Annotated in this window: 48 protein-coding genes and 1 pseudogene (2 of these 49 running past the window's edge); 30 read left to right on the top strand and 19 right to left on the bottom strand. The window is 65.8% G+C overall.

What is annotated here, in order from left to right; all coding sequences use genetic code 11:
* From EBB59_RS04625 to EBB59_RS04650, 5 genes are all read left to right on the top strand, one after another.
* Positions 1-259, top strand: partial view of a prepilin-type N-terminal cleavage/methylation domain-containing protein gene (locus EBB59_RS04625; RefSeq protein ID WP_122100982.1) — the 3' portion only. The gene continues 788 nt to the left of window position 1, outside the view; only the last 259 of its 1,047 coding nucleotides appear in the window; its start codon lies beyond the left edge, outside the window; the stop codon is at positions 257-259.
* Positions 260-261: 2 nt separating this feature from the next.
* Positions 262-813: a pilus assembly PilX family protein gene (locus EBB59_RS13755; protein ID WP_158601711.1), complete on the top strand. Its 552-nt coding sequence runs from the start codon at positions 262-264 to the stop codon at positions 811-813.
* 11 nt (positions 814-824) lie between these two features.
* The gene (locus EBB59_RS04635; protein ID WP_158601712.1) at positions 825-4,316 is read left to right on the top strand and encodes a pilus assembly protein; all 3,492 of its coding nucleotides are present in this window, start codon (positions 825-827) and stop codon (positions 4,314-4,316) included.
* A 402-nt stretch (positions 4,317-4,718) separates the two neighbouring features.
* The gene (locus tag EBB59_RS04645) at positions 4,719-5,099 is read left to right on the top strand and encodes an addiction module antidote protein (protein WP_245979049.1); all 381 of its coding nucleotides are present in this window, start codon (positions 4,719-4,721) and stop codon (positions 5,097-5,099) included.
* A 78-nt stretch (positions 5,100-5,177) separates the two neighbouring features.
* Positions 5,178-5,597, top strand: a complete 420-nt coding sequence (locus tag EBB59_RS04650; RefSeq protein WP_122100984.1) for a type IV pilin protein — start codon at positions 5,178-5,180, stop codon at positions 5,595-5,597.
* 230 nt (positions 5,598-5,827) lie between these two features.
* On the opposite strand, the gene EBB59_RS04655 is transcribed toward EBB59_RS04650, so the two are convergent.
* The 7 genes and pseudogenes from EBB59_RS04655 to EBB59_RS04685 all read right to left on the bottom strand — a co-directional run bounded on the left by EBB59_RS04655 (position 5,828) and on the right by EBB59_RS04685 (position 12,586).
* Positions 5,828-6,244, bottom strand: coding sequence for a hypothetical protein (locus EBB59_RS04655; protein WP_122100985.1), 417 nt, complete (start codon positions 6,242-6,244; stop codon positions 5,828-5,830).
* Between the two features lie 24 nt (positions 6,245-6,268).
* On the bottom strand, positions 6,269-8,167 hold the full coding sequence (dxs, locus tag EBB59_RS04660; protein ID WP_122100986.1) for a 1-deoxy-D-xylulose-5-phosphate synthase: 1,899 nt from the start codon (positions 8,165-8,167) through the stop codon (positions 6,269-6,271).
* Positions 8,168-8,261: 94 nt separating this feature from the next.
* A pseudogene (locus EBB59_RS04665) lies at positions 8,262-8,819 on the bottom strand (HNH endonuclease); the annotation flags it as partial.
* Positions 8,820-9,018: 199 nt separating this feature from the next.
* A complete protein-coding gene (locus EBB59_RS04670; protein ID WP_122100988.1) occupies positions 9,019-10,803 on the bottom strand; it encodes an acyl-CoA dehydrogenase C-terminal domain-containing protein in 1,785 nt (594 codons plus the stop codon).
* A 27-nt stretch (positions 10,804-10,830) separates the two neighbouring features.
* A complete protein-coding gene (locus tag EBB59_RS04675; RefSeq protein ID WP_122100989.1) occupies positions 10,831-11,304 on the bottom strand; it encodes an LEA/WHy family protein in 474 nt (157 codons plus the stop codon).
* Between the two features lie 111 nt (positions 11,305-11,415).
* Positions 11,416-12,030 (bottom strand): glutathione S-transferase family protein, encoded by a 615-nt coding sequence (locus EBB59_RS04680; protein ID WP_122100990.1) that lies wholly within the window; start codon positions 12,028-12,030, stop codon positions 11,416-11,418.
* Positions 12,031-12,127: 97 nt separating this feature from the next.
* Positions 12,128-12,586: a cell wall hydrolase gene (locus tag EBB59_RS04685; RefSeq protein WP_122100991.1), complete on the bottom strand. Its 459-nt coding sequence runs from the start codon at positions 12,584-12,586 to the stop codon at positions 12,128-12,130.
* A 784-nt stretch (positions 12,587-13,370) separates the two neighbouring features.
* Between EBB59_RS04685 and EBB59_RS04690 the strand changes: the two genes are divergently transcribed.
* The 4 genes from EBB59_RS04690 (at position 13,371) to EBB59_RS04705 (ending at position 16,456) form a co-directional block, all read left to right on the top strand.
* The gene (locus tag EBB59_RS04690; RefSeq protein WP_122100992.1) at positions 13,371-14,513 is read left to right on the top strand and encodes an OmpA family protein; all 1,143 of its coding nucleotides are present in this window, start codon (positions 13,371-13,373) and stop codon (positions 14,511-14,513) included.
* 200 nt (positions 14,514-14,713) lie between these two features.
* Positions 14,714-15,226, top strand: coding sequence for a hypothetical protein (locus EBB59_RS04695; RefSeq protein WP_122100993.1), 513 nt, complete (start codon positions 14,714-14,716; stop codon positions 15,224-15,226).
* Positions 15,227-15,241: 15 nt separating this feature from the next.
* Entirely contained in the window at positions 15,242-15,976 is a 735-nt protein-coding gene (locus tag EBB59_RS04700) for a pseudouridine synthase (RefSeq protein WP_122100994.1), read from the top strand.
* A 207-nt stretch (positions 15,977-16,183) separates the two neighbouring features.
* A complete protein-coding gene (locus EBB59_RS04705) occupies positions 16,184-16,456 on the top strand; it encodes a GNAT family protein (RefSeq protein ID WP_147455509.1) in 273 nt (90 codons plus the stop codon).
* 70 nt (positions 16,457-16,526) lie between these two features.
* On the opposite strand, the gene kbl is transcribed toward EBB59_RS04705, so the two are convergent.
* Positions 16,527-17,714: a glycine C-acetyltransferase gene (kbl, locus tag EBB59_RS04710; protein WP_122100996.1), complete on the bottom strand. Its 1,188-nt coding sequence runs from the start codon at positions 17,712-17,714 to the stop codon at positions 16,527-16,529.
* A gap of 311 nt (positions 17,715-18,025) precedes the next feature.
* Positions 18,026-19,060 carry an L-threonine 3-dehydrogenase gene (gene tdh / locus EBB59_RS04715; protein WP_211327688.1) on the bottom strand — a complete coding sequence of 345 codons (1,035 nt, stop codon included), beginning with the start codon at positions 19,058-19,060 and terminating at the stop codon, positions 18,026-18,028.
* A gap of 129 nt (positions 19,061-19,189) precedes the next feature.
* Between tdh and EBB59_RS04720 the strand changes: the two genes are divergently transcribed.
* The 11 genes from EBB59_RS04720 to EBB59_RS04770 all read left to right on the top strand — a co-directional run bounded on the left by EBB59_RS04720 (position 19,190) and on the right by EBB59_RS04770 (position 34,021).
* Positions 19,190-21,358 carry a S46 family peptidase gene (locus EBB59_RS04720; protein ID WP_245979051.1) on the top strand — a complete coding sequence of 723 codons (2,169 nt, stop codon included), beginning with the start codon at positions 19,190-19,192 and terminating at the stop codon, positions 21,356-21,358.
* Positions 21,359-21,465: 107 nt separating this feature from the next.
* Positions 21,466-23,631, top strand: a complete 2,166-nt coding sequence (locus EBB59_RS04725) for a S46 family peptidase (protein WP_122100997.1) — start codon at positions 21,466-21,468, stop codon at positions 23,629-23,631.
* A 276-nt stretch (positions 23,632-23,907) separates the two neighbouring features.
* Complete coding sequence (locus tag EBB59_RS04730; protein ID WP_122100998.1) at positions 23,908-24,552, top strand: histidine phosphatase family protein; 645 nt, start codon at positions 23,908-23,910, stop codon at positions 24,550-24,552.
* A 41-nt stretch (positions 24,553-24,593) separates the two neighbouring features.
* Positions 24,594-25,877: a bifunctional tetrahydrofolate synthase/dihydrofolate synthase gene (folC, locus tag EBB59_RS04735; protein WP_122100999.1), complete on the top strand. Its 1,284-nt coding sequence runs from the start codon at positions 24,594-24,596 to the stop codon at positions 25,875-25,877.
* Between the two features lie 31 nt (positions 25,878-25,908).
* Positions 25,909-26,928, top strand: a complete 1,020-nt coding sequence (locus tag EBB59_RS04740) for an SPOR domain-containing protein (protein WP_122101000.1) — start codon at positions 25,909-25,911, stop codon at positions 26,926-26,928.
* Positions 26,929-26,987: 59 nt separating this feature from the next.
* A complete protein-coding gene (gene purF / locus EBB59_RS04745) occupies positions 26,988-28,454 on the top strand; it encodes an amidophosphoribosyltransferase (protein WP_122101001.1) in 1,467 nt (488 codons plus the stop codon).
* Between the two features lie 202 nt (positions 28,455-28,656).
* On the top strand, positions 28,657-29,460 hold the full coding sequence (locus EBB59_RS04750) for a ferritin-like domain-containing protein (protein WP_122101002.1): 804 nt from the start codon (positions 28,657-28,659) through the stop codon (positions 29,458-29,460).
* A gap of 133 nt (positions 29,461-29,593) precedes the next feature.
* Positions 29,594-31,837 (top strand): TonB-dependent receptor, encoded by a 2,244-nt coding sequence (locus EBB59_RS04755; protein ID WP_122101003.1) that lies wholly within the window; start codon positions 29,594-29,596, stop codon positions 31,835-31,837.
* Positions 31,838-31,895: 58 nt separating this feature from the next.
* A complete protein-coding gene (locus EBB59_RS04760; RefSeq protein ID WP_122101004.1) occupies positions 31,896-33,008 on the top strand; it encodes an alkaline phosphatase D family protein in 1,113 nt (370 codons plus the stop codon).
* A gap of 73 nt (positions 33,009-33,081) precedes the next feature.
* Positions 33,082-33,609, top strand: coding sequence for a hypothetical protein (locus EBB59_RS04765; RefSeq protein WP_122101005.1), 528 nt, complete (start codon positions 33,082-33,084; stop codon positions 33,607-33,609).
* 19 nt (positions 33,610-33,628) lie between these two features.
* Entirely contained in the window at positions 33,629-34,021 is a 393-nt protein-coding gene (locus EBB59_RS04770; RefSeq protein ID WP_122101006.1) for a COG3650 family protein, read from the top strand.
* A gap of 25 nt (positions 34,022-34,046) precedes the next feature.
* Here the strand turns inward: EBB59_RS04770 and EBB59_RS04775 are convergent, their stop codons facing one another.
* Positions 34,047-34,766: a UDP-2,3-diacylglucosamine diphosphatase gene (locus EBB59_RS04775; RefSeq protein WP_122101007.1), complete on the bottom strand. Its 720-nt coding sequence runs from the start codon at positions 34,764-34,766 to the stop codon at positions 34,047-34,049.
* A gap of 46 nt (positions 34,767-34,812) precedes the next feature.
* Positions 34,813-35,349, bottom strand: a complete 537-nt coding sequence (locus tag EBB59_RS04780) for an adenine phosphoribosyltransferase (protein WP_122101008.1) — start codon at positions 35,347-35,349, stop codon at positions 34,813-34,815.
* 497 nt (positions 35,350-35,846) lie between these two features.
* Between EBB59_RS04780 and gltX the strand changes: the two genes are divergently transcribed.
* The gene (gene gltX, locus EBB59_RS04785) at positions 35,847-37,244 is read left to right on the top strand and encodes a glutamate--tRNA ligase (protein WP_122101009.1); all 1,398 of its coding nucleotides are present in this window, start codon (positions 35,847-35,849) and stop codon (positions 37,242-37,244) included.
* Between the two features lie 129 nt (positions 37,245-37,373).
* Entirely contained in the window at positions 37,374-37,859 is a 486-nt protein-coding gene (locus EBB59_RS04790) for a transcriptional repressor (protein ID WP_122101010.1), read from the top strand.
* 99 nt (positions 37,860-37,958) lie between these two features.
* Here the strand turns inward: EBB59_RS04790 and EBB59_RS04795 are convergent, their stop codons facing one another.
* The gene (locus tag EBB59_RS04795; RefSeq protein WP_122101011.1) at positions 37,959-40,187 is read right to left on the bottom strand and encodes a TonB-dependent receptor; all 2,229 of its coding nucleotides are present in this window, start codon (positions 40,185-40,187) and stop codon (positions 37,959-37,961) included.
* A 79-nt stretch (positions 40,188-40,266) separates the two neighbouring features.
* Between EBB59_RS04795 and EBB59_RS04800 the strand changes: the two genes are divergently transcribed.
* Positions 40,267-40,698 carry a MerC domain-containing protein gene (locus EBB59_RS04800; RefSeq protein ID WP_122101012.1) on the top strand — a complete coding sequence of 144 codons (432 nt, stop codon included), beginning with the start codon at positions 40,267-40,269 and terminating at the stop codon, positions 40,696-40,698.
* 96 nt (positions 40,699-40,794) lie between these two features.
* The gene (locus EBB59_RS04805) at positions 40,795-40,962 is read left to right on the top strand and encodes a 30S ribosomal protein THX (RefSeq protein ID WP_122101013.1); all 168 of its coding nucleotides are present in this window, start codon (positions 40,795-40,797) and stop codon (positions 40,960-40,962) included.
* A gap of 70 nt (positions 40,963-41,032) precedes the next feature.
* Here EBB59_RS04805 and hutI read toward each other — a convergent pair whose 3' ends face one another.
* Positions 41,033-42,280: an imidazolonepropionase gene (hutI, locus tag EBB59_RS04810; protein WP_122101075.1), complete on the bottom strand. Its 1,248-nt coding sequence runs from the start codon at positions 42,278-42,280 to the stop codon at positions 41,033-41,035.
* A gap of 131 nt (positions 42,281-42,411) precedes the next feature.
* Between hutI and EBB59_RS04815 the strand changes: the two genes are divergently transcribed.
* Complete coding sequence (locus tag EBB59_RS04815; protein WP_122101014.1) at positions 42,412-43,656, top strand: formimidoylglutamate deiminase; 1,245 nt, start codon at positions 42,412-42,414, stop codon at positions 43,654-43,656.
* Positions 43,657-43,665: 9 nt separating this feature from the next.
* Here EBB59_RS04815 and EBB59_RS04820 read toward each other — a convergent pair whose 3' ends face one another.
* The 3 genes from EBB59_RS04820 to EBB59_RS04830 form a co-directional block, all read right to left on the bottom strand.
* Positions 43,666-44,160 carry a methylated-DNA--[protein]-cysteine S-methyltransferase gene (locus EBB59_RS04820; protein WP_122101015.1) on the bottom strand — a complete coding sequence of 165 codons (495 nt, stop codon included), beginning with the start codon at positions 44,158-44,160 and terminating at the stop codon, positions 43,666-43,668.
* Entirely contained in the window at positions 44,157-45,659 is a 1,503-nt protein-coding gene (locus EBB59_RS04825; protein WP_122101016.1) for a DNA-3-methyladenine glycosylase 2, read from the bottom strand. Before EBB59_RS04825 ends, EBB59_RS04820 begins: the two co-directional genes overlap by 4 nt.
* A 127-nt stretch (positions 45,660-45,786) precedes the next feature.
* Entirely contained in the window at positions 45,787-47,028 is a 1,242-nt protein-coding gene (locus EBB59_RS04830) for an alkaline phosphatase family protein (RefSeq protein WP_122101017.1), read from the bottom strand.
* A 150-nt stretch (positions 47,029-47,178) separates the two neighbouring features.
* Here EBB59_RS04830 and EBB59_RS04835 point away from each other — a divergent pair, with 150 nt between their 5' ends.
* The 4 genes from EBB59_RS04835 (at position 47,179) to EBB59_RS04850 (ending at position 51,288) form a co-directional block, all read left to right on the top strand.
* Positions 47,179-47,514, top strand: coding sequence for a hypothetical protein (locus EBB59_RS04835; RefSeq protein WP_122101018.1), 336 nt, complete (start codon positions 47,179-47,181; stop codon positions 47,512-47,514).
* 3 nt (positions 47,515-47,517) lie between these two features.
* Positions 47,518-47,877 (top strand): hypothetical protein, encoded by a 360-nt coding sequence (locus tag EBB59_RS13760; protein ID WP_158601713.1) that lies wholly within the window; start codon positions 47,518-47,520, stop codon positions 47,875-47,877.
* Positions 47,878-47,948: 71 nt separating this feature from the next.
* Positions 47,949-49,619, top strand: coding sequence for a urocanate hydratase (hutU, locus tag EBB59_RS04845; protein ID WP_122101020.1), 1,671 nt, complete (start codon positions 47,949-47,951; stop codon positions 49,617-49,619).
* A gap of 64 nt (positions 49,620-49,683) precedes the next feature.
* Entirely contained in the window at positions 49,684-51,288 is a 1,605-nt protein-coding gene (locus tag EBB59_RS04850; protein ID WP_122101021.1) for a serine hydrolase, read from the top strand.
* 267 nt (positions 51,289-51,555) lie between these two features.
* On the opposite strand, the gene EBB59_RS04855 is transcribed toward EBB59_RS04850, so the two are convergent.
* The 3 genes from EBB59_RS04855 to EBB59_RS04865 all read right to left on the bottom strand — a co-directional run bounded on the left by EBB59_RS04855 (position 51,556) and on the right by EBB59_RS04865 (position 56,670).
* On the bottom strand, positions 51,556-53,367 hold the full coding sequence (locus EBB59_RS04855) for a DUF885 domain-containing protein (protein WP_122101022.1): 1,812 nt from the start codon (positions 53,365-53,367) through the stop codon (positions 51,556-51,558).
* 223 nt (positions 53,368-53,590) lie between these two features.
* Complete coding sequence (locus EBB59_RS04860; protein ID WP_211327689.1) at positions 53,591-54,496, bottom strand: hypothetical protein; 906 nt, start codon at positions 54,494-54,496, stop codon at positions 53,591-53,593.
* Complete coding sequence (locus tag EBB59_RS04865; protein WP_122101024.1) at positions 54,493-56,670, bottom strand: M1 family metallopeptidase; 2,178 nt, start codon at positions 56,668-56,670, stop codon at positions 54,493-54,495. The genes EBB59_RS04860 and EBB59_RS04865 overlap by 4 nt, the downstream gene beginning before the upstream one ends.
* 133 nt (positions 56,671-56,803) lie before the next feature.
* Between EBB59_RS04865 and EBB59_RS04870 the strand changes: the two genes are divergently transcribed.
* Positions 56,804-57,357: the 5' portion of an MBL fold metallo-hydrolase gene (locus EBB59_RS04870; protein WP_122101025.1), read on the top strand. Its footprint extends 337 nt past the window's final position; only the first 554 of its 891 coding nucleotides appear in the window; it begins with the start codon at positions 56,804-56,806; the stop codon falls past the right edge of the window.

A 57,357-nucleotide genomic window follows, 5' to 3' on the forward strand; every position in this document is an offset into this window, starting at 1 on the left:
CGTCAGAAATGAGATTGCCGAGGGGGTAAGCAGCATGCGGCTGGCTTACAAGGTAGGCGCGACTCCGAATTACTCGTCGGCCGCGACCGTGACTGCCGCAAATGCGTGGATGCAGGTAACGGCGGTGCATGTTCAATTGAAATTCGAGGCGGCGCAAGGCGCCATGACACGGGGGGATGTCCGTGGGACGGATAATGCGACATTAAGCCGAACCATGAATGATTATGTCGTGCTCAGGAACCATGTGGATATCCAGTAATGATGAAAGCGGCTTCCGGTTATTACCCAGTTGAACGCCAGCACGGCGCGGCGTTGATCGTGGTGCTTCTGCTGTTGTTGATCGTTACCCTGCTCGGGCTTGCCTCGATGCGCGGCGCAATCATGCAGGAGCGCATGGCGGCGGCCACCATGGCGCGCAGCGTGGCCTTTCAGGGCGCGGAAGCGGGGCTGCGGCAGGCTGAAATCCTCATCCGAGATGGCGGCAAACCACCCACTTTCCCCAGCGCCGGTTGTAGCAAGGGGCGCTGTGCGATGCCGGCACCCCCCAATCAACCCGCATGGATGGCCAATGGCTTCTGGGACAGGGGTAATGGCTTCCAGAAAGGTGCGGTTGTCGGGGTGGGAAGCATGGCGGTCACGCCAAAGTTCGTCATAGAGGATTTCGGCACGGTTTCCGGTGTGGGGGGCTCTGAATGCATCGATGTATCCAAGCCCTGCATCAAGACCGCGATCCAGAATGTTTACCGTATTACTTCTTATGCCTCGACCTCCAATGGCGGCGAGGTGATTCTACAATCGATCTACCGGCGCTGATGGAGCGTGTCATGAAAATCATTGGGCATAGACCTTTGTTTAAGCGCTTTTCCGAGCGCATTACCATAGGCTTTTTTGCTGCCGCCTGTGTGTTGGGCGCCATGCCAGTGCATGCGACCACTTCGTTTCCGCAAGAGCCATTGCTGGTTGGCAAGGGCAGCATTCCGCCCAATATTCTGCTGATCATGGATGATTCCGGTTCAATGTCTTGGCCGCATATGCCGGATAATCAGGATAAACTTAGTGGTAATTACTATGATCGTACATATGTAATCAATACGCTTTATTACAATCCGCAAAAAACCTACAAGCCATGGCGTACGGCCGGTACGGGATTGGACGACCGTCTTGCCGAGGCGAATTTTAAGGCGGTAGCTAGCGACAGCATAAGTGTTAGTGCTAGAACGGTCGATCTCAGAGGGAGTCCTGACTCCTATTTCTACGTGCCTAAGCCAGGTGTTGTTAATCCGGGCTGGAATGCCGCCAATTATGATACCTATCGGGTAGGTGCTTCTAATTCGTCGAGTAGCTATCAGGGAGGGGCGGTTCAGAAAAAAGGAGCGACGACCACTGTAATTGTGCTTAATGGTTTGGAAGATGTGCGTCCTTGGAAGTATTCCGCATGTTTTGCAGTGGATGCAAGTTCCATGGAAGAACTGACTATTAACACGTATGGAGGCAGCGGCGATGGAGATATTTATATTTTTCCCAATGGGAACTGTAGTGGGAGTTATGTGGGTGTAAGTAAGGGGTGGAGCAACACCGAGACTTATACTTATGTTTCGCCACCTCCGCGAGTCAGCTTTTATATATATTCAGGCATTAGCGGGGCTAGCAGAATTAATTATGCGGTTTCGGGTCGGCGTAGCTGGCAGGAAGTAACGCCAACTGGCCGGACTCAAAAGGATGAATTGCAGAACTTCGCCAATTGGTTTCAATATCATCGTACCCGCAGCAAGATGTCCAAGGCGGGGGCTTCCGAGGCATTCGGCAAGCTGGGAAAGAATTATCGAGTGGGTTTGAATACGATCTGGAATAATAACTTTTATCAGATTCCGTCCACTAATAATGATGGATTGTTCGAAGGGGAAAATCGTTCTAATTTTTACAAAAGGCTGCATGCGGTAGGTGCGGGCGGTACGACGCCTTTGCATGGCGCTTTGCAGCGTGCCGCATGGTATTTCCGGACTGATTCGCCGTGGATGGATACAAGTGGAGAAAAACTGACGTGCCGGCAGAACTATGCCATCCTCACAACGGATGGTTATTGGAATGAAAAGCGCTATGCCCATACGGGCTACAGCTCGGTAGGAAACGCGGATCGTTCTGCTGGATATCCATATGCTGATAGATATAGCGACACCTTGGCGGATGTGGCTTATGAATATTGGAAGACGGATCTACGGCCGGATATGGTGAACAACGTCCCGACAAGCTCGGCTAATTCGGCCAACTGGCAACATATGGTCACTTTTGGTATCTCCATCGGTCTCAAGGGGACGCTTGACCCCAGCGGGCCCGTGCCTTCGGTATGGCCCGATCCAACAGATAAAGAGGATGCTGAGCGCATCGACGATCTGTGGCATGCGGCGGTCAATGGCCGTGGCCAGTTTGTGGTGGCCAGTGATACGGATAAGTTCGCGGAAGCGCTCAGTAGCGCTTTGAAGGCAATCGATAGTCGTAACGCTTCAGGTTCCAATATCGCATCGAGCTCCACCAGCACGGAAACGACCACCTTGACGTTTTCCGCCGCCTTCACTTCGTCCACTTGGGTGGGGGATCTCAGTGCGAGTCCTTTCAATGCGGGACTGACCGGCGTGTCGTCGAGTGCGAAATGGAAGCTTTCGGAGACCTTCGGCCCTACTGGGGTTAATAAGGACTTCGTCAACCGTACCGTGTTGACCACCAGCCAGGCTGGAAAGCCTGTCGTATTCGACACCTTGATGCCTGACGCCAGTTTGCTCAGGGACGCGGAAGAAACCACGACTGGGACTACGACTAAGACTGTGGTCAAGGTTACGGAAGCCGATAATATCCCCTATCTTAGAGGCGATAGCTCAAAAGAGCAGCCCATCGGCTCGCTGAGAAAGCGGACGTACCCGCTTGGCGATATCGTCAACTCGTCACCGGTATATTCCGCGGATTCCGATACCGTTTACGTTGGCGCCAACGATGGCATGCTGCATGCTGTCGACAGTTCGAACGGCAGAATCCTTTTTTCGTACGTACCCAAGGGGCTGGATTTCAAAAGCATGGCGAGCTTGAGTTCGCCCACTTATTCGCATCGTTACTTTGTCGATGGTCAGATGGATGTGATAAGCAAGTCCGATCAGGGATATAACAAAAATATTCTGGTTGCCGCCTTGGGGCGCGGTGGGCGCGGTGTGTTTGCACTGGATGTCACCAGTCCTAAAACAATGGCTGTCAGTAATGTTTTGTGGGACCAAACTTTCCAGACCCCGAAAGCGCCGGCAACCGACCCGGATGGGGACATGGGATATGTCCTGGGTAATGTGCGAATCCGTAAAGGCAATGGCGGAAAGACCTATGCCCTGGTGCCGAATGGTATTGATAGCCCGAACGGCTCGGCGGTGTTGTATGTCTATGAGCTTGGTTCTGCGGGGCGGATTACCCAAACTACGAAGCTGAAGGTGACTTCGACGGGGACTAATGGCCTCATGTCGTTGGGCATGGCGGATCTCAACGGGGACGGTACCGTTGATACCGTTTATGGCGGGGATTTGCAGGGCAATATCTGGCGCTGGGACTTTAGTGGAGCCAACCTGCCGACAAGCGCTGTCAAGCTGTTCACGACACTGACCGGGCAGCCGATTACGGGAGGGATCGGTGTTGGCCGTGATTCCAGCGGTAATATTTCCGTGGGTTTTGGCACTGGCCGCTTCATTTCCGACAGCGACGTGCCTGGTGCTACTGGCTATACGGTAAAAAATCAGAGCATTTATGGAATCATCGACAAGGGCACGGCGGTCAGTGGTCGCGACGATTTGCAGAAACGTACTATTCCCTATTCAGGCACTGGTGCGTCGGGTGAGCCTTTGCGTGGTTTCGAGAACTATTCGCCACTTCCCCTTGGCAAGATGGGGTGGTATATCGATCTTGACGATCCGGAAAGAGTGATTTCCGCGCCGACAATCTATGGTTCCGCAATGTTCTTGACCTCGGTTATCCCAGGTAAGAGTGCGGGTGGTTGTGAAAGCCATGCGGGTAGTGGTTTCAAAAATGCCATTGATTTGTTTACGGGGACAAGTCCATCCACTGGCAGTTTCTTCACATTGCCCGGGACCGTTTCCGATGCAAAAGGTCGCAATGGGTCGATTGGTTCTGTCGGTGTTGTCGGCGGAATGCCGACCGAAATCAACGTCACAAGCTCGCTTGTCACGGTGGGCACGGGTGCCGGCCTGGGAACGTCGAGTACAGGGATCAATCCACTTTCGGGTGGCGTGCCAAGCCGTGTGAATTGGCGTGAAGTCGTGCCACAGTAATCTTGCAAGGTATTCGAATGTTGTGATTGATCCCGAGGGTTTGTTTTCTGTCTGTCTGCCATAGCTTGCTTGCCATCATGTATTTTTGAACTACGCCAGGCCGTGATTGAACCAAGGCGGACCGAGACATTTCGCAAGTGGCGCATGAAGCTCAAGGATGAGCGGGCCCGCGCCGCGATTGTTTTGCAGCCTGATCCGGTTGGCCTACGGCCATGCTGGTGATGTGGAGCCAGTTGGACAGAGAGTCAGCGAAGTGTGCATTCACTACAGTCCAGGCCATTGGGTGTACTTTCAACGGCGTGGCGACACGATCATCGTCTTGCCATTTGGTGGCGATAAAAGCACGTAGGCGAAGGACATCACGACTGCCAAACGCTTTGTTGAGGAATGGAGCGAACGACCATGACCGAGAAACTGACTACCTGCGATCCGGCCGAAGACTTGACCCCTGGCCAGGCGATTGCTGACTCCATGGCCGGGGCGTTCGAGACGGATGACTCCGGTTTCATCACCCGCGCCAAGGACTTGACGCAGTCTGGCCAGGCGATTGCTGACTTTATGGCCGGGGTGTTCGAGACGAATGACTCCGGTTTCATCACCCGGGCCTTGGGCGTCGTCACCCGCGCCAAGGGCATGACGAGGATCGCCCACGAAACCGGGCTTTCCCAGGAGCAGCTTTGCAGCTCTTTCAATGAGGACGGCAATCCGACACTGCGCACCATGCGCGTCGTCATGAAGGCGCTTGGAATCGAACTGACAGCCAAGACGGCCGCCACCCACTGACTGGAACGTGCCAAGGAGGGGCGCCGCACTGTCAGATCAATTACAGAATCCGAATATCCTTTTAAAAATGGAACTCAAATGAACCGGTACATCAAAGGCTTTACATTGATCGAACTGATGATCGTGGTAGCGGTCATCGCGATTCTTGCGGCGATTGCTTATCCGTCCTACACGCAGCACGTCCTCAAGACGCGGCGGGCGGCGGGGGCGGCTTGCATGATGGAGCGGGTGCAGTTCATGGAGCGTTACTACACGACGAATATGACGTATGTGGGGGCGGAAGCGGCCTGGCCATCGAGCACCTGCGAGACGGAGACGGCCGCGCACTATACATATTCAGCGCCTGCTAAAACCACGACTGCGACTACCTTCATCGTTCAAGCTAAACCTAAGGGCGCTCAGTCGAAGGACACGCAATGCGGAACGTTGGGGATGAACGAAAGAGGACTGAAAACGGTGAGTGGTTCGAAGAGCGCCACCCCGAACCAATGCTTCTGAGCTGAAGGGGCGAATGTCGGCTGCCGGTGGAGCGAGCAGCCAGCGCGTATCGTGCGGGCCGCCATATTGATCCCGGCGAGCAAGGGGTAGGGATACCCGATGGGCATGCCATCGCTTTGCGATGATGGTCGTGCCGGGGTGGCTTGTGGGTGTCCGGCGCGGGCTTTTACCCGGCTTATGTGCGCTGGTGGATATTTTCAAACGCGGCGGGCGTGGGCCGTGACTCGCGATCAGTAATGCTGCTCCACCACCAGCACTTCGCTGCGGTCAGTCACCAATTCCTCGCGCAACTGTTCTTCCATCGCCCGTCGGTGTGAATCGGCGGGTTTTTCGCGTGCGGCGAATTCCAATGCCGAGGCGCGATTCTTCCACGTCTGGGTGACGCGAAAGCTCCATTGGTCTTTGTTCGCGCTGAGCTGGGGTTGGGTCAGGCGCAACGATGACAGGCGGCCGGATGCTAATTCGGCTTGCAGCGTTGGTAGCCGGGTTTTCTTGAACAAGGCGATGAACTGGCCGTTGCGGCCAGGCTTGATCCAATAAGTCTGCTCGACCACGAACGGAATTTCCGCCACGGTTTGCGCGAAGGGCGTGGCTGGAATGGCGAGCGCGGGCAGCGCCAGCGCGAGGCATGGGAGGAGTCGTTTCATTGGCCTGCTTGTGGGGAGTGGGCGTCAACTGCCGGTGGCGCGCAGGGTCTCCTGTGGCCAGCGCTCAAGCACTGCGGCGTGAATGCCGGCGGCGTCCAGCCCGGCTTCGGCCAGCAGTTCTTCGCGGCTGGCGTGGTGCTGGAAGGCGTTGGGCAGGCCGAGGTGCAGGATTGGCAGGGAGATGCCTTCGGTGGCCAGCAATTCGGCCACCCCGGCGCCGGCGCCGCCGGCGACCACGTTGTCTTCTAGGGTGACGAAGCCTTCGTGCGTGCCTGCCAGTTCCAGGATCAATGCACGGTCGAGTGGCTTGACGAAGCGCATGTCGACGACGGTGAAATCGAGTTTTTCGCCAACCGTTCGCGCCGCCGCGACAATGGCGCCGAAGGCGAGCAGGGCGATGCGTTGGCCTTGCCGTTTCACTTCCGCCTTGCCGACCGCGATCGCGTCGAGCGACGTGCCGGCGGCGATGCCGGTCCCAGTACCGCGTGGGTAGCGCACCGCCGTCGGACCTTCGTGCTTGAAGCCGGTGGACAGCATCCTGCGGCACTCGGCTTCGTCGCTCGGCGCCATCAGCATCATGTTCGGCACGCAGCGCAGGTAGCTGAGATCGAGGTTGCCGGCATGGGTCGCGCCATCGGGCCCGACCACGCCGCCACGGTCGATGGCGAACAGCACGTCCAGATTCTGGATGGCGACGTCGTGTACCAATTGGTCGTAACCGCGTTGCAGGAAGGTGGAATAGATGGCGACGACGGGTTTGGCACCCTCGCAGGCCATGCCGGCGGCCAGCGTCACCGCATGTTGCTCGGCGATGGCGACATCGAAATAGCGCTCGGGATATTCCTTGCTGAAACGCACCAGCCCCGAGCCTTCGCGCATTGCCGGGGTGATGGCAAGCAGCCTGGGGTCGGCGGCGGCCATATCGCACAACCAGTCGCCGAAGACATCGGTATAGGTCGGTTTTTTCGCCGTGCCGGGTGCGGAGACCATGCCGAGTTCGGGGTCGAACGGCGACACGGCGTGATAGCCGATCTGGTCGGCCTCGGCGCGTTGGTAGCCCTTGCCCTTGGTGGTGATGACGTGCAGCAACTGCGGGCCTTTCAGGCCTTGCAGGGTCTTCAGTGTGGACACGAGCGTATCCATGTCGTGGCCGTCGATCGGGCCGGTGTAATGGAAGCCCATTTCCTCGAACAGGGTGGAGGGCACGAACATGCCTTTCCAGTGTTCTTCCCAGCGCTTGACGAAACGCGCGGGCTGGCCATCCTTGTCGCCAAGCAGCTTCTTGCCGCCTTCGCGCAGGGCGTTCAGCGTCTTGCTGCCGGTCATGCGCCCAAGCATGCGGGTGAGGCCGCCGACCGCTTCGCTGATCGACATGCGGTTGTCGTTGAGGATGACCAGGAGGTTCGGCTTCTCGTCCATGCCGCCGGCGTGGTTGAGCGCTTCGTAGGCCATGCCGGCGGTCATCGCGCCATCGCCGATGATGGCGACCACGCGACGTTCGTTGCCGGCGCGGGCGTTGGCGATCGCCATGCCGAGCGCGGCCGAGATGGAGGTGGACGAATGGCCGACGCCGAAGGGGTCGTATTCCGATTCCTCGCGCTTCGGAAAGGGCGCGACGCCGTCCCTCTGCTTGACGGTGTGGATGCGATCGCGGCGGCCGGTCAGGATTTTGTGTGGGTAGGCTTGATGACCGACATCCCAGACCAGGCGGTCGTTCGGCGTGTCGTAGAGGTAGTGAAGGGCGGTGGTCAGCTCGACCACGCCGAGGTTGGCGCCGAAGTGGCCGCCGGATTTGCCGGCGGATTCGATCAGATAGGCGCGTAGCTCGTCGGCGATGGCGGGAAGTTCGCTTTCGTCGAAGCGGCGCAGTTCGGCCGGGGAATCGATGCGCGACAGGCGCGGATAACGCGAGAAATCGATCATCCGGCTATTTTACGTCCGCCCAGATGCGCTTGCGTGTGGCGGAAGTGAAGGCGTCTTGCCGGCGCGTTGCGCCGGCCGGGCATCCTCGCGCCGTTCAAGCGAGATACCGATGGGGTTTTCTGGGCATCTGCGCGCGCAGGAATTCCATCTGGTCGGCGAGGATGTTGCGGTTGGAGAGGATCAGGTGTTCGATCCAGCTTGGACGATACGGCACCGCCAGCAAGGGCATCCCGGCTTGCTGCGGGGTGCGGTTGCCCTTGCGCGAGTTGCAGTGGTAGCAGGCGGTGACTACGTTCTCCCAGATGTCGCGTCCGCCCTTGGACACCGGCATCACGTGGTCGCGGGTCAGATGCTGGCGGGCCGGACGTTCGCCGCAATAGAGGCAGAGGTGGGCGTCGCGGGCAAATAGCGAGGTATTGGTAAGTGTCGGGGTCGGGGCCAGGTGGCGGCCCCGGGCATGGCCACGGGCGGCGATGATCGGATGCAGTTTGAGTGTGCTGCGTTCGCCGGTTAGCCGCGACATGCCGCCGTGCACGGTCAGGCAGGATTCGCCGAGCGTCCATGCCACCGCGTCGCGGGCGTACAGGCAGGCGGCCTGTTGCCAGCCGATCCAGTCGAGCGCGCGGCCGTTGGCATCCAGCGCCAGAAACCGAAAACCGGCGCGGCGGCCGGATATCGGGGAAACGACGGGAGCAACGCCCGGTCCGTGCCCGGAGCCGGTGTCGATCAGGCGTAGCGTGGCGCTATCGGTACCCATCGGAACCACAGGTTATACGTCTTTGTTGACGTTTTGTGTATCCCGTGGCGATACTGGGCGAGGCCCGGCATCCTGTGTCACGAGAAAGGGGAGGTCAGCCGAACGCGTCCGCGTCCAGCCCCATCAAGTTGCCGACGCCGCTGTCGATCGCCGCTTTGTGCGCCAGGGTGCGTGGCAAGAGGCGGGCGAAATAGAAGCGCGCAGTCTCGCGTTTGGCGTCCTTGAATGCCTGTGGGCGCGTGGAGGCGTCGGCCGCCGCTACCGCTTTCGCCCACCAGCAGGCCAGCGCGACGTAGCCGGAATAGAACAGGTAATCGCAGGCTGCGCCGCCTATCTCGTCGGGGTTGCTGCTCGCCATTTGGCCGATTTCCCGCGACAACGCCTGCCATTCGGCCAGTTTTTCTCCCAGCGCAGGCAGAAATTCGGCCAGAGCCGGATTACCGGCTTCCTGGGCGATGAAGGCTTGGGCGTCCTTCAGGAACACGCGAAGACCTTCGCCTTTGAGTTGCAACAGTTTGCGGCCGACCAGGTCCAGCGCCTGGATGCCGGTGGTGCCTTCATAAAGGGTGGTGATGCGGGCATCGCGGGCGAGCTGCTCCATGCCGTGTTCGGCGATGTAGCCGTGGCCGCCGAAGCATTGCAGCGCCAGCGAGGTGCATTCGTTGCCCCATTCGGTCAGGCAGGCTTTGACGATGGGGGTGAGGAAGCCGACCAGTGCGTCGGCCTCGGCGCGCGCGGCGGCGTCCTCGCCGTGCCCGGCGATGTCGACGTTGAGGAAGGCGTGGTAGCCGAGCAGGCGTCCGCCTTCGACCAGCGCTTTCTGTGTCAGCAGCATGCGGCGCACGTCGGGGTGGACGATGATCGGGTCGGCCGGTTTGTCCGGGTACTTCGGCCCGCTCAACGCCCGCATTTGCAGGCGCTCGCGGGTGTATCGCAGCGCGTTTTGATAGGCGCGATCGGCCAGCCCCAAGCCTTGCAGCCCGACGGCCAGGCGAGCGGTGTTCATCATGGTGAACATGGCCATCAGGCCCTTGTGCGGTTCGCCGACCAGCCAGCCTTCGGCGCCATCGAAGTTCATCACGCAGGTGGCTGAACCGTGGATGCCCATCTTGTGTTCGAGCGCGCCGCAGCGCACGGCATTGCGCTCGCCCATTGCGCCGTCTTTGCCCACCTTGAACTTGGGGACGACAAACAGCGAGATGCCACGGCTGCCCGCCGGGGCATCGGGCAACCTGGCGAGCACCAGATGCACGATGTTCTCCGCCATGTCGTGTTCGCCGGCGGTGATAAATATCTTGGTGCCGATAAGGGAATGGCTACCGTCGTCGTTTGGCGTCGCACGGGTGCGCAGTAGGCCGAGATCGCTGCCCGCCTGCGGCTCGGTCAGGCACATGGTGCCGGTCCAGCGGCCCTCGACAAGCGGCTTCAGGAAGATTTCCCGCTGCCATTCGGTGCCGTGGTGGAGCAGGGCTTCGGTGGCGCCGTGCGAGAGCAGGGGGAAATTGCCCCAGGCCAGATTGGCGGCATCGATCATTTCCTTGATGGCCGCGCCCAGCACGTGCGGCATGCCTTGGCCGCCGAATTCCGCCGGCGAGTTCAGCCCCGGCCAGCCGCCTTCCACGAACTGGGCGTAAGCCGCGGCGAAGCCTGCCGGCGTGGTGACGTTGCCGCTGTCCTTGTCGAAACCGCAACCTTGGTCGCCGATGGCGTTCAGGGGTGCCAGCACTTGCCCGGTGAAGCGCGCGCCTTCTTCCAGCACGGCATCGACCAGTTCGCGGTTGGTCTCGGGCTGGCCGATGCGGGGGAATACGGATTCGACTTTCAGTACGTCGAACAGGTCGAAGCGGATGTCATCGAGTGGGGCGCGATATTGGCTCATATATATGTCGTGGAGGTGGGCGGATATTCAGCGCAGCACGCCGGGTAGGCCGGGGGCCGGGTTCAGCGCGCTGCTGCGTTCGAGGCGGAAAGTGCGGAGGCTGCCGGAATCGGGCGTGGCGGCGATCTCGCCCTTCAGCGAATAGGCGACACCACGGCCACCGGCCAATGCGTCGGCGGCTTGCAGGCGGGCTTCGGCCGTGGGGGTCAGTTTGAACGTCACGACATCGGCCGATTCCGGGCCGATGTCCAGCGCCGGTGCGGCGGAGAGGTCGCCGGCCTTGGCACCGCCAAGGCTGAGCGCGAGATCGATCCGTCCGAACCGCATCGATACGTTGCTGTAGTTTTGCAAGCGCAGTTCCACCGACCAGTTGCCGCGCGCGTCGATGGTGAGTTGCTGGATGCTGGCGGCGGGCTCCGATACGCGGCGTCCGCCCGAGGTGGCGCAGGCCGCGAGGGCCACGATCAGGGCGAGCAGGGCGATAAGCCGCGATGGCTTCATCCGTCCGATTCCGTATGCGATGGTTGGGATAAAGGATAGCGCGAAGCGGCAGCCGACCGATGCGAACGTCCGCCAGACAAGCGCGGGCGTTCGCATCGCCTCGGGGCGGGATTACAGCAACCCTTCCGCCTTCAGCGCCGCTTGCACGCCGAGGTCGGCGGACATGCGCTGGTGGAAGGCCGAGAGATGCGGCAGGTCGTCGAGCGCGATCCCCAGCTTCTTCGCCCAGCCCATCGTCACGTACAGGTATGGGTCGGCGAAGCTGCGGAAGCCGGCCAGCCAGTCGCCGGTTTCGCCAAGACGCTGGTCAACCGTCTCGTAATGGCGGCGGACGCGTTTCCGCGCCAATGTCTTGACGGTTTCGTAATGCTCGCTGCCCTGCATGAACAGGCCGGGTGCGAACAGTGGCGTGAATGCCGGATGCAGGTCGGAATTGCAGAACGCCAGCCAGCGCGTGGCCTCCGCCCGCTGGCGCGGGCTGCCATCACCGGCCAGTCCGGCCTCGGGATAACTATCGGCGATGTAACCGAGGATCGCGGCGTTCTGAGTCAGCACGAAATCGCCATCGACCAATACAGGCACCGTGCCGGCTGGGTTGATTTCAAGAAATCCAGGCTCTTTGATCTCGGCTTGGCTGACGAGCTGCACTTCGAACGGCTGGCCGGTCCATTGCAGGGCGATGTGGTCGGCGGTCGAGCAGGCGCCGGGTTTGCTGTAGAGCTTCATGGGAACTCCTCGGGGCTTGGGGGAGTTCCATCTTGCCTTCGATATCGTTAGGAAACGATGTCGGATCCGCAACGCAGCGTTGCGTCGCGGGGAGTGATCAGCCGCGTTTGTTGCGCAATGCCTGTACCTTGAGAAAGGTATGGTCGCCGATGGTGGCGACCTGGTAGGCATTGCGCCAGCTTGGGCGGGCGATGTCATGGGCGAGGAAGTGGCTGGCACCGGGGACGATTTCCCTGCGCTGGCCCAGCGGCAGCGCCCAGTTCCGCTCGGCGTCGAGCGCGATGGTCACTGCCTGCGCCCATGCCTGGGTGTTGCTGAGGCGGGTCTGTGGCGAGACCAGCGTGGGTGCGAACTGTTTGCGCGCGGTGACTACTTGGCACATGGTGTCGCCCCACAGACCACTGTCCTCGCGGCGCAGCGCGACTTCGGCGACCGCTTGCTGGCCGCGTGCCGGCTGGTTGCGGGCTTCCAGGTACAGGGTGGCCGACAGGCACAGCGAGTCGCCGGCTTGCGGGGGCAGGATCGAAGCGAACCAGAGGATCCAGGCCAGTTTCATCGTCGTACTCCTTATTCGTTGCGTTGCGAGGGACGTTGGCAAATGCCGTCGAAACTGCAACCTGGCGTTGGGGGAGGGCGGCGGCGCGATCTGAGTGCGCAGCTAGGTGCCCAAGGTGGCCGACTCTCGCGTGATGGACGAGGGTCATGGCCACCGGGTGCCGCATGAAGCTGAATGGGCGGCGGAAAGTGGGCGCAAGTTAAGAGGAGAAAACTGAATTAAAACTGAATTCCATGGGGTGCATTTGGGTTGAAAATGTGCTTGGAGTATCGATCCAGCACCAGCCCAGGCGAGCTTTTCGAGTCGTGTGCGCTTGCCCGTGGCTGCCGGAGGGAAGGGGGATAAGTAAGCGTGTCGGGCGATATACATACGGCCCGCTGTACCCATTGCGCGTCAGTGTGGCGGCGGGGAGTCGTATGGGGAGCGGATGGGGGCGGTGTCAACCGAGCCTAAAGTTACGAGTTGCAGGCCACTTCTATATAGGGGCGGACATGGATTGACGCGCGCGCCCATGGATATCCAGAGCCATTAAATTGGCAAGAGGCGGAGGTGTTTGTTCATGTATTCATGATGCCCAGTGGGATAGTTTCAATCCCACCTGAACATTGAGTTTGTCAAGGGAACTGTTATGCTATTGTTAACACGGCTTTCACATGCGCGGACGTAGGCTTACCACCGTGCGGCGTGCATGCTTCATGCCGTCTCGAGCAAATGTATCCCGTCTCATCGGTATGCCGTTGTCGTTTTACCCATGTTGTTTGACCCTGAATCAAGGAGCTCGTGTATGAACAAGAAACTCCTCTGCGCCGCGCTGCTGTGCGGCATGGGTGTGGCGCATTCCGCCATTGCCCAGGAGTTCGATGATCGCTGGTACGTTTCCGCCTCCACCGGCGTCAACTTCCAGGACAAGGACCGCGCCACCGATGACGCCATCTTCGGCACGCTCGGTTTTGGTAAGTTCTGGTCCCCGAACTGGTCGGTTGATCTGGAGCTGAACTACCAGAATCCGGCCAAGACCGCCAACCCGAACCTGTGGTGGAGCCAGTACGGCGCCTCGGTCGATGCCCGTTACCACTTCCGCAATGCCGACCGTAACTGGTGGCCGTACATCAAGTTCGGCGTGGGCATGCAGCGTCACGAGGAAGAGTTCATCGGCGTCAACGGCGCCCCGGACATCAAGGGCAACTTCCCGGCCCAGCACAAGGACAACAATGCCGCCGCCAACCTTGGCGTTGGTCTGCAAGCCGACTTCGGCCGCGTCGACCTGCGTACCGAGATCGGCGCCCGCGTCGATTTCGACAAGGTCCAGGCTGGTCCGGCTTCCGCTTCCCGCCCGATCAATCTGGCTGGTCCTTACAAGAACCAGAGCCAGTTCGTCGACTTGCTGGCTTCGGTTGGCCTGACCGTGGCCCTTGGTCCGGAGCCGATGGCCCCGGTCGCCCCGCCGCCGCCGCCGCCGCCGGCTCAGACCTGCGCCGACATGGACAGCGATGGTGACGGTGTCAACGATTGCGACGACAAGTGCCCGAACACCCCGGCCGGTACCGCTGTTGGTCCGGACGGTTGCCCGGTGCCGCTGACGATCGACCTGAAGGGCGTCAACTTCGACTTCGACAAGTCGAACCTGCGTCCGGACGCCGTGGCCATCCTCAACGAGGCCATCGAGATCCTGAAGCGTTACCCGGAAATGCGCGTTGAAGTCGCCGGTCACACCGACCTGTGCGGTTCCGATGCCTACAACCAGTCCCTGTCCGAGCGCCGCGCCAAGGCGGTGTACAGCTACCTGACCAGCAACGGCATCGATGCCGGTCGTCTGGCTGGCCCGGTGGGTTATGGCGAAAGCCGTCCGCTCGAGAACACCCCGCAGACCTCCCCGGCCTGTCGCAATGAGCGCAACCGCCGCACCGAGCTTAACGTCCAGAACTGATCCGGATGTCAAGCGAGATCAAGGAAACCCGGCTTCGGCCGGGTTTCTTTTTGCGTGTTGAAGGGAAAGGGGGCGAAGAATTCCGATGTGGGTATGGATGATTCGCCGGGAAGGTTTGTCATGCCAGCGCGGATGGCTTAAATTCCCGCGTGTCCGGCGACTTCGGTTGCCGTTTCCCGAAACCCTGCCGGAGCCTGTCGATGTCCCGATTCCTGTTCGCTCTTCCCTTGATTTTCGTGGCTGGTTGGGCGCAAGCCAGTGCGCCGAATTGCGCCGGGGTGCCGCAAGTGCTGCCGACACCGCCTGGCATCGGTACGTCGGTATCGCCGGAATTGCAGGCCTCCACCACCGATCTCGGTGCGCCCAGTGGCGTGCTTTCGCAGTCTTACGATCAGGCGCTGTCGGTCGATCAGGTGCTGCTGCGGATGCGGATCGAAGCCTGCCGGGTGGCGACCGTTCTGCCCGCGCCAGGGCCAATCGATCCCAATGATCCGGCGGCCTACAAACCGAAGACCGAATTCGACAACACGCCGTGGCGTTTCGATATGAGTCAGGGCGGCAAGCGCATGACCGCCGACGAGTTCGATGCCTGGATGAAGGCGCGCGGTGTGCGTATCGCCACCGGTCGCCCGGCTGTTCGGCCAAGCGCGAGCGCACCCACGCCCGAGGCGGTGCAGCAGCCAGACACTGAAAACGAGAAGAAGTCCGACTGATTTCCGTATCGGGCCATGAAGCCCATCGTTTCCGGGCGGCGGCGGGTGGGACTGGCCCGTGTGCTTTCCAAGCGCGGGGTTTGTTCGCGTAGCCAGGCCGCGGCGATGGTGCGGGATGGACGTGTCGTGGTGCGCGGGCGGGTGGTGCGCGATCCCGAATCGCCCACCTTGGAAACCGAAGACGCGATCAGTATCGATGGCCAGCCGCTGGCGCCGCCTGTCGCGTGCTGGCTGATGCTCAACAAGCCGCGTGGCCTTCTGACCACCGTGTGCGACGAGCGTGGGCGCGATACCGTTTATCGCTGCTTCGAGGGGGCCGGCCTCGGTTGGATCGCGCCGGTGGGGCGGCTCGACAAGGCCAGCGAGGGGTTGCTGCTGTTTTCCAACGATCCCGAGTGGGCCGCCCGGATCACCGATCCCGAACGTGGGCCGGACAAGACCTATCATGTACAGGTTGCCGGGATTCCCGGCGCGGCCGAACTGCGGCGGATGCACGAGGGTATCGATGATGCCGGTGAATGCCTGCGGGTGGCGTCGGCCAGTCTGCTGAGGCGCGGCGATAGGAACGCTTGGCTGGAAATCGTGCTGGACGAAGGGCGCAACCGGCAGATTCGCCGTCTTCTGACGGGCTTGGATTTCGAGGTGTTGCGTCTGGTGCGGGTGGCAGTTGGCCCGCTCCGGCTTGGTGACTTGGGTAAGGGTGAATGGCGTGAGTTGGCGCACGACGAGGCGATGTCGTTGTTCGTCTGAGCCATCTCTCGGCCATCCTCGTTCGTCGTGCCAGGCCCGAAAATTTCACCGCTGTCCGGGCGATTTGCGCAGCACCCGAGGCATTGCAGCTACCGATGCCCTAGTTGGCGCCGTGGCGTGCGCGGATGCGCTCTGGCGATGCCAACAGCTATCCGCCGGTGGCTGGGATCCGGGCCGGGGTGGTTGGCCAACCGGGTCTTTGCGTCAATGCCAATCCACCTCGCCGCCATACCGGTGAACTGGGCATGGGCGTGCGTGACGATCACGCCGGTCGCGGCATCGGGTGCGCATTGCTGGCCGATGGCTGGCTGCCAATTGCAACGGATCGAATTGCAGCTCCATGCCGGCGACGCGGCTGCCATTGCGCTGTATTCGATGCATGTTTTCGTCGAGGTGGGCTGTCATCGCCGGTACGCGTGGCGAGATGGCGCCTGTGTCGATGCCGTCACGATGACGAGGTTCAATCCACCTTCCGAATAAATGAGGCGCGCTCGCTCACCCGCGCGAGATAGCGTGCCACCGTGCCATGCCCGGTTGGCGGCACGGCGCGTCAGATCACGCCGAGTTCCTTGCCGATACGGGTGAAGGCGTCGATGGCGCGGTCGAGGTGTTCGCGGGTGTGAGCCGCGCTCATCTGGGTGCGGATACGCGCCTGGCCCTTGGGCACCACCGGGAAAAAGAAGCCGATGGCGTAGATGCCTTCTTCCAGCAGGCGCTCGGCGAAGCGTTGAGCCAGCGGGGCGTCGTACAGCATGACCGGGCAGATGGGATGCACTCCCGGCTTGAGGTCGAACCCGCGCGCGGCCATTTCCGTGCGGAAATAGGCGGTGTTGTCGGCCAGCCGTTCGCGCGGCTCGCCGGCGGCATCGAGCATTCGGAACGCCTGGGTGCCAGCGGCCACCACATGCGGCGGCAGGGAGTTGGAAAAAAGGTATGGCCGCGAACGTTGACGCAGCAGTTCGATCACTTCCTTCTTCGCCGTGGTGAAGCCGCCCAGCGCGCCGCCCATCGCCTTGCCCAGCGTGCCGGTGAAGATGTCGATCTCTTCCATCACGCCCTTGACCTCGGCGCTACCCCGGCCGGTCTTGCCGATGAAGCCGGTGGCGTGGCACTCGTCGATGTGCACCAGTGCGCCGTATTGCCTGGCCAGTGCGGTGATCTCGTCGAGCGGGGCGATGAAGCCGTCCATCGAGAACACGCCGTCGGTGGTGATTATGATCGTGCGCGCGCCGTCGGCCTTGGCCTGTTGCAACTGCTTTTCCAGATCGGCCATGTCGCTGTTGGCGTAGCGGTAGCGGCGAGCTTTGCACAGGCGCACGCCGTCGATGATCGAGGCGTGGTTGAGGGCGTCGCTGATGATCGCGTCGTTCTCGTCCAGCAGCGGCTCGAACAGACCGCCGTTGGCGTCGAAGCAGGCGGCGTAGAGGATGGTGTCCTCGGTGCCGAAAAAGCGGGCGATGGTGGCTTCCAGTTCTTTATGCAGATCCTGCGTGCCGCAGATGAAGCGCACGCTGGCCATGCCGAAGCCGTGGGTATCCAGCGCATCCTTGGCGGCCCGGACGATGTCCGGATGATCGGCCAGGCCGAGGTAGTTGTTGGCGCAGAAGTTAAGCACCGTGCGACCGTCGGCCAGGGTGATCTCGGCCGATTGCGGGCTGGTGATGATGCGCTCGGCTTTGAACAGACCCTCGGCGCGGATTTCGTCGAGGGTGGTGGCGTAACGGTCGGTCAGGGACATGGGCGGGTCTCGAAAGGGGAAACGGTCATGGGAGGCGGGCGAAGCGCCCGGCGCGCCGGAAGTGCGTTCGAGCATTGCCGGCTAGAGGGTGCGGGTAGCGAACGCGTTCGCGCATGAATCCGGGCCGAGCGGGGATTCGGCCTGCCCAGGGAGCGGCCGCAACAGGCCCGGATGGCGCCGGCCCGGCGCTGTCGTGGTGGGGACGGATGGTATGCCGCGGCCCGCGGGTTTCGTTCACAAGTCGTTCGTGGCTCATGCCATTGATGTCCCGGGCGCGATGTGGGGCGGGCTGAGGCATTGCCGGTCTTCGCTCAGTTCCAGCTCAACACCACCTTGCCCGATTTGCCGGATTCCATCAGTTCGAAACCCTTCTGGAATTCGTCGACCGGCAGTTGGTGGGTCAGCACCTTGCCGAGCGGAAAGCCCGACAGCAGCAGTTGGGTCATCTTGTACCAGGTCTCGTACATCCTGCGGCCGTAGATGCCTTGCAGGGTGAGGCCCTTGAAGATCACCTTGTCCCAGTCGATGCCGGTGCCGTTGGGCATGATGCCGAGCATGGCGATCTTGCCGCCGTGGTACATGCAGTCGAGCATGTCGCCGAAGGCGCGCGGGTTGCCGCTCATCTCCAACCCCACGTCGAAGCCTTCCATGTGCAGGTCGGCCATCACCGATTTCAGCGGTGTGCTGGCGACGTTGACCACCCGGGTCGCGCCCATGTCGGCGGCCAGTTTCAGGCGGTAGTCGTTGACGTCGGTCACTACCACGTTGCGCGCGCCGATGTGTTTGCAGATGCCGGCGGCGATCACGCCGATCGGACCGGCGCCGGTGATCAGCACGTCCTCGCCGACCACGTCGAACTCCAGCGCGCAGTGGGCGGCGTTGCCATAAGGGTCGAAGAAGGCGGCCAGTTCGCTCGGCACCTGGTCGGGGATCGGCCAGAGGTTGCTGGCCGGCATGACGACGTATTCGGCGAAGGCGCCATCGCGGTTGACGCCGATGCCGATGGTGTTGGGGCACAGGTGCTGCTTGCCGGCGCGGCAGTTGCGGCAGTGGCCGCAGACGATGTGGCCCTCGGCGCTGATGCGTTGGCCAACCTGGTAGCCGGACACGCCCGGACCCAGTGCGGCGATGCGCCCGACGAACTCGTGGCCGATCACCAATCCCGGCTTGATGGTGCGCCGGCTCCATTCGTCCCACAGGTAGATGTGCAGGTCTGTGCCGCAGATCGCGGTCTTTTCCAGCTTGATCAGCACTTCGTTGGGGCCGGGCGTCGGCACCGGCACCTGTTCCATCCAGATGCCCTTGGCCGCCTCGCGCTTCACCAGCGCCTTCATCGTCTGCGTCATGTCCAACCCGTTGTGCGTGCAATCGGCGCATTCTACTTCGGCCCCGTGCGGGCTCCATGCGGTATCGATTGGGTGAGCCGGCATGTCTGGGGTCTAATAGCGGGCTGGAAAATCGAAGGAGTCGGCGCGATGCGGAAAACGATATTGGCGATGGCGGGCGGCCTGGCGTTGGCCGCGATGGCGGGCGGCCCGGCCCGCGCCGACGAGGGCATGTGGCTGCCGATGCAACTGCCCTCGATCGCCGGGGAGGTGAGGCGCGCCGGCTTCCAGGGCGACCCGGCGCAACTGGCCGACGTGACCCGACCGCCGCTGGCCGCGGTGGTGAAGGTGGGGGGGGCGACCGGCGCCTTCGTCTCGGACAAGGGGCTGATCGTCACCAACCACCATGTCGCCTTCGGCGTGATTCAGTACAACAGCTCGAAGGCGCGCGATCTGATCGATCAGGGTTTCGTCGCCCCCGACATGGCCGGCGAGCTGCCGGCCAACCCGGATTTCCGCGTGCTGGTCACTACCGGTTTCGACAACATCACCGACCGTATCCTCAAGGACGCGCGCGGCAAGAGCGGGCGGGCGTATTTCGATGCGGTGGAGGCCGCCAGCAAGGCCGAAGTCAGGGCCTGCGAGGCCGAGCCCGGCTATCGTTGCAGTGTGGTCAACATGTACTATGGCACCGATTTCTACCGGGTCAGGCAGCTTGAGCTGAAGGACATCCGCCTCGTCTACGCCCCGCCGAGGGACATCGGCAACTACGGCGACGAGATCGACAACTTCATGTGGCCGCGCCACAGCGGCGATTTCACCTTCCTGCGCGCCTACGTCGGCAAGGACGGCAAGCCGGCGGCCCACAGCCGGGACAACGTGCCCTACGTGCCGCCGGCGCACCTGCGGGTGAGCACCGCCGCGCTCAAGGCCGGCGATTACGCCATGCTGGCCGGCTATCCCGGTATCACGTTCCGCCACCGCAGCGCGGCCGAGTTCGCCCAGCAGGTCGAATGGCAATTGCCTTCGCGCATCGAACTGTATGGCAGCCTGTTGAAGGAGATTGCCCGGGCCGCGCCGGAAGGCAGCGATGCGGCGGTGAAATACGCCTCGCAGGCGCAATCGTTCAAGAACACGTTGAAGCGCGCGCAAGGCGAGCTCGAGGGCTTGAAGCGCAGCGATGCGGTGCGCGCGCGCCGCGAGGACGAGGCGGCGATGCTGGACTGGCTCGGCCGGCAGCCGAACGCTAAGGCGACCCAGGCCGATATCGCCCGCGTGCGGCGGTTGCTGGACGAGACGGCCGCTACCCGCGAGCGCGACCAGTTGTTCTCGGCGATGCGCGGCGTGACCCAGCTCCTGCGTTCGGCGATCAGTCTGCAACGGCTGGGGATCGAACGCGGCAAGCCCGATGCCCAGCGCGAATCCGGCTACCAGCGGCGCGACGAGGCGCTGATCGAAGGCCAGCTCAAGCAGGTGCAGCGCCGTTACGCGCCGGAGGTGGAGAAGGCGATCCTGGCCGACTTGTTGCGCCGCTATTACGCCTTGCCTGAAGATCAGCGCATCGTCGAGCTGGATGCGGTATTCGGTGCCGATGCGGCGGCCAGCGTCGAGGCGCTGGATGCGCTTTACGCCGGGACGAAACTGGGCGAGGAAGCCGAGCGCCTGCGCTGGCTGCGGGCCGATGCGAAGGTGGCGCGCTCGGACGATCCACTGTTGAAAGCCGCCGCCGCCCTGATGCCGGCCATCCTGCGCATCGACAACGCGGCCAAGACCCGCGACGGCGAATTGCTGCGGCTGCGTCCGGCCTACATGCGCGCCCTGATCGGCCACCGCAAGAGTCAGGGCCGCGCGGTGTACCCGGATGCCAATTCCACCTTGCGCGTCAGCTACGGCAAGGTGGAGGGCATGCGTCCGCGCGATGGCGTGGATTACACCCCGCTGACCACCGTGGGCGGCATCCTCGAAAAGCATACCGGCCGCGACCCGTTCGATGCGCCGGAGGCGCTGCGCGAGGCGATCGTCCGCGGTGATTTCGGCAACACCGCCGATCCAGCGCTGGGCACGCAGACGGTCAATTTCCTGACCAATCTCGACACCACCGGCGGCAATTCCGGCTCGCCGGTGATGGACGCGCAAGGCAGGCTGATCGGCATCAATTTCGACAGCAACTGGGAATCGGTCAGCGCCAGTTGGATGTTCGACCCGCGTTACAAACGCGCGGTGCACGTCGATGCCCGCTACATGCGCTGGCTGATGGACAAGGTGTATCCCGCGCATTGGCTGCTGGACGAAATGAAGCTGCCGAAATCGGCCCGTTGACCCCCGAAGGGCGGGGGCTGGCGCGGCGGCCCGCCCATGACCATCGTCACGTCCCGGTATCGCCGGTACTGACTAGACTCGAACGAATCGACACGAGGAACACAGCAATGCGCATCACAGCACTGGCCGCGGCGGTCGCCGTGGCGACCATCGGGCTTTCCACCGCGGCGCGCGCCGGCGAAGGCATGTGGGTACCGCAGCAGTTGCCGGAGATCGCCGGGCCGCTGAAGAAGGCCGGGCTGAAGCTCGACCCCCGGCAACTCGCCAACCTGACCGGCGATCCGCTGGGTGCGGTGGTGTCGCTGGGTGGCTGCACTGCCAGTTTCGTTTCGCCAAAGGGCCTGGTGGCGACCAACCATCACTGCGCCTACGGCGCCATCCAGCTCAACTCCACCCCCGAGCGCAACCTGATTCGCGATGGTTTCAACGCGGCCCGCTTCGCCGATGAAGTCTCCGCCGGCCCGAACGCGCGCATCTTCGTCCTGGACCGGATCACCGACGTCACCGGACAGGTCAAGGCCGCGCTCGCCGCCGCGCCCGGCCCGGTCGAACGCGCCCGGGCGCTGGAAGACCTGGAAAAGAAGCTGGTCTCGGCCTGCGAATCCGAGGACGGCTTCCGTTGCCGCCTGTACAGCTTCTTCGATGGCAATGCCTACCGTCTGTTCAGGAACATGGAAATCAAGGACGTGCGCCTGGTCTATGCGCCGCCCGCCTCGATCGGCAACTACGGCGGCGAGATCGACAACTGGATGTGGCCGCGCCACACCGGTGATTTTTCCTTTTATCGCGCTTACGTCGGCAAGGATGGCAAGCCGGCCGCCCACAGCCCCGACAACGTGCCCTACCAGCCGAGGCACTGGCTGAAGATCGCCGACAAGCCGCTCGGCGTCGGCGATTTCGTCATGGTGGCCGGCTACCCGGGCCGCACCAATCGCTATGCGCTGGCCGACGAGTTCGACAACACGGCCGACTGGGCCTATCCGACCATTTCCGCGCACTACAAGAAGCTGGTGGCGATGGTGATCGAGGCCGGCAAGAAGAATCCGGACATCGAAGTGAAGTACGCCAGCACGATTCGCGGCTGGGAAAACGTGATGAAGAACTACGATGGCCAGCTTGAAGGCTTCAAGCGCATCGATGCGGCCGGCACCAAGCACAAGGAGGAGGCCGCCGTGCTCGGCTGGCTGCGCGGCCAGGACGACAAGGGCCAGGCCGCGCTGGCCGCTCACGCCGAGCTGGTGAAGTTGAACGAACAGGCCCGCGCCACCCGCGAGCGTGATCTGGTGATGCGCCAGTCCGGCGGGGCGCTGGGCAATACCGCCGTCTCCCTGTACCGCCTGGCGATCGAGCGCGCTAAGCCGGATGCCCAGCGCGAGAGCGGCTACCAGGAACGCGACCTGCCGGGTATCGAGGGCAGCCTGAAGCAGATGGAGCGCCGTTTCGAACTGTCGATGGATCGGCGGTTGCAGCGTTACTGGCTGCTTGAATACCTCAAACTGCCGGCCGGCCAGCGCGTCGAGGCCATCGACAAATGGCTGGGCGGCAACGACGAGGCCGCCGTGGATCGCGCGCTCGATCGCATGGGGCGCAGCTTGCTGCGCATGTCCGGCGAACGCATGAAGTGGTTCAAGGCCACGCGCGCCGAGTTCGAGAAAAGCCGGGACCCGGCAATCCAGTACGCGGTGGCGGTGATGCCGACCCTGATGAAGCTGGAGGAGGAAAGCAAGACACGCACCGGCGAGATTCTGCTCGCGCGTCCGGTCTACATGCAGGCGGTGATGGACTACCGCAAATCGCGCGGCTCGTTCATCTACCCCGATGCGAACTCCTCGCTGCGCATCACCTTCGGCAACGTCACCGGCTACACCAAGCTCGACGGCAGCCAGCAGGCGCCGTTCACCCGGCTGGAGCAGGTCGCGGCCAAGGCCACCGGCCAGGCTCCGTTCGACGCCCCCCGGTCGCTGCTCGACGCGATCGGCGCCAAGCGTTACGGCGGTTACGAGGACAAGCGCCTCGGTACCGTGCCGGTCAATTTCCTTTCCAACCTGGATATCACCGGCGGCAACTCCGGCTCGCCAGTGCTGGATGGCCACGGCAAGCTGGTTGGCCTGGCGTTCGACGGCAACTGGGAATCGGTCAGCTCCAACTGGGTGTTCGATCCGAAGATGACCCGCATGATTTCGGTCGATCAGCGTTACATGCGCTGGATCATGCAGGAGGTCTATCCGGCGCCGAACCTGCTGGAGGAGATGGGCGTACCGGCGAAGAAGTAAGGCCCTCGCCCCAGGCACGGCGGCCGCGGAAAAAACCCAGAGGGTGGCGCACAGCGATGTGCGCCGCTTCCGCATAGGCCGGAAGCCGAGCCGGGAATTACCATGCGTTTCAAGGCGGCTGGCCGTGGCTTTGGATTCGCCCTCGTCTTTTCTTTAGGCAGGTGAAGAAAGGCAACCTGCCCGACCCGGGGCGAGGCGGGCGCAAGCGCCCGATCATGCCCTGCCAATGAAAACAGTCTTGCCGATTTCGCCACTCACAACACAGGAGCTCACCCCATGCGCATTCTTCTCGCCCGTCATGGCGAAACCCCTTGGAATGCCGAAGGCCGCTATCAGGGGCAGGTCGATATCCCGCTTTCGCCGGTCGGCGAGGCCCAGGCGCGCGCGCTGGGCGAACGCCTGGAGGGGCTGCGCATCGACCGTGCCGTGGCCTCGCCGCTGGGCCGCGCCCGCCGTACCGCCGAACTGGCGCTGGGCGAAACGCGCGCGGCGTTACTCACCTTCGATGACGGCCTGCTGGAAATCGCCCATGGCGAATGGGAGGGGTTGCTGGCCGGTGAGATCCAGCAACGCGATCCCGAACTGATGCGTGCCTGGCGCGCGGCGCCAGAAAGCCTGCAAATGCCCGGTGGCGAATCGTTGCGGCAGGTGCTCGAACGCGCCTGGCCGGCCTTCGAGCGCGCCTGCGCGGGGTTGGGCGAAGGCGACACGTTGCTGATCGTCGCCCACGATGCAGTCAATCGCGTCCTGCTTTGCCGCATCCTCGGCATGCCGCTGGGTCACCTCTGGCGGTTCCGCCAAGCGCCGACCACCCTCAACCTGCTGGAAGGTCGCGATGCCGAACATCTGGAAGTCGTGCGGTTGAACGACAGCAGCCACCATACCGCGCTGTTTGGCGAGGCGGTGCATCGCGCGCTTTGAGCGGCGGCCCGCGCGGGCAGGCCCGACTCTACAATTCGCCGATGGAAAACACACTTGCCGACTGGCTTGCCCGGCTGGAAAAACAGCACCCGGTCGCCATCGAACTTGGCCTTGCGCGCGTGCGCGAAGTGGCCGGGCGGATGCGGCTGGCGAAGCCGGCGCGGCAGGTCGTCAGCGTGGCCGGCACCAACGGCAAAGGCTCGACAGTGGCCTTCATCGAGGCCATCGCCCGCGCCGCTGGCTGGCGGGTCGGCAGCTACACCTCGCCGCACCTGCTGCGCTACAACGAGCGTGTGCGCATCGATGGCCGCGAGGCGACGGATGCCGAACTGGTGGCGGCCTTCGAGGCGGTCGAAGCGGCGCGCGGCGATGTTTCCCTGACCTATTTCGAGGCCGGCACGCTGGCGGCGCTATGGCTGTTCGCGCATGTGGCGCTGGATCTCGCCATCCTGGAGGTCGGTCTGGGCGGCAGGCTTGACGCGGTGAACATCATCGATGCCGATTGCGCGGTCATCACCACCGTCGATCTCGATCACCAGGACTGGCTGGGCGAGGACATCGAAACCATCGGTTTCGAGAAAGCCGGCATCGCGCGGGCGTGGAAGCCGTTGGTGCTGGGCGACGACGATCCGCCCGCCAGCGTGTTGCGCCATGCCTATGCCCTGGGGGCGTCGAGCTGGCGCATCGCCAGCGATTTCTTCGCCGAGCCCATCGACGACGGGCACTGGCGCTGGCGTGAAGTCGGCGCCGGGATGATCTTACCGATGCCGGCCCTGGCCGCGCCGGTGCAACTTCGCAATGCCGCTTGCGCGATCGCCGCCCTGCGCGCGATCGGCTTCGATGCCGGGGAGGCGACATGGGCCCGGGGCATCGCCGAGGCGCGCATCGCCGCCCGCTTGCAGGCATTCGATGTTGAAGGCGTGGAACTGCGGGTGGACGTGGGCCACAACCCGCAGGCCGCGCGCGCGCTGGCCGAAGCGCTGCGCGCATTGCCGCCGAAGCGCACGCTGGCGGTGTACGCCGCGCTGGGCGACAAGGATGCGGTGGGCGTGACCGAAGCGCTGCGCGCGGCGGTGGATGGCTGGATCATCGCCGGCAGCACGGCGGCCGGGCCACGCGGCGTTTCCGCCGGGGCGGTGGCCGGCGGGCTGCCGGCCGGCTTGCCGGTGCTCGCGGTGGCGGCGGATGTCGATGCCGGCATCGAGCACGCGCTGGCCGCGACCGAAAGTGGCCAGCGCGTGCTGGTATTCGGCGGTTTTCATGCCGCCGAATGCGTGCTGAAGCGTTTTGCCGGGAGCCGGGGCGCAAAAGCGAGCAGGCTATAATCGCCGTCCCCTCGCCAACGCCGACGCCTCGATGGAACGTCCGTTGAAACAGCGCCTGATCGGCGCCGCCGTGCTCATCGCGCTCGCGGTGATTTTCCTCCCCATGCTGATCAAGAGTCCGGCGCCGGTGAGCGGCGCGGCCGATGTGCCGCTGGATGTGCCAGCCGCGCCGGAGGACGGGTTCGAGACCCGCGAGTTGCCTCTGGGCGCGCCGGGCGAAACCCCGGCCGGTGGGGTGGCCGGCATGCGCGACGCACCAAGGCCGGTGGCTTCTGGCGCGGTGATCGAACCGGAATCGCCCTCGACCACTTCCCCGGCGAGTCGCTCCGCGGCCGCCGCCGCCGGCGATTACGTGGTGCATTTCGGTAGCTACGCCAGCAGCGGCGATGCCGAGCGCATCGTGCAGGCGCTGGCCGGCCTGCAATTGAGCGCGCGCGCCGAGCCGACCACAGTGGCCGGCAAGGCCGCCTACCGGGTGCGGATCGGCCCCTACGCCAGCCGCGCCGATGCCGAGGCCGCACGGATCAAGGCGCTGACGCTGGGCAATAACGCTCGCGCCACCGTCATCGCCCTGGATGCCGCCCCGGCAACGACGCCGGCGCCAGCCGCCATCGCGCCGGCCACGGTCGCTTCCACCGTGACCACCACGCCGTTGCCGTCGGCCGCCGCGCCGAAGCCCGCCGCCGCGCCAGCCAAGCCGGTCGCGCAGCCCGCACAGAAGCCGGTTGGCATGGCCGCCGCGCCGAAGCCCGAAGCCAAACCGGCGCCGGCCGCCAAGCCCGCGCCCGCCCCCGCGCCGAAACCCGCGGCTTCCGCGACGGGGTTCGCGGTGCAGCTTGGCGCGTTCGCCAATGCCGCCGAGGCCGGCGCGCTGCGCGACAAGGCGCGCGCGGCCGGTCTCTCGGCCTTCACCGAGACGGTCAAGACCAGCGGTGGCACTTTGACTCGCGTGCGCGTCGGTCCGGTCGCCGATCGCGCCGATGCCGAGAAGTTGCGCGCGCAGGCGCAGGCCAAGCTGGGTATCGGCGGCATGGTCCGTCCGCATCCGTGATGCGTTGATCGCGCGTCTCTTCCTTTCATTCAATCGACCAGTTCCCCGGAGCGGAAACCATGTGCGGCATCGTTGGCATCGTCGGCCATAACGAGGTGGCGGCCCGTCTGTACGACGGCCTGAGCGTCCTCCAGCACCGGGGGCAGGATGCCGCCGGCATCGCCACCAGCAATGGCCGGCAACTGCGGGTGGAGAAGGGCAACGGCTTGGTCAGCGATGTCTTCGATGCCGGGATGATGTCGCTGCTCAAGGGCAATATCGGCATCGCCCATTGCCGCTATCCGACCGCCGGCAGCGAGGGCAGCGACGAGGCGCAGCCGTTCTACGTCAATTCGCCTTACGGTATCGCGCTGGCGCACAACGGCAACCTGATCAATACCGAGAAACTGCGCCGCGAGGTATTCGAGCAGGATCGGCGCAGCGTCAACACCCAAAGCGATTCGGAAGTGCTGCTCAACGTGTTCGCGCACGAACTGGCGCGGCAGGACACGCTCGATGCCGAGGCCGCGTTTCGCGCGGTCGAGGGTGTGATGCGCCGTGCCAAGGGGGGCTACGCGGTGCTGGCGATGGTGATGGGGTTGGGCCTGGTGGCCTTCCGCGACCCGAATGCGATCCGTCCGCTGGTGCTGGGCAGGCGCGCTACGCCGGAGGGCGAGGAATACGCGCTGGCCTCGGAATCGGTGGCGCTGGATCTGATCGGCTTTGAACGCGTGCGGGACGTGGCGCCGGGCGAGGCGATGGTGGTGAGTGTGGGGGGCGAGTTGCGCCACCGCCTCGTCGCCGGGCACGTCGAGCCGCGCCCGTGCGTGTTCGAATACGTTTATTTCGCCCGTCCCGATTCGATGATGGACAACATCTCGGTGCACAAGGCGCGCATGCGCATGGGCGTGGCGTTGGGCGAGAAGATTCAGCGCGAGCGGCCCGGGCACGACATCGACGTGGTGATCCCGATCCCCGACACCAGCCGCGACGCCGCGCTGGAAATCGCCAACGTGCTGGGCGTGAAGTACCGCGAGGGTTTCATCAAGAACCGTTACGTCGGCCGCACCTTCATCATGCCGGGGCAGGGCGAGCGGGCGAAATCGGTGCGTCGCAAGCTCAACCCCATCCCGCTGGAGTTCCGCAACCGTGTGGTTCTGCTGGTGGACGACTCCATCGTGCGCGGCACCACCAGCCAGCAGATCGTGCAGATGGCGCGCGAGGCGGGCGCGAAGAAGGTCTACCTGGCCTCGGCCGCGCCGCCGGTGCGTTATCCCAACATCTACGGCATCGACATGCCGACGCCGCAGGAACTCATCGCGCATGGGCGAAGCGTCGGGGAGATCGAAAAGCTGATCGGCTGCGACTGGCTGGTCTATCAAGACCTGGAAGACCTGGAGAGCGCGGTGGCCGGGCCCAAGCATCCGGGCATGAAGTTCGACACCTCCTGTTTTTCCGGCGAATACGTCACCGGCGTGGACGAAGGCTATTTCGAGGCGTTGCGGGCGCAGCGCTCGGACGAAGCCAAGGCGAAACGTCGGGCGTGAAGTCCAGGCCGCGAAGCATCGAGTCGGCGCGCCAGGGGATGCCGATGCCGGCTACGGGCCAGGTGACTGGTGTGGATGCCGCGAATTTCGATGGCCGGTGGATCGTCGCCCCCAACGCGGGCGGCCGGGCATCGCGGGGACGCCACTGTCCCGGGCGCTCGCGCCGGGCGATGCCACGGGAAATTTGCCAGGCCGCGCCGGCATGAACCTGTTCGTCGCCGCGGCCGATGTGCTCGCCACTGCCGGCATCGAAGCCAAGCCCGCCGCCGCCAGGGCGCTGGCGGCCGCCTTCGCCCGTGGCGAACTGGCGATTCCCGACGATGCGCCGCCGCCTGATCCCATCGGCATGCCGGGCCGTCCGCCACGGCCGCGGCTGGTGCATCCGCGCGAGTTGCCCAGGCGCGGCTTCGGCACGGTCGAGGGGCGCGCCGTCTTCATCCATGCCGTTGCGCATATCGAATTCAACGCCATCGACCTGGCCTGCGACGCCATCTACCGCTTCCGCGACATGCCGCGCGAGTATTACGCCGACTGGGCGTGGGTGGCCGACGACGAGGCCCGCCACTTCGCCATGCTGCGCGCCCGTTTGAACGCGCACGGCCACGATTACGGCGATTTCGATGCCCACAACGGCCTGTGGGAAATGGCCGTGAAGACCGCGCACGACGGACTGGCGCGGATGGCGCTGGTGCCGCGCGTGCTGGAGGCGCGCGGGCTGGACGTGACGCCAGGGATGATCGCCAAGCTGAAAAGCCTTGGCGATGCCGAGACCGCCGCCAGTCTCGATGTCATCCTGCGCGAGGAGGTGGCCCACGTCGCCGCCGGTTCGCGCTGGTACCGCTGGCATTGCGAGCGTGCGGGCGTCGAGCCGCGCGGGCGCTTCCGCGAATTGCTGTGCGAATACGCCGGCGGTGTGCTGCATGGGCCGTTCAATGTCGAAGCGCGTCTGTTGGCCGGCTTCGACGAGGACGAACTGGCGCTACTGGCGGCGCTGGACGGCGTCTGAACGCATTTCACGATACTGAACAACAAACGCAACCGTACCGAAACACAAACTGTTCAGGATGCGCGGTTTCCGCCGGGCGGCGAAGGGAAGTGGTCCGCCCGTCTCCATTACCGCAAGCAAGAGAGCCCGCCCCATGCTGAACAAGACGATTCTCGCCGCGTCGGTTGCACTGTGTCTGCACGCCATGCCGTCCTCCGCTCAAGTGATGGCCGATGCCCATGCCGCGACCGCCGCCGCCGATGGCGAGGCCGGCACCCTCGACCGCATTTCGGTGATCGGCACCGGCCAGACCCGGCAGGTGCAGATGGTCGGCCAGGCCGAACTGGCGCGTGAAGCCGCCGGCGCCAGCCCGCTGAAGGCCGTGGCCAAGCTGCCGGGCGTCAACTACCAGAGTTCCGACCCGTGGGGCAATTACGAATGGGGGGGCAAGCTCAACATCCGGGGGTTCTCGCAACAGCAGCTCGGCTTCACGCTCGACGGCGTGCCGCTGGGCGACATGAGCTATGGCAACCATAACGGCCTGCACATCAGCCGCGCGATCGTCAGCGAGAACATGGGCGCGGTCGAGCTTTCGCAGGGTAGCGGCGCGATCGACACCGCTTCCAGCGGCAACCTGGGCGGCACCCTGCGCTTCTTCAGCCAGAACCCCGAGGACAGCTTCGGCGTGCGCCTGAACCAGAGCATCGGCAGCAACAACATGCGGCGCACCTACGCGCGGCTGGATACCGGTCGCCAGGGCCTGTTCGCCGGCTACGTCAGCGCCGCCTTCCAGAATGCCGACAAGTGGAAGGGCTATGGCCCGCAGCGGCAGATGCAGGTCAACGGCAAGTTCGATCTCACCGGCGATGGCTGGAACGTGCGCGGCTATTTCGATACCTCGCGTCGCCGTGAGACCGATTACGCCGATCTTTCGCTGGAATCCGCCAAGCGCCTGGGCATGAAGTGGGACAACTACGCGCCGGACTGGCAGCGCGCGGTCGATGCCGCCAATGGCATCTATCGCGGCAAGGTGGTGAGCCTGGACGACGCCTACTACATCGCCCGGGGCGTGCGTGACGACGATCTGGCCTACGTCGCCGGCTCGTTCGATGCCAGCGACGCACTCACCTTCGACGCCACGCTCTACTACCACCGCAACGAAGGGCAGGGCCAGTGGGCCACGCCGTATGCGCCCTCCTCGGCGAGCGTGCCAATCTCGATGCGCACCACCGAATACGACATCGAACGCACCGGCTTCATGCCGAGCCTGACCTGGCGGATCGGCGATCATCGTCTTCAGGCGGGGATCTGGTGGGAGAAGAACACCCACGGCGTGCAGCGCAACTTCTACGCGCTCGATGGCGTGACGCCGCCGCACGCGCTGGATTTTCTCCACAACCCGGACGTGCGCGCGTTCCGCCAGCGCTTCGATACCGATACCTTCCAGTACTACCTGCTCGACCACATGGAGTTCATGGATGGCCGCTTGGCCATCGATGCCGGTTTCAAGGGCATGCGCGTGACCACCAATGGCAAGGCGTTGATCGGCACCAGCCGCGCGGGCGGCGAACTGGTGGCCCGCGACAATTTCATGCCGCAGGTCGGCGCGCGCTGGCGCTTCAATGAGCACGAGGAAATCTTCGGCTCGTATTCGGAAAACATGGCCGCCTACCGCACGGGCGTGAATGGGCCGCACTCGGCCTCGCAGGCCGCCTTCGATACCTTCAAGGACGCGATCCGCCCGGAAACCTCGCGCACGCTGGAAGCCGGCTTGCGCAGTTCGCGCGATATGTTCGATGCTTCCGTCGCGCTTTATCGCGTCGATTTCAAGAATCGTCTGCTGGCGATCGCGCGCTGCGTCGGCATCGCCGGCTGCCCCACCGGCTTCGCCAACGTCGGCGATGTGCGCACCACCGGCGCCGAACTGGTGTTCCAATTGAAGCCGATCAACGGGTTTGGCTGGTACAACTCGTTGTCGTTCAACAACTCGAAATACGCCTCGGACTACATGGATGGCGCGAACCTCGTGGCCATCGACGGCAAGCAGGCGGTGGACTCGCCCAAGCGCATGTTCGTGACCGAACTGACCTACGCCAACGGCGGCTTTAGCGCCAACATCGGCGGTAAGTTCACCGACCGCCGCTACCTGAGTTACCTCAACGACTCCTCGGTGGATGCGTTCTGGATGACCGATGCCGGCGTGGGCTACGAGTGGACGAGCCTGGCCTGGGCCAAGTCGCTCAAGCTGAAGTTCGACGTCACCAACCTGTTCGACAAGGAATACTTTGCCGGCATCGGTACCAATGGCTTCGTCGTCAGCGATCCGCAGGGCAAGAACTACACCCTGCACGCTGGCGCGCCGAGGCAGATGTTCCTGAGCGCGGAACTGAAATTCTGATGCGGAAAACGACGATGGCCGCGGCATCCCGCGGCCATCGGCTTATGGAGCGCGTGGCATGAATTTCCTGAAAACGTGGGTCTGCGGGCTCTTGCTGTTGCTGCCCGTGACCGCCCCGGCCTGGTTGCCGCCGCCCTCGGCGGATACCGAGATCGCGCGCATCGCCTTCGGCTCGTGCAGCAGGGAATCGCTGCCCCAGCCGGTCTGGAGCGCGGTGCTCGAACGCAGGCCGGACATGTTCGTTTTCCTGGGCGACAACATCTATGGCGATACCCGCGACATGCGGGTGCTGCGCCGCAAGTATCGCCAACTATCGGAAATCGAAGGGATCGAACGCTTACGTGCCAACGTGCCGGTGCTCGCCACCTGGGACGATCACGATTACGGCGAGGACGATGCCGGCGCCGATTACCCCATGAAGGAGGAAAGCCGGAAAATCTTCCTGGATTTCTGGGGGGAGCCGGCCGGTTCTCCGCGCCGCGCCCGTGATGGCGTTTACACGAGCCATGCCTTCGGCCCCGAAGGCCGCCGGGTGCAGGTCATCCTGCTCGACCTGCGTTACAACCGCACGCCGCTGCTGCACTCGCCGTTTCTGGAAAACGAATCGCACTATTCGCGTTGGGCCAGGCAGCGGGAACGACAGGGGTACGAAGTGCATGGCCCGTATGCGCGCAATCCCGATCCGGCCGCCACCATGCTTGGCGAAAGGCAGTGGCGGTGGTTCGAGCGGCAACTGCGCGAACCCGCCGACCTGCGCATCATCGGCTCCAGCTTGCAGGTGGTTTCGGATTTTCCTGGATGGGAAGCCTGGGCCAATTATCCGGCGGACCAGCAGCGGCTGTACGAGACGATCCGCAAAACCCGTGCGCGCGGCGTGGTGTTCCTGAGCGGGGACACGCATTTCGGCGAACTGTCGGTGCGCCGCCGCCATGTGCCGTACCCCATGTACGACCTCACCAGCAGCGGCCTAACCGAGGTCTGGCGCGTGCCGGTGCCCAACGCGTTGCGGGTGGATGGAAAATCCTTCCGGCAGGTCAATTTCGGCGAACTCGACATCGACTGGACGCGTCGCACGCTGACGATGCGCCTGCGCGACGTGAATGGCGGCGAATTGCTGGGAAGGACACTGGAGATCGATGCGCTCGCGGATGCGGCCTGGGGCCGGCCCTGACAATGCGGCATGACGAATTCCTAACTTTGGATGCGGTAGCGTCCGCGGCGTCATTCGTTTCCTGGAGTTGGAAATGCGCCACCCGATATCCGTCACCGCTTTGGCCCTGACGGCCACCTTCATCCTCGCGGCCTGCGACAAGCCGGGGGAAGCGCCCGCCGAAGTCGTCGCGCCGGTCGAGATTCCGGCGCCCGCGCCCGCCCCCGCCCCCGAAACCGCCGACGTGCCGCCGCCGGAGCCGATTCCGAACACTGACCCGGCGCTCGATGCCGGGGCCGATCAGGGCGTCGTCACCCACTTCAGGGCCAACGGCGTCTCGCCGGCCTGGCGCGCGGAGGTCGATGGCGACACGCTCAAGCTCGACGTGCCGGAGCATGCGCGCACCGAACCCGGCTTCACCACCGTCAAGGCCGAGCGTCAGGCTTATGCCAAGGGCGTCGAGTACAGCGGTAAGGACGGCGCCAACGCGTTCACCCTGACCATCGATGGCAAGACCCGTTGCGACGGGGCGGCAAACGAGAGCGGCGAGACCGATCGGGAATTCGTCGCCACCTTGCGCTATGGCAAGGCCACCTACCGTGGCTGCGCCGACCGCCTGTAAGGCGTTTTCCTGCGGGCTCGTGTCCGTGCTCGCGCTGGTGGCCTGCCAGCGCGAGGCGGCCGTCCCCGCGCCGCCGTCCGGACCTGCCGCCACCGGCCAGGATGCGCCGCCGCCATTGCGCGCCATCGGCACCGAGCCGTTCTGGCGCATCGACGCCGAAGGCTCGCGCCTGCGCTACGCCACGCCGGAAGACTCGCCGGGCCGCACCTTCGAGACTCGGCGCATCCGCGAGGGACGCGGCTGGCGCTGGCTGGGCGCGGGTGCGCATGGCGCGTTCGACCTCGTCATCCAGCCGGGCACATGCGGCGATGGCATGTCCGATCGTGTCTACGCTTACCGCGCCAGGCTGCTGGTCGATGGTCGGGCGCTGGGCGGTTGCGCCGACCGGCTGGAGAAGTTCGGGGGCGAATAGGGTATCGGTCCGTTGTTGGGCGAGGTCAGAGGGTGAGTAGCTCGTGGCCCCGGCGCGATACCCGCAACATCGAACCCCGTGCGTACCAATCGCCCAGCACGATGCGGGTGCGCCCACCTTCCTCGTGGATGGCCGGGCGATGAGTATGGCCGTGGATCATCCGCCGCAGCCCGTGGCGGGCGAAGGTGGCGTCCACCGTGGCCGGAGTGACGTCGGTGATGGTTTCCGCGCCGCCGGCGGCCTGCAATTCACCATAACGGGCCTTGCTGGCCGCCCGCGCCTGTTCGGCGAAGGCGAGCCGCGCGGACAGGGGTTGCGAGAGGAACCGCGCGCGCCAGCGCGGGTCGCGCGTCATTGCGCGGAATTGTTGGTAGGCGAGATCGTCGCTGCACAACTGATCTCCGTGGCCGATCAGCACCGGCTCGTCGTTGAGCACGATCACCGATGGATCGGGCAGCAGGCGCATCCCGCAGCGCGCCGCGTATTCGTGGCCGAGCAGGAAATCGCGATTGCCGTGGATGAAGAACACCGGCGTGCCGGCCCCCGATAGCGCCCGTAAGCCCTCGGCGACCAGCGTCCCGGTTTCACTCGGGTCGTCGTCGCCGACCCAGGCTTCGAACAAATCGCCCAGGACGTACAGCGCATCGGCGCCGGGCGCTTCCGCGCGCAGGAATTGCCGCAGCAGCGTGGTGGTTTCGGGGCGCGCGTCTTCCAGGTGCAGGTCGGAGATGAAGAGGGTCGTCATCGCGGCATGCCGGCTGGCCGGCTGGTCCTGAGGTTCATGGCGCGCTCTAGTATTCCAGGATGTGGTGAACTTCCGCGCCGAATTTATTCAGTTTTTCTTCGCCATTCAAATCTTTCAGTTGGATGAGGAAACTGAATTGAGTGACGGTGGCGCCTTGTTTCTCGACCAGCCTGGCGGCGGCTTCGGCGGTTCCCCCGGTGGCCAGCAAATCATCGTGAATCAGGACTCTCTGGCCCTTCTTCAGTTGGCCCTCGCGGGTTTCTATTTCCGCGCTTCCATATTCAAGCGCGTATTTTTCGGAAATGGTGGGTGGGGGAAGTTTTCCCTTTTTTCTGATCAGGATGAATGGAACTTCCAGCGCCACCGCGATGGCGACGCCGAAAAGATAGCCCCGGCTTTCGATGCCACAAACCGCGTCCACTTTTCCTTTGCTTAACGAAACCAGCTCCGCGATGACCGCCTGATAAAGTTCCGGGTCCAGGAGGATGGGGGAAATATCCCTGAACTGAATCCCGGGGATGGGGAAATCGGGGATGTTTTCAATGGTTTGTTCCAGTTTTCTGACGAGTTCTGCCGAGGTCATTCGTGTATTTGTCTTCGGTCGTGGGGTATGCCATGGAGGCGGGTTTCGGGGCGCTTGCCCGGGTTGCGTCTGGCCCTTCCGGGCGCGCTCGGGGACTTTCCGCTTCGCGGCGCTTGGCGCGTCGTGTTGCGCGGCAAGGATACTGGGTCGCCAACGGAATTCACAAGCCCTGGCGTCATGGGTTTTCCCGGCGCGGGTGGTCAAAAAGAGAAACTTTTATCGCTCGACGGCCGGGGCGTCGATTATGCGCAGGCGCCGGTCCGGCGATTTGAGAATGGCGGCGGTTCTGCTAGTAAACCGATAACGACATTCAATTCCGGCCGGCGTGTGTTGCGCGGGAGCACGCGCCCCGGCCCGGCGCGTCGGCCGGGCCGGATGCGTGGAAGGGGCGATGGCGGGGCGATGGTGGGAAATGGGCGTCCGGCCTTGCGGGAGCTTATTCGGGCAAGCGGCGCGGCTGCACTAGAATGGCGGCCTTTCCCCACATCGCACCGCACATGACCGTTCGCACCCGTTTCGCGCCTTCGCCCACCGGCTACCTGCACATCGGCGGCGCGCGCACCGCGCTGTATAGCTGGCTGGCGGCGCGGCGCGCGGGCGGGCGGTTCGTGCTGCGCATCGAGGATACCGACCGCGAACGCAGCACCCAGCCCGCCATCGATGCCATTCTCGACGCCATGGGCTGGCTTGGTCTCTCGTATGACGAAGGGCCGGTCTACCAGACCGACCGCCTCGACCGCTACAGGCAGATGGCCGAGCAACTGGTGGCCGAAGGCAAGGCTTACTACGCCTACGAGTCGCGCGAGGAACTCGACGCGATGCGCGATGCGGCGATGGCCGCCGGCGAGAAGCCGCGCTACCGTGGCCGCTACCGCGACGAAGACGCCGGCTGGCGCGATGACCCCAACCGGGTGATTCGGTTCCGCAATCCCGATGAAGGCAGCGTGGTGTTCGATGACCTGGTGAAGGGCCGCATCGAATGGCGGAACGCCGAGTTGGACGACCTGGTGATCTTCCGCCCGGACGGCTATGCCACCTACAACTTCGCGGTGGTGGTGGACGACATCGACATGGGCATGACCCATGTCGTCCGCGGCGACGACCACGTCAACAACACGCCGCGCCAGATCAACCTCTACCACGCGCTCGGCAAGACCCCGCCGCTGTTCGCGCACCTGCCGATGATTCTCGACGAGGCCGGCGCCAAGCTCAGCAAGCGTACCGGCGCGGCCGATGTGATGCAGTACCGCGATGCCGGCTATCTGCCGCATGCGCTGCTCAACTATCTGGCGCGGCTGGGTTGGTCGCATGGAGACCAGGAAATCTTCTCGATCGAGCAAATGATCGAGCTGTTCGACCTGAAGGATGTCAATGCCAAGGCATCGCGCCTGGATTCCGCCAAGCTCGGCTGGCTCAACCAGCAGTATCTGAAGAACGATGCGCCGGAAAGTGTGGCGAAGCATCTCGTCTGGCATCTCGAACAGCGCGGCTACGACCTGGCCCACGGCCCGGCGCCGGCCGATATCGTCATCGCCCTGCGCGATCGGGTGCAGACGCTGAAGGAGATGGCGGAGAAATCCGCGGTCTGGTTCGGCCCGCTGACCGAATACGACGATGCGGCCGTCGCCAAGCACCTCACCGAGGCCGCGCGCCTGCCGTTGCTCGATGCGCGCGAACGCTTCTCGGCGCTGGCCGACTGGCATGTCGAGGCGATCGGCGGGGCGCTCAAGGCTACCGCCGAAGCGCTCGGCATCGGCATGGGCAAGATCGCCCAGCCGATGCGGGTGGCGATCACCGGCACCCAGGTCAGCCCGGACATCTCGCACACGGTGTATTTGGCGGGCCGGGCGGAAGCATTGAAGCGGATCGAGGCGGCGGTCGAGAAAATCAGCTGACGCCCCGCAACCCGCGGCCGTCCTTTCGCCAGGAAATCAAGCGGCGTGAGCGATGGCTCGGCATGCCGGGGCCGGAGAGCGGGCATCCGGCCCCTTGAGTCGGCTTCGCCATGCCCGCATGATTCGGGCATGAGCCATCCACATACCTGTACCGATCCCGAACATCACGTCGACGATGCCGCCGGTTTCATCGCCGCGGTCGAGCGTGCCTGCGGCGAGCGCGGGCTGCGGTTGACGCCGATCCGGGCCCATGTGCTCAAGCTGATCGCCGAGGCCGGCCAGCCGATCAAAGCCTACGATCTGCTCGACCGGGTGAGGATGGGCGAAGGCCCCGGCGCCGCCGCGCCGCCCACGGTCTACCGCGCGCTGGATTTCCTGATGGCCAACGGCTTCGTCCACAAGCTGGAGTCGGTCAACGCCTTCGTCGCCTGTCATCATCCCAACGCGGCGCGGCACTCGGTGCCTTTCCTGATCTGTAGCCGCTGCCATTCGGCGGTGGAATTGGAGGACGAAGGTGTGGTTGCCGCGCTCGACGCGCGCGCCCGCTCGTTGGGCTTCCTGCCGCAGGCGCAGACACTGGAAGTACATGGCCTGTGCGCCAAATGCGCGGATTGAGCGCGGCTTTCCAGCGAAAAAAAGCGGGGAGCGGCATTCCGTCCGCCCCCGCCCAGGGGAAAAGCCGGCGCGGCCTGTTCGATCCGCGCCTCGTGCCCGTTAGAAGTAGAAGCGCACGCCGGCCACCACGCCACGGCCCGGTAGTGGCGCCAGGTCCTTCAGGAACGACGTGTGCGGACGCGCTTCTTCGTTCAACAGATTGCGGCCGTCGAGGAACAGTTCCCAACCGTTGCCGCTGGCGGTATCGCCGTGCCAGGCCAGGTGGGCGTTGACCAGCGTATAGCCCGGCGTCGTGGTTTCGCCGGCGGCCACGCGATCCTGCCTGAGGCTGCGGATGGCGCCAAGCGAAGCGCGCCACGCGGCGGCTTCCCAGCGTAGCTCGCCGCCGACGCGGGCCGGGGCGATCCGTGGCAGGTCGCCGCCGGCCAGCACGATGGCGCGGTGGTTGTGGGTGTGATCGCCGTGCAGCACGCGCACGCGGACTTCCTCGTCTGCGCCGCCCTTCAGCCGGCCGCGCACGCTGTCGCCGAAGAGGCGCAGGTCGAAGCGGCCCGGTGCTCCATCGAACAGCGTGAACACCGACTCGATCTCGAAACCGCTGAAACGGGCGTCGTGCTGCGTCCACAGGCGCACCGGCACACCGCCATCGGTCAGCGTTTGGCCGGGGCGGCGCACGCTCATCGGCGCGGTGGCGTGGATGTAGTCGCGGTATTCGGCGACGAAGGCGGACACGCCGAGGCGGACGTGCTCATGCTTCCATTCCGCGCCCAGTTCCAGGCGATGGGCGGTTTCCGGCTTCAACTTGTCATTGCCGATCTCGATGGCGCCGATGGCCACGTGATGGCCGTTGGAATACAGCTCCTCCGCGGTCGGCGCGCGCTGAGCGCGGTCGAGACCGAGCTTGAAGTTGAGCGCATCGTTGAAGTCCCAGCGCAACGCGGCGGAAAAGGCGTTGGTGTGGAAGTCGCGGCGGGCCTGGCGCTCGGGCAGCAGCGCCAGGGGCGTGCTTTCGATGCGGCCACGGTCGTGGCGCGCGCCCAGTTCCAGCCGTACCGGGCCGAAGGCGCGCTGGCCCAGCCAGAACACGCCGATGTCGCGGCCGTTGGTCGGCGCTACGAAGGCTTCATCGCCGGTGGCGTCGAAATCACGGTGGCCGCCTTGCAGGCCGAACGCGCCCTGCCAGCCGGCGATATCCCGATGCACCAGCTCGATACGGCCTTCGTCGGTCTTGTTGTTGAACACAGTGCCGACGCGGGCGCCTTCGTACTCGGTATGGGTGTAGTGAGTGCGGGCGTACTTGAAACGCACGGTCTTGAAAATGCCCAGGTCATTCAGGCCGCCATGTACCTCGTGGCGGCGCTGGTCAAGGCCGATGCGTACGTCGCCATGCGCGTCTTCATGGTCATGCGCGTGGCCATGGCCGTGACCGTGATCGTGTGCTGCATGCTCGTGACCCGGCACGCCGTAGCGGGTGTTGAACAGGTGGGTGGCGATACCGAAGTGGGCGCGCTCGCCCACCCAGCTCGCCCCCAGCGACCCACTGGCGGTGCGCACGGCGCTGTTGGGCAGAACGCCCCGCTTGGCCGGGTCGGGTTGCTGGCCCTCGGCGGCCATCCGCGTCGCGCTTTCGGCATGGCCCGGAATCTTGCTGTCGCGGGTTTCCCGCAGCAGGCCGTCGGCATGGAAGACCCAGCCGCTTCCTTCGGTGGCGGTGGCGCCATCGAGCCGGAACATGCCGGTACGTTCGTGGTCGACACTGCCGGCGCGTAGCTCGGCGCGGCCGCTGAGGGGGCTGGCCGGCAGGGCGTCGGGCGTGCGGCCGTCGATCACGTTGACCGCGCCGCCAATCGCGCCACTACCGTAAAGCAGGGTGGCTGGCCCCTTCAGTACCTCGATCCGGTTGGCGAGGAAGGGATCGATGCTGACCGCATGGTCGGCACTGAGCGCGGATACGTCGCCGCTGCCCATGCCGTCGCTGACCACCTGGACACGCGCGCCATCGAGGCCGCGAATGATCGGCCGGCCGACGCCCGGCCCGAACGAGGTGCTCTGGATGCCCGGCAGGCGTTCCAGCGTGTGGCCGAGGGTGGTCGATTTGGCTTCGTCCAGGCGCTCGCCGGCCAGCACTTCGACCGGGCGGCTCAACTCGGCGGCGGTCTGGTGCAATGGCGAGGCGGTCACCACCACCCGGTCCAACTCGCGGGTGGACTGGCGGTGGGGGTCGGATGGCGCTTCCTGAGCGGTGGCCAGCACCGGTGCGGATAGTGCCAACAACAGCGCCTGGGCCAGGCGGCGGGGACGCGGGTGGTTGTGAACGAATGGGGACATGTTTTTCAGGTAAAGTGAGGGGTGAAGACGTATCTAATGTTATATTGTTTCAATTCCTGCCAACAATAGTCCTGAAGTCATGCCTCGTCCCTTGTCCCGTTTGCAGCAAGCCGACCGCCTTGGATTCGCGGCTTCCGTGCTGTGCGCGATCCATTGCGCGGCGATGCCGCTGCTGTTGGCGATCCTGCCGACGCTCGGTCTCGGCGCGGGCGGGTTGATCGACATCGATCAGGGCGTGGTGGTCTTCGCCACCCTGCTGGCGGCGGCCACGCTATCCATCGGCTGGTGGCGTCACCGCGCCTATCGCGCCTGGGGATTGCTGTTGCCGGCGCTGGGGCTGCTGTGGTTCGCCGCTTTCGGGCCTTTCCACGCCCACGGTCTTGGCCATGCGCAAACCTGGCTGCATGCCGGGCTGATGGTGGCCGGCGGTCTCTTGCTGGCGGCGGCGCATCTGACCAATATGCGCCTCAGCCATCTGGCCGACCTTGTCGAGGCCGGGCCGGCGGGCTGAGCCCGGCCAATCAGCGAAAGTCCCGTTTCTGCTAGACTTCGCGATTACCCAATTTCAATTCCCGCGTGCGCGGGCCAACCATATCAGGAGCATCTCATGGGCAAGGGCGACCGCAAGACCGCCAAGGGCAAGCGTTACAACTGTAGCTACGGCAACGCCCGTCCGAAGGCCGTCGCCAAGGCCGCTGGCACCGCTGCCGCTCCAGTGGCGAAGAAGGTCGCCGGTAAGAAGACCGTGGCCAAGAAGGCCGTCAAGGCCGCTTGAGTCCAGCCTTCCGGCGCATGCGAAGCCCCGCGTGAAGCGGGGCTTTTTCGTGGCGGGGAAGCGGCTTCCCTCAGGCGATGCGCCGGCCGGCGGCGAACACCGCCTGGCACAGTTCGCCGCCCAGCCAGTAGCACAGCGCCGCCGGTTGCCGTACCGACCACAGGACGAAATCGGCGCGCATGCCGGCGCGCAGTACGCCGCGGTCGTGATGCAGCCCCAGCGCGCGCGCGGCATGGCGGGTGGTGCCGCGAAGCGCCTCCTCGGGCGTCAGCCGGAAATGCGTGCAGGCCAGTTGCATCGCCTGGCGCAGCGAGAGCAGCGGCGAAGTGCCGGGATTGGCGTCGGTCGCCACCGCCATCGGCACGCCCTCGGCGCGCAGGGCGTCGAGCGGCGGCGGCCGGGTTTCGCGCAGGACGTGGAAAGCGCCCGGCAACAGCACCGCGACCGTGCCCGCGGCCTTCATCGCCCGCACGCCATCCGCGCTGGTGTGTTCGATGTGGTCGGCCGACAGTCCGCCGAATCCGGCGGCGATCGCGCCGCCGCCGAGGTCGCTCAGTTGATCGGCGTGCAGCTTGACCGGCAGGCCGAGAACGCGCGCGGCCTCGAACACGCGACGGGTCTGGGCCGGGGTGAAGCCGATTCCTTCGCAGAACGCGTCCACCGCGTCCACCAGCCCTTCACCGGCGAGGATCGGCATCCATTCGACCACCCGGTCGATATATTCGTCGGCGCGATCCCGGTATTCCGGCGGCAATGCGTGCGCGCCGAGATAGGTGGCGCGCACGCTGATGCCGCAGGCGGCGCCGAGCGCGCGCGCGACCCGCAGCATCTTGCGTTCGTTGTCGAGGTCGAGACCGTAGCCGGATTTGATTTCCAGCGTGGTCACGCCGTCGCGGATTAGCGCCTGCGCGCGCGGCAACGATTCGGCGAACAGCGATGCCTCGCTGGCCGCGCGCACCGCGTTGACGCTGGCCGCGATGCCGCCGCCGGCGCGGGCGATTTCCTCGTAGCTTTCGCCTTGAAGGCGCATTTCGAACTCGCCGGCGCGGTCGCCGGCGAACACGATGTGGGTATGGCAATCGATCAGGCCGGGCGTGATGAGGCCGGTGGTTTCGATGGTGGTGTCGCTGGCATCGACGATGGCTTCCGGCAAGGCGTCGCGCGGGCCGGCATAGCTCAGCACGCCATCGCGCCAGGCCAGTGCCGCGTCCTCGATCAAGCCGTAGCCTGATTCGCCCTCGAGCGTGGCCAGGGTCACGCCGAGCAGCAGACCGCTGTCGTCGTCCAGGGGCGTGGTTGTCGCGTCCGTTTCCTTCATCGCCATGTTCGCTGTCGTCGTCACCTGTGTCTTCGCGCCGCCGCCAGGGCCGTCGGACGGCGCGCGGCATGCCATGGCCGGGAGCGGCCTTTTTCGTGCGTGAAGCCTAACCCAGCGCCTACAATCGGTCGATGACGACGAATCCCGCCGGCCCGATTCTCCGCGATGCGCGTGGCTGGCGTCTGCCGGGCATCGCCAATCTGCATTCCCATGCTTTCCAGCGTGCGATGGCCGGCCTGGCCGAGCGCCAGGGCGACCCCGCCGATTCCTTCTGGACCTGGCGCGAAACCATGTACGCGATGGCTGCGCGCTTCACGCCCGAAACCTTGCGCGCGGTCGCCGCGCAGTTGTACGTGGAGATGCTGGAAGCCGGCTACACCACGGTTTGCGAGTTCCACTATCTGCACCATCGCCGCGATGGTGGCTTTTACGACGACCGTGCGGCGATGTCGCGGGCGTTGATCGAGGCCGCGCGCGCGACCGGCATCCGCCTCGCGCTGCTGCCGGTGCTGTACATGAGCGGCGGTTTCGATGGCCGTGCGCTGTCCGAACGGCAACGGCGCTTCGGCCATTCGGCCGAGGACTACCTGCGCCTGCTGGATACGTTGCGCGGGGAACAGGACGCGTGTCTGCGTGTTGGCTGCGCCCTGCACAGCCTGCGCGCGGTACCGCCGGCGGCGATGGGCGAGGTACTGGCGGCGTTGCCGGCGGACTCGCGCATCCACATCCATATCGCCGAGCAGCGGGCGGAAGTGGAGGCGTCGCTTGCGCTGCGCGGCGTCCGGCCGGTGCGATGGCTGCTGGAGCAGGCGCGGGTGGATGCGCGCTGGACACTGGTGCACGCCACCCACCTGGACGCGGCCGAGCTGCGCGAGGTCGCCGCCAGCGGCGCCACGGTGGCGATCTGCGCCACTACCGAGGGCAACCTCGGCGACGGGCTGTTTCCGCTGCGCGATTACCTCGATGCCGGTGGCCGCTGGGGCATCGGTTCGGATTCCCACGTGTCGGTCTCGCCGGTGGAGGAACTGCGCTGGCTGGAATACGGTCAGCGTCTCGTCACCGGCCGCCGCAACATCGCTTCGAGTGCGGCGATGCCGAGCGTGGGCGAGACGTTGCTGTCCGGCGCATGGGCGAGTGCCGCGGATTCGGCCGGTTTCGATGTCCGCGACGAAATCGTGTTGGATGCCGAAGCACCGGCGCTGATCGGCGCGAACGCGTCCGACGTCGCCGACCGCTGGCTGTTTGCCGGCAATCGCAACGTGGTGAAGGCAGTGTGCGTGGCCGGCGTGGAGGTGGTGCGCGATGGCCGCCACCACAAGCGCGAGGAAGTGCTGGCCGATTACCGGGCCGCCGTCGCGCGATTGCTGGGCGATTGAGATTGCCGGCTAGAGCAGATCGGCGGGCAGCGCGCCTTCCAGCCGCAGCAGGAACTGTTTGGTCGGCAGACCGCCGCCGAAGCCGGTCAGCGCGCCGCCGGCGCCGATGACGCGGTGGCAGGGCACGATGATCGGCAGTGGGTTGCGGCCATTCGCCGCGCCCACCGCGCGCGCCGCCGTGGGTTGGCCGATGGCCTCGGCCAGCCGCGCATAGCTCCAGGTGTCGCCATGCGGGATCGTCCGCAGCGCCTGCCATACGCGCAGTTGGAAGGCGGTGCCGCGCGGCGCCAGCGGCAGCTCGAATGCTCGGCGCTGGCCGGCGAAATATTCGTCGAGTTGGCGTGCGGTGGCATCGATCAGCGGGTGCGGCGCTTCGCGCCAAGCGCCCACGCGCTTCACCGGATGGCGGTTGGCGGGGAATTCGATCGCGCACAGGCCGTCGTCGTCGGTGGCGACGAGCAGACGCCCGACCGGGCTGTCGAGATGCTGAAAATGCGTGGTCATGGCGTGGGTTCCTTGAGGGGGGCCGCGGCGGCCGCGCGCCAGAGCTGAATCACCGCATAGCCGCGCCACGGCCGCCAACCTTCGGCCCGTGCGAGTAACTGTTTTTCGGTGAGGGCGGCGCCGCCACCGGCCTGTTTGCGTAGTACCAGGTCGCCGGCCGGGAAGGCATCGGGATGGTGCAGGCCGCGCAGCGCGATGTAGTGCGCGGTCCAGTCGCCGATACCGGGAATCGTGCGCCAGCGGGCGACGAATTCGTCCAGCGGTTGTTCGCTACGGAAATCGACCCGGCCATCGCGCACGGCCCGGGCCAATGCTTGCAGCGTGGCCGCGCGTTTGCCCGGCAGGCCGACGTGGGCGAGGTCGGCGGCGGCAAGCCGCGCCGGGCAGGGAAACAGCGTGTGCAATTGATCGTTGACCGGATTGGCGAGCGCTTCGCCATGTTTCGCCACTAGCCGCCGCGCCAGTGTGACGGCGGCGGCAACGCTGACCTGCTGGCCCAGCACGGCGCGCACCGCCACTTCGAAGCCATCCCAGCCGCCAGGCAGGCGCAGGCCGGGATGGCGGGCGATCAGTGGCGTCAGCAATGGGTCGTCGCCCAGGCGGGCCTGGATCGTTTGGGGATCGGCATCCAGGTCGAACATCCGCCGTACCCGCCGCACGATGCCGGGCAACATCGCCGGGGCGAGGCCGTATAGCGACAGCCGTAGCGCCGGTTCGTCCGACCCCCATTCGCGCAGCTCCAGCCAAGCGCCGGCGGCATCGATTACGCGCGTATAAGCGTCGTCGTCGACGCGTTCGATGCCGGGCAGGGCGCGCGCGCGCAGAAAGGCCAGGCTGGCGCGGAAATCGAACGGTGGCCGGTAGCCCAGCTTCAGCCGCAGCGGGCCGGGATCGGGCGGGGCGTCGGCGGACTGGCGCAGCCGGCCGGGGGGCATGCCGTAGGCGTTGGCGAAGGCATCGTTGAAACGGCGCAGGCTGCGGAAACCGGCGGCCAGCGCGACATCGGTGACGGGGAGCGCGGTTTCGGTCAGGAGTCGTTTGGCGAACAGCAGCCGGCGCGTGCCCTGCACCTGCTGTGGGGTGACGCCGAGCGTTGCCACGAACAGCCGCCGCAGATGGCGCTCGCCAACGTGCAGGCGTTCGGCCAGCCGGGCCATCGGCGCGTCGTCGAGCAGGCCGTCCTCGATCAGGCGCAGGCCGCGCGCCAGGATGTGCTCGCCGCGCCGCCAGCCGCCAGCGTCCGGGGCGAGTTCCGGGCGGCAGCGCAGGCAGGGCCGGTAGCCAGCGGCCTCGGCCGCGGCGGCATGGGCGAAGTATTCGACGTTCGCCGCCTTGGGCGCCGGCGCCGGGCAGACTGGCCGGCAGTAGATGCCGGTGGTCTTGACCGCGGTGAAGAACACGCCGTCGAAACGCGCATCGCGCGCGCGCCGGGCCTGTTCGCAAAGGGCGACCGGCGGTGGGGCCGGCCCGGGCGCGGGTGGCGGCGGGGGCGTGGTCATCCGGCGCGAACGGTTTGGCGGGCGGGGAGGAGCGGGGCGCATGGCGGTTCTTACGGGCGATGCGGGCAGTCTGCCGCCGGTCTGGCCCCTGTGCCCGCCATTTTCGGACATCAATGCCGGTGGCGGTTCACCGCCCGGTCAGTGCCGGGGCGAAGGTGCGGGCATCGCCCTCGTTGGGGCCCGGGCGCAGGCCGATCAGCTTCATGAGCAGCGGATAGACGTCAACGTTGTCGAAGACAGGCAGTCGCGCGCCGGGTCGGAACGCGGGGCCGTGGGCGATGAAGCTGGCCCGCATCGAGGGCAGAGCGGGGTCGTAGCCGTGCGAGCCGCGCATGCCTTCGGCGCGCCGCTTTTCCAGTTGGGCGCGCGGCAGGGCGTCCCAGCCTTCGTCCATCTGGCAGACGATCGGCGGCACGCGGGGGTGGCGGCCGTAATGCCAACGCGGCGGCAGTTCGGCCTTCTTCCAGCATTGGTAATGCGAGTGGCGGCCGAGCAGGCGTTTTTCCACCTGCGCCGTGAAGCCGGGGTTGGGCGCGAAGGTCACTACCTGGCCCAGGGAATCGACGCGGGCTTCCTCGACCGTGGCCATGTCCTCCACCGCCACGACGTTGCCTGGCGGCACCTCGGCGAGGCCGTGGTCGGAGACGACGACGATGTTGGTGCGGGCCAGGGCGCCGGCCTCGCGCAGCCGTTCGAGCAGTTGGCCGATGGCGGCATCGGTGTCGTGGCGTTCGTGGCGGGCTTCGGGCGAGTCGGGGCCGTGATGGTGCGAGGCGTGATCGACCTTGTCGAAATACAGGGTGGCGAAGGCCGGGCGGGTGGCGGCTGGCGCCAGCAGCCAATCGGCCACGGTGCCGGCGCGCCATTGCGGTGTGGTGGCGGCATCGAAGTGATGCCATTGGCGCGGGCGCATGCCGGCGATCGACGCCTCGCTGCCGGGCCAGTAGAGCGTGGCGGTGCGCAGGCCGGCCTTCTCGGCGGTGCTCCAGATGGGTTCGCCGCCCCACCAGCGGCCATCTTCCACCGCCTCGCGTCTGGACAGCCGGAACTCGCCCAGTTCGTGGTCGCGCATGCTGTTGTGGGTGATGCCGTGGCGATCCGGCCGCAGTCCGGTGACGAGGGTGTAGTGGTTGGGGAAGGTGAGCGAGGGATAGGAGGGCCGCATGCCCTCGGCGCGCACGCCGGATTCGGCCAGCCGCGACAGGTTTGGCATCTGCTCGGGCGTGATGTCGCGCGGGCGCAGGCCATCGATGGAGATCAGCAGCAACGCCGGGGGCTGGGATTCGGCGGGGCGGTGGGCGCAGCCCGAGAGGGCGGCGAGGACGAGGAGCGCGAGGCCGATGTCGCGCGGCGGGCGTTGGGATGTCATCGCGCGATTCTAGTCGTGACGGTCTAGTCGTGACGGGCGTCGTTTCTGTTGCAAGCCAGTTCGTTCAATACGGACTGAATACCGGGTCACGTAAATGCCATGAGCGCTGTCGGCGGAGTAAGGTTGACGACCCCAACTGGAGGAAGCCCGATGAAAGCCCGTTACTGGATGATCTCCGGCCTCTTGGTCCTCGCCCCCGGGGCTTGGGCGCAGTCCGCGCCCGCCGATACCGCCGATACCGCGCGCGATGGAAGCCGGGCCGCCGAAAGCCGGGCCGGCGGCTGGGACGATCCTCGTTGCCTGCGTCACACCGGCTCGCGTATCACGGCCGCCCGTCAGCAGCGCCCGCGCACCGCCGACACGCGCCGCGACAGCGCGCCTTGCGCGCCCGTGGCTGGACGCGTCCATACCCGCGAAGAGATCGATCGCACCGGCGCGATCGACCTGGCCGACGCCCTGAGGCGGCTGGACCCGGCGATACGCTGACGCGTGCTTTTTGGCCGACTCGCCGGATACGCCCGCACCGTCCAGGGTTGCCGGCTTTTGGCCGCCGTCGGCGCGGCCGTACCGTTGGGCCGCGAGAACGCCAGTGAGGTGCCATCGCGGCGGCTGGAGCGGGATGGCGGCGAATCCGGCGAATCCGGCGAATCCGGCGAATCCGGCGAATCCGGCGAATCCGGCGAATCCGGCGAATCCGGCGAATCCGGCGAATCCGGCGAATCCGGCGAATCCGGCGAATCCGGCGAATCCCGGCGAATCCCGGCGAATCCCGGACGCGCTGGTCGGCAGGCCCGGGCAGCGGTTCGCCTTGGCCTGGAGGATTCCGGCGTGCCGCCGGCCGGCCTGTGATGATCCCGGTGATTATCGGGGTGTGGTGATCCCGGCGATAATCCCGTGCTCCCGATCCACGAGGCCCGCCGATGACCCGGAATTCCCGCCACGATCCCGCCCGCCAGATCCGCGCCCCGCGCGGTAGCGAGCTCACCTGCCGCAGTTGGCTGACCGAAGCGCCCTTCCGCATGTTGCAGAACAACCTGGATGCGGAAGTGGCGGAGAAGCCCGGGGATCTGGTGGTCTATGGCGGCATCGGTCGTGCCGCGCGCGACTGGGCCAGCTACGACCTGATTCTGGAAACGCTGAAGACCCTGGGCGATGACGAAACCCTGCTGGTGCAGTCCGGCAAGCCGGTGGGCGTGTTTCCGACCCATGCCGATGCGCCGCGCGTGTTGATCGCCAACTCCAATCTGGTGCCGCACTGGGCCAACTGGGAGCACTTCGACGAGCTCGATAAAAAGGGTTTGATGATGTACGGCCAGATGACCGCCGGTTCGTGGATCTACATCGGCAGCCAGGGGATCGTGCAGGGCACCTACGAAACCTTCGTGGAGATGGGGCGCCAGCATTACGGCGGCGATCTCGCCGGCAGATGGATTCTCACCGCCGGCCTCGGCGGCATGGGCGGCGCGCAGCCGCTGGCGGCGTCGCTGGCCGGGGCGTGTTCGCTCAACGTCGAGTGTCGGCAGTCGAGCATCGATTTCCGCCTGCGCACCCGCTACGTGGACGAGCAGGCCGTCGATCTGGACGACGCGCTGGCCCGCCTCGCCCGGTACACCGCCGCGGGCGAAGCGAAATCCATCGCCCTCCTGGGCAACGCGGCGGACATCCTGCCCGAGCTGGTCAGGCGTGGGGTGCGCCCGGACGCCGTGACCGACCAGACCTCGGCGCACGACCCGGTGCACGGCTACCTGCCGATCGGCTGGACGCTCGAACAGTGGGAAGCCGCTCAGAAGACCCGCCCGGAACAAGTGCGCGACGCCGCCAAGCAATCGATGCGCGTGCACGTCGAGGCGATGCTCGCCTTCCAGCGGATGGGGGTGCCCACCTTCGACTACGGCAACAACATCCGTCAGATGGCTTTCGACGTAGGCTGCGAGGATGCGTTCGATTTCCCGGGCTTCGTGCCCGCTTATGTGCGTCCGCTGTTCTGCCGCGGCATCGGCCCGTTCCGCTGGGTGGCGCTCTCGGGCGATCCCGAGGACATCTACAAGACCGACGCCAAGGTCAAGGAATTGATCCCCGACGATCCCGCGCTGCACCGCTGGCTGGACATGGCGCGCGAGCGGATCGCCTTCCAGGGCCTGCCCGCGCGCATCTGCTGGGTGGGCCTGGGGCTGCGCCACAAGCTGGGGCTGGCCTTCAACGAAATGGTGCGCAACGGCGAATTGAAGGCGCCGGTGGTGATCGGCCGCGACCATCTGGATTCCGGCAGCGTCGCCTCGCCCAACCGCGAAACCGAAGCGATGAAGGATGGCTCGGACGCGGTGTCCGACTGGCCGCTGCTGAACGCCATGTTGAACGTCGCCGGCGGCGCGACCTGGGTCAGCCTGCATCACGGTGGCGGGGTCGGTATGGGCTTCTCCCAGCATTCCGGCGTGGTGATCGTCTGCGATGGCAGCGAGGCCGCCGACCGGCGCCTCGCCCGGGTGCTGTGGAACGACCCCGGCACCGGCGTGATGCGCCATGCCGATGCCGGCTACCAGATCGCCCGCGACTGCGCCCGCGCGCAGGGTCTGAAGCTGCCGATGCTCTGAGCCGGCCTGGCATGGCCGCCGCCGGCTAGACTGGCGGCGGTCTTTTTTCTGCTTGGAGCCCGGCATGCGTGAACTCCTGCTCGCCCTCGCACTGGCGTGGGCGCCCATCCCCGTACTGGTCGCGCAAACGGCGCCCGCGACCGTGAACGACGCCCGCCTGGTGGCCTTCGATGCCCGCGTCGAGGCGGTCAGGAAGCGCTTCGACGTGCCCGGCATCGCGGTGGCCATCGTCCAGGATGGGCGCGTGGTGACGGCGCGCGGCTACGGGCTGCGCGAGGTCGGCAAGCCGGCCCCGGTGGATGCCCATACCCTGTTCGCCATCGCAAGCAACACCAAGGCTTTCACCGCCACCGCGCTGGAGATGCTGGCCGAGGATGGCAAGCTGGACATGGACGATCGGGTCATCGACCACCTGCCCTGGTTCCGCATGGGCGACCCCTATGTCACCCGCGAGATGCGCGTGCGTGATCTGCTGGCGCACCGCAGCGGGCTGTCGCTCGGCGCCGGCGACTTGCTGTTCTGGCCGCCCAGCGACTACAGCAACCGCGAGGTGGCCGAACGCCTGGCCAACGTGCCGCTGACCGGCCAATTCCGCGGCCAGTACGCCTACGACAACATTCTCTACGGCGTGGCCCAACTGGTGGTGGAACAGGCCAGCGGGCAATCGTTCAAGGATTTCCTGCGGGAGCGCATCTTCGCACCGCTGGGTATGCGCGAGACCCGCTACAACAGTGACGACCTCAAGCCGGGCGACAATGTCGCCACCGGCCACGCCAGGCCCGATTTCGGCAAATCGCTGGTCACGGTCGGCACATTGTCGTGGCGCAACGTCGCCGGGGCCGGGGGGCTGTACGCCAGCGTGCACGACCTGGGCAAATGGATGAACGTGCAACTCGCCAACGGCGTGATTTCGGGCCGGGGCGCTTCGGCCAAACGCCTGTTCCCGGCCGCTCGCCAGCGCCGCATGTGGACGATGCTGACGCCGATCGCGGTGGCCGAGCCGGCGGTGCCGGAACTCCAGCCGATGGTGCCGAATTTCCTCGGCTATGGCGAAGGCTGGATGCTGTCCGATTACCGTGGCGAGAAGCTGGTCTGGCATACCGGTGGCTGGCCGGGCATGGTCTCTCGCCTGACGCTGGTGCCGGGCCGGAAGATCGGCGTGGTGGTGCTGACCAACCAGGAGGCGGGCGCGGCGTTCAACGCGCTCACTTACGAGGCGCTGGACATGATGCTGGGCGGCGCGCGCCACGATTGGCTCGACGCCTACGCCAAGGCCGTCGCCAAGGCCGATGCCCTGGCCGACGAATCCTGGAAGAAGCTCAGCGCCGCGCGCGATGCGAAATCGAAGCCTTCGCTGCCGCTGGCGAGGTATGTCGGCACCTGGCGCGACCCGTGGTACGGCGATGTCTTCGTTCGTCGGGAGGGCAAGGGTTTATCGATGCGGTTCTCGCGCACGCCGGCGCTCAGTGGCCGGCTGGAGCACTGGCAGCACGACAGTTTCATCGTGCGCTGGGATGACCGCACGCTCAACGCCGATGCCTTCGTCTATTTCGCGCTGGAGCCGGACGGCACGATCCGCGAGATGCGGATGAAGCCGGTCTCGCCCAAGACCGATTTCAGTTTCGATTTCCAGGATTTGCGGTTCGCGCCGGTGATGGCGGCGCCGTAAGGCGTGGGCCGAACGCGGAGGATGGCGGCCCCCGGCAGGCGTTGGCGGCGGTTCGCCGTGGCCGCGCGCCGGCGCGTGGCGGGCCGGGTGCTGGCGACGTGGCCGGTTAGCGCCGGGTGGGCCGATGGCGGACGCCATGCGTGGCCGATGCGCGGCTGGCCGTGGATCGGCGACGGCCCACCCCGGTGGCCGGCCGTCGGTGGTTGGACGGGCATCGGCGCCCGTGGGCGCCGGGCAATGGGCTTCCGCTTTTCCCGACGCCGCGAGTCAGCGGATCGGCTCGTCCAGCAGCAACTGCCGCACGAAGCGCACCGGCGGCGCGCCCTGCGCCAGCACCTGGTCGTGGTAGCGCTTCAGGTTGAATGCCGCGCCCGCCTTGGCCTCGGCCGCGAGACGGGTGTCGAAGTGCTCCTGCGCGCCGACGAAATAAGTGGGCAACTGGGCCGAGGTGAGCTGCGCCCTCACCCATTTGCCGGCGGCCTCGCGCTCCTGCTGGAAAGTCTGCCGGGTCATGAAGTCCATCGCCTTGGCGCGGCTCCAGCCATCGACGTGCACGCCCTGGTCGAGGATGGCGTTGCCGATGGTGCGCAGGTAGAACTTCAACTGCACTAGCCGGAACAGCGGATCGTGGTCGAGGTAGCCGGCGTCGGCCATCATTTTCTCGGTGTAGACCGCCCAGCCCTCGGCGAACAGGCCGGAGCGCAGCACCGTGCGCAGGGTGGAGCCGGCGCGCGAGGAGTGCGCGCCCTCCAGGTAGTGGCCGGGCATCGCTTCGTGGATCGACAGCAGGTGGATCATGCGGTCGTTGTATTCGCGCAGGAAGGAGTCGGTCTGCGCGTCGCTCCAGTCCTCGGGGATCGGCGAGATGGCGTAGTAGGTATCCAGGCCCTTGTCGAGCGGGCCGGGCGAATCGCAGTAGGCCACCGCCACGCCGCGCTGGAATTCCGGCATCAGGATGATCTTGACCGGGTCGTCGGGCACCGTCACCAGGTCGTGCCGGCGGACGAAATCGGTGGCGACCCGCAACGTGTGCCGCGCGAACGGCACCACTTGGTCGCGCGCCGGGCGTTCGGCGTAGGCCAGCTCCAGCGCGGCCTCGATGGCTTTCTGTTGCTGCGCCGGGGTCGGTTTCGCCGGCAGTGGCGGGGCGCCGCGCCGGCCTTTCAGCACCGTCCGCGCGATGCCGTACATCTCGCCGCGCACGCGCAGCAGCTCGGATTCCGCACGCTGCTTGATCTCGGCGCGCGAGAGCGCGGAGTTGAGCGAGAACTTCAACTTGCGGTCGTAGCGCTCGGCGCCCAGGCGGAAATCGCCGCGCGCGTTCGGCGCCAGTGTCTTGTCCAGCCAGGTCTGGTTCTCGGCGACGGCCGCGCGCAGGCCGACGATGGCGTCGTCGAGCCGTTTGCGCTCGGCGCCTTTCAGTTGCCCGGCGTTGGGCAGGACGAACTGTTCGACCAGCGCCAGCACGCCGCCGTTCTGCTTCGCCACGGTGTCGGCGTGGATCTTGGGCACCCGCGCCGGGTCGAGGTTGGCGCGCATCTGCGCGTACAGCGCCGGCAGCTTCTCCATCCGCAGCGTGGCGGATTTCAGCCGTTCGGGCATCGGCGCGAACTCGCGGGCCATCAGGCCGTAGATGGCGCTGCCGGCCAGGCTGCCATAGAGCTGCGGGTCCCAGGCCCAGCTTTGCAGGGTTTCGATGTTCCAGATATCCGATGCCAGTTGGTTGCGGAGGATCAGCGCATCGACCTGGTTGTCGCGGTTGAGCCGGGCGCGGTCGATGGCGTCGAGGCGGGCCAGCAACTTGCGGGCGAAAGCCAGCGATTCGGCCCGGCCTTCGGGCGACAGGTCGTCGATCTCGCCATCGTGGCGGTGCTCGCCGATGGCGGTGGCGGAAACCGGCGAGCGCGCCAGCATCCCGGCCAGCCAGTCTTCCGAAAGCCGGGTGAAGGCGGTATTGGCGTCGGCCTGTGGCGCGGACGCGGGCGCGGGCGCGGTGGGCGATGTCGGCGAGGGGGACGCGAGGGCGCATCCGGCGGCCAACGCGGCGGCCAGGGTGGCGGTGGCGAAACGGTGCGGCATGGCGGCTCTCCAGAACTGCGAAGCCGCCAAGATTACGCCGATGCGAGCGGCGTCTGCGCTTCTTGCCGCCGCCAGCGGACGGCCGCCGGGGCTGGCCGTGGTTTTTGGTTCGATGGTTGGCTTCGCCCGGTGCGCTGATGACGCCGATGCGGGCGGCCACGTTTCCCTGCCGGGTGTTGGCCGTGGCCTTGGGTTCGGGCGGTCTTGGCTTCGCCCGGTGCGCTCACCGCGCCGGGGGCGTCGATGCGGGCGTGATCGCGCTCAGCGCCGACAGCCGTGCGACCCGCAGCCAACCCATCGCCAGCACCGCCAGTTGGGTGGCGAGCAGCATCGCCGTCCCCGAGGCGTGTGCCGGCGCGGCCATGAGCGGCAGCGCATTCAACGCCAGCGAGGCGGCCAGGGTGAGCGCGACCGCCAGCAGCACCGCGAACGGGCGCTGGCACAGCAGGCGAAGGCCGCGCAGCCAGGCGTGGAAGGCCGAGCGTAGGGCCGGGTCGCGGACGAACGCGGCGCGCCCGGCTTCGAGGTTGGCGTAGACCAGCAGGCCGGCGATCGCGGCAATGGCGAGGGCGATGTGTCCGCGCTGGCGGGCGGTGGCTTCGAGTATCTGCCGTTCTTCGCCCTGCCAGGCCCAGATGAAGGCCAATATGACGGTCATGCCAGCCAGCGCCGAGGGAAGCAACGCGACCAGCCACAGCCGTAGCATTCGTCCGTATTCGCGCCAGCCGCCCAGCCATAGTTCGCCGAAAGCCAGCGCGCGGCCTTCGCGCAGGCTGGCGACCAGCATGCCGGCCGCCCACGGCGCCAGCAGGGTGGCCAGCAGGAAGGCGAAGGCGGTGCCGGACAGCACACCGGAGAACGCATTGGCGGCGTTGTCGCCCAGCCCCATCAGACCATCGGCGAGCGCGGCGACATCGGTGTCGGCAGCGATGCGGCCGGCCTCGGGATGGAAGCCGAACGCGCGGTTCATCAGCGAGGACAGTGACTGCGCGGCGAGCGCGGCCGGCAACAAGCCGGCCAGCCACCACAACAGCAGCAGGCGCCAGTGGCGAAAGCCGCCGGCGAGCGCGCCGGCCAGTGCGTGGAAGCCGCCAATGGCGGGACGGGAAGTCGGTCGGTGCATGCTCAAGCGCCCATCATCCAGGCCAGTGCGAGCTGCATCCAGGCCAGCATGCGCCGGCCGTAATGGCGGCCGGCCTCGTGGTTGGGTTCGAGCGCGCGCGCGTTGTCGGTCCGCGAGCGGTCGAGGGGGTGCAGCCGGTCGGGGTCGAGTTCGGCTTTCACCGCTTTCGCCGGTTTGACCCAGCTCCAGCGGAACCAGTGGCGCTGGCCGGCGAAGCGCACCGTTTCCCGGCTGCCGTCGGCGAAGCTGACCACCAATGTTTGCGGCACGTCGGCGCCGGCGCGTTTCACCACCACCGTGGTGCGATAGGGATACGGCCCGCCGACGCCGGGCCGGGCGTCGGGATGCGCCTTCGCCCATGCCTGGCGCGCATTGGCGATGGCCCGGCCGCGGGTTTTGGCGGAGACCGGTTTGCCGTGCTCGCCGGCGTGGCCCGGCACCGGCAGCTCCTCGGTGCTGCTGAAGGCGTCGATGCGGTCGTCCACTTTCTCGGCGCCGTACACGGTCTGCGCGAACGTGCGTTCGATCACCTCGCGCTGGCCGGTGCCTTCGATCAGGGCTTCGCGCAGGTCGGCGATGGAGGGGTGGCGGAACTTCCAGCGCTGGTAGTAGTGCTTCATCGCGCGGGCCATCGCCTCGCGCCCGACCTGGCGTTCGATGCCCGCCATCATCGTCGAGGTGCGCGAATAGACCGTGCCGTAGCTGGCGCTGGAGCGGCGCTCCCAACTGTTGGCGCCCAGCGGGTCGAGCGGCGATGCGAGCTGTGCGAGTAGGCGGTCGAGATCGAACGGCGCGATGCGCGGCGGCGGCGTCCAGCGCGCCAGCCAGCCCGGCAGCAGGTTGACCGGCTGCCGGCGGTCGGCCAGCATCCGGCTGTTCCAGTACTGGTTGACGCCTTCGTCGAGCATCGGTTCTTCGAACTCGTTGCTGGCGAGGATGCCCTGGAAATAGCCGTGGCCGAATTCGTGGACGGTGACGAATTCCAGGCTGTATTGCTCGATGCCGCCGGGGGTGTAATCGAGCGTGTTGTCGGCGGTGAAGAAGGTGGGATATTCCATGCCGCCGGCTTCGGCCGCGTTGTGCGGCGGGATCACCGCGGTCACGGTGCGGTAGGGGTAGCAGCCGAGGGTGTCGGAAAAATACGTGAGCGAGTCCAGCGCGGCCTTGAGCACGACCGGCGCGTTGTCGGCGTATTCCGGCGGAAACAGCACGCGCACCTTGACCGGCTCGCCGCCGGGGCGGGTCCAGGTGGCTTCCAGCGGCTTGGCGGTACGGTTGTCGGCGGTCCAGGCGAAATCGTGGACGTCGCCCTGCACGTAGCGATAGGTGGTCTGGCCGTCTTTTTTCACCGGCGTCCCGGTCAGTTCGCCGGTGGCGCCGACGGTGTAGTCCGAGGGCACGGTGATGCTGACGTCGTAACGGCCGAAATCGGCGTAGAACTCGCTGTGCAGATGGAATTCGTGCACGTTCCAGCGCGGGGCGGTGGCGCCGCGCTCGCCCGCCAGCTCCAGTACGCCGATCTTCGGGAACCACTGCGCCACCAGGTGGAAGCTGCCGAAGTGGCCGGTGCGCGCCACCACCCGGGGCAACTGGTTGAAGAAGTCGATGTCGAGCGTGGTGATGGCCCCGGGGGCGACCGGCGCGGGCAGGTCGAGGCGTACCACGGTCTTGTCGGTCTTCGGGCCGCCATCGGGCTGCACGAAGGCCCATTTCACCGCCCGTCCGCCCTGCGCGACGCGCTTCAGGCGGGTGTAGCCCCAGTCGCCGTCTTTGATTTTCGCGTCCGAACGGAAGCCGAAGCCGCGCGTGCGGCGCTCGGTCATGAAGGTGCTGCCGCCCGATTCGAAGGCATTGAGATAAAGATGCAGGTAGACGCTGCACACCGGCTGCGCGCCGCGGTTCTTCCAGGTGAGTTGCTGCCTGCCCTCGATGGTGTGCCTGAGCGGGTCCAGCGTGGCGTGGATGCGGTAATTCGCCACCCGGTTGGAAAGCGTCGGCGTGTCGCCGCCGCGCGGGCCGCCCCAGGCATCGGGGGCGCTCGGCACGGCCACCGCCCCGGCATCGGCGGCGGCGAAGGGGATGTCGGCGCAGCGGGTGCTTGCGGCCGTGGGCGTGCGGGCTTGCAGCGGCGTGGCGAGCGTCGCCAGCAGGGCGAGGCGGGCGAGGGCGCGTATCGGCATCAGGGGCTTCCGCCGGGAAACCTCGCAGGGTGAGGCATCGCCCGCATCGCGGCAAGCGCGGCGGGCGCTCGCCGCGCGCGCTGGCGTGTTTGGAGACGGCGTAGAATCGCCGGACGGCAACGGGAGACGGACGATGAAGCTTTGGTCGATCCTCGGTAATTCGCAGAAACTCGATGGCGGCGCGATGTTCGGCAACGCCCCGCGCGAGATGTGGCGGAAGTGGATCCCCGCCGACGAACTCAACCGCATTCCGCTGGCCTGCCGCGCCCTGCTGGCCGCGCCCCTGGCCGGCAAGACGGTGCTGTTCGAGACTGGCATCGGCGCGTTTTTCGAGCCGAAGCTGCGCGAGCGCTATGGCGTGCGGGAAGAGCGCCACGTGCTGCTGGATTCGCTGCGGGAGGCCGGTTTCGGCCATGAGGACATCGACGTGGTGGTGCTCTCGCATCTGCATTTCGATCACGCCGGCGGCCTGCTGGCGCCGTGGGCCGAGGGCCGGCCGCCGGCGCTGCTGTTTCCCAACGCCACGTTCGTGGTCAGTCGCGGCTGCTGGCAGCGTGCACGTGAGCCGCACCCGCGCGACCGCGCCAGTTTCATCCCGGAGCTGAACGATCTGCTCGAAGCCAGCGGCCGGCTGGAGATCGTCGATGGCGCGCACTGCCGGGCGCTGGGCGAGACGGTGCGCTTCCA

The organism is Solilutibacter pythonis, from assembly GCF_003697345.1.
GTDB lineage: Bacteria > Pseudomonadota > Gammaproteobacteria > Xanthomonadales > Xanthomonadaceae > Solilutibacter > Solilutibacter pythonis.

Excerpts from the sequence above, each read along its gene's own strand:
- EBB59_RS13755 (WP_158601711.1), top strand. The coding sequence starts at position 262 with ATGAAAGCGGCTTCCGGTTATTACCCAGTTGAACGCCAGCACGGCGCG.
- EBB59_RS04635 (WP_158601712.1), top strand. The coding sequence starts at position 825 with ATGAAAATCATTGGGCATAGACCTTTGTTTAAGCGCTTTTCCGAGCGC.
- EBB59_RS04645 (WP_245979049.1), top strand. The coding sequence starts at position 4,719 with ATGACCGAGAAACTGACTACCTGCGATCCGGCCGAAGACTTGACCCCT.
- EBB59_RS04650 (WP_122100984.1), top strand. The coding sequence starts at position 5,178 with ATGAACCGGTACATCAAAGGCTTTACATTGATCGAACTGATGATCGTG.
- EBB59_RS04655 (WP_122100985.1), bottom strand. The coding sequence starts at position 6,244 with ATGAAACGACTCCTCCCATGCCTCGCGCTGGCGCTGCCCGCGCTCGCC.
- dxs (WP_122100986.1), bottom strand. The coding sequence starts at position 8,167 with ATGATCGATTTCTCGCGTTATCCGCGCCTGTCGCGCATCGATTCCCCG.
- EBB59_RS04670 (WP_122100988.1), bottom strand. The coding sequence starts at position 10,803 with ATGAGCCAATATCGCGCCCCACTCGATGACATCCGCTTCGACCTGTTC.
- EBB59_RS04675 (WP_122100989.1), bottom strand. The coding sequence starts at position 11,304 with ATGAAGCCATCGCGGCTTATCGCCCTGCTCGCCCTGATCGTGGCCCTC.
- EBB59_RS04680 (WP_122100990.1), bottom strand. The coding sequence starts at position 12,030 with ATGAAGCTCTACAGCAAACCCGGCGCCTGCTCGACCGCCGACCACATC.
- EBB59_RS04685 (WP_122100991.1), bottom strand. The coding sequence starts at position 12,586 with ATGAAACTGGCCTGGATCCTCTGGTTCGCTTCGATCCTGCCCCCGCAA.
- EBB59_RS04690 (WP_122100992.1), top strand. The coding sequence starts at position 13,371 with ATGAACAAGAAACTCCTCTGCGCCGCGCTGCTGTGCGGCATGGGTGTG.
- EBB59_RS04695 (WP_122100993.1), top strand. The coding sequence starts at position 14,714 with ATGTCCCGATTCCTGTTCGCTCTTCCCTTGATTTTCGTGGCTGGTTGG.
- EBB59_RS04700 (WP_122100994.1), top strand. The coding sequence starts at position 15,242 with ATGAAGCCCATCGTTTCCGGGCGGCGGCGGGTGGGACTGGCCCGTGTG.
- EBB59_RS04705 (WP_147455509.1), top strand. The coding sequence starts at position 16,184 with ATGCCAATCCACCTCGCCGCCATACCGGTGAACTGGGCATGGGCGTGC.
- kbl (WP_122100996.1), bottom strand. The coding sequence starts at position 17,714 with ATGTCCCTGACCGACCGTTACGCCACCACCCTCGACGAAATCCGCGCC.
- tdh (WP_211327688.1), bottom strand. The coding sequence starts at position 19,060 with ATGACGCAGACGATGAAGGCGCTGGTGAAGCGCGAGGCGGCCAAGGGC.
- EBB59_RS04720 (WP_245979051.1), top strand. The coding sequence starts at position 19,190 with ATGCGGAAAACGATATTGGCGATGGCGGGCGGCCTGGCGTTGGCCGCG.
- EBB59_RS04725 (WP_122100997.1), top strand. The coding sequence starts at position 21,466 with ATGCGCATCACAGCACTGGCCGCGGCGGTCGCCGTGGCGACCATCGGG.
- EBB59_RS04730 (WP_122100998.1), top strand. The coding sequence starts at position 23,908 with ATGCGCATTCTTCTCGCCCGTCATGGCGAAACCCCTTGGAATGCCGAA.
- folC (WP_122100999.1), top strand. The coding sequence starts at position 24,594 with ATGGAAAACACACTTGCCGACTGGCTTGCCCGGCTGGAAAAACAGCAC.
- EBB59_RS04740 (WP_122101000.1), top strand. The coding sequence starts at position 25,909 with ATGGAACGTCCGTTGAAACAGCGCCTGATCGGCGCCGCCGTGCTCATC.
- purF (WP_122101001.1), top strand. The coding sequence starts at position 26,988 with ATGTGCGGCATCGTTGGCATCGTCGGCCATAACGAGGTGGCGGCCCGT.
- EBB59_RS04750 (WP_122101002.1), top strand. The coding sequence starts at position 28,657 with ATGAACCTGTTCGTCGCCGCGGCCGATGTGCTCGCCACTGCCGGCATC.
- EBB59_RS04755 (WP_122101003.1), top strand. The coding sequence starts at position 29,594 with ATGCTGAACAAGACGATTCTCGCCGCGTCGGTTGCACTGTGTCTGCAC.
- EBB59_RS04760 (WP_122101004.1), top strand. The coding sequence starts at position 31,896 with ATGAATTTCCTGAAAACGTGGGTCTGCGGGCTCTTGCTGTTGCTGCCC.
- EBB59_RS04765 (WP_122101005.1), top strand. The coding sequence starts at position 33,082 with ATGCGCCACCCGATATCCGTCACCGCTTTGGCCCTGACGGCCACCTTC.
- EBB59_RS04775 (WP_122101007.1), bottom strand. The coding sequence starts at position 34,766 with ATGACGACCCTCTTCATCTCCGACCTGCACCTGGAAGACGCGCGCCCC.
- EBB59_RS04780 (WP_122101008.1), bottom strand. The coding sequence starts at position 35,349 with ATGACCTCGGCAGAACTCGTCAGAAAACTGGAACAAACCATTGAAAAC.
- gltX (WP_122101009.1), top strand. The coding sequence starts at position 35,847 with ATGACCGTTCGCACCCGTTTCGCGCCTTCGCCCACCGGCTACCTGCAC.
- EBB59_RS04790 (WP_122101010.1), top strand. The coding sequence starts at position 37,374 with ATGAGCCATCCACATACCTGTACCGATCCCGAACATCACGTCGACGAT.
- EBB59_RS04795 (WP_122101011.1), bottom strand. The coding sequence starts at position 40,187 with ATGTCCCCATTCGTTCACAACCACCCGCGTCCCCGCCGCCTGGCCCAG.
- EBB59_RS04800 (WP_122101012.1), top strand. The coding sequence starts at position 40,267 with ATGCCTCGTCCCTTGTCCCGTTTGCAGCAAGCCGACCGCCTTGGATTC.
- EBB59_RS04805 (WP_122101013.1), top strand. The coding sequence starts at position 40,795 with ATGGGCAAGGGCGACCGCAAGACCGCCAAGGGCAAGCGTTACAACTGT.
- hutI (WP_122101075.1), bottom strand. The coding sequence starts at position 42,280 with ATGAAGGAAACGGACGCGACAACCACGCCCCTGGACGACGACAGCGGT.
- EBB59_RS04815 (WP_122101014.1), top strand. The coding sequence starts at position 42,412 with ATGACGACGAATCCCGCCGGCCCGATTCTCCGCGATGCGCGTGGCTGG.
- EBB59_RS04820 (WP_122101015.1), bottom strand. The coding sequence starts at position 44,160 with ATGACCACGCATTTTCAGCATCTCGACAGCCCGGTCGGGCGTCTGCTC.
- EBB59_RS04825 (WP_122101016.1), bottom strand. The coding sequence starts at position 45,659 with ATGACCACGCCCCCGCCGCCACCCGCGCCCGGGCCGGCCCCACCGCCG.
- EBB59_RS04830 (WP_122101017.1), bottom strand. The coding sequence starts at position 47,028 with ATGACATCCCAACGCCCGCCGCGCGACATCGGCCTCGCGCTCCTCGTC.
- EBB59_RS04835 (WP_122101018.1), top strand. The coding sequence starts at position 47,179 with ATGAAAGCCCGTTACTGGATGATCTCCGGCCTCTTGGTCCTCGCCCCC.
- hutU (WP_122101020.1), top strand. The coding sequence starts at position 47,949 with ATGACCCGGAATTCCCGCCACGATCCCGCCCGCCAGATCCGCGCCCCG.
- EBB59_RS04850 (WP_122101021.1), top strand. The coding sequence starts at position 49,684 with ATGCGTGAACTCCTGCTCGCCCTCGCACTGGCGTGGGCGCCCATCCCC.
- EBB59_RS04855 (WP_122101022.1), bottom strand. The coding sequence starts at position 53,367 with ATGCCGCACCGTTTCGCCACCGCCACCCTGGCCGCCGCGTTGGCCGCC.
- EBB59_RS04865 (WP_122101024.1), bottom strand. The coding sequence starts at position 56,670 with ATGCCGATACGCGCCCTCGCCCGCCTCGCCCTGCTGGCGACGCTCGCC.